The organism is Halomonas sp. EF61, assembly GCF_040147045.1.
In the GTDB taxonomy this organism is placed as follows: Bacteria; Pseudomonadota; Gammaproteobacteria; order Pseudomonadales; family Halomonadaceae; genus Halomonas; species Halomonas litopenaei.
The window spans coordinates 57169-114643 of the sequence record NZ_JAMSHM010000002.1 but is presented as its reverse complement, the minus strand read 5'-3'; the positions used below and the strand labels follow the sequence as shown (position 1 = coordinate 114643).

General features: G+C 65.8%; 52 protein-coding genes (2 of these 52 running past the window's edge). 43 read left to right on the top strand and 9 right to left on the bottom strand.

Going from position 1 to position 57475, the window contains the following annotated elements:
• The 6 genes from murC to lpxC all read left to right on the top strand — a co-directional run.
• Positions 1-294 carry the 3' end of a UDP-N-acetylmuramate--L-alanine ligase gene (murC, locus tag NFI08_RS09555; protein ID WP_108447669.1) on the top strand. Its footprint begins 1119 nt before the window's first position, so only the last 294 of its 1413 coding nucleotides appear in the window; its start codon lies off the left edge, out of view; its stop codon occupies positions 292-294.
• Entirely contained in the window at positions 291-1217 is a 927-nt protein-coding gene (locus NFI08_RS09550) for a D-alanine--D-alanine ligase (RefSeq protein ID WP_108132664.1), read from the top strand. Before murC ends, NFI08_RS09550 begins: the two co-directional genes overlap by 4 nt.
• Before the next feature lies 1 nt (position 1218).
• Entirely contained in the window at positions 1219-1944 is a 726-nt protein-coding gene (locus tag NFI08_RS09545) for a cell division protein FtsQ/DivIB (protein ID WP_108132665.1), read from the top strand.
• Positions 1945-2174: 230 nt separating this feature from the next.
• A complete protein-coding gene (ftsA, locus tag NFI08_RS09540) occupies positions 2175-3464 on the top strand; it encodes a cell division protein FtsA (protein ID WP_045993382.1) in 1290 nt (429 codons plus the stop codon).
• Positions 3465-3498: 34 nt separating this feature from the next.
• Entirely contained in the window at positions 3499-4686 is a 1188-nt protein-coding gene (gene ftsZ / locus NFI08_RS09535) for a cell division protein FtsZ (protein ID WP_045993383.1), read from the top strand.
• 126 nt (positions 4687-4812) lie between these two features.
• Positions 4813-5724: a UDP-3-O-acyl-N-acetylglucosamine deacetylase gene (gene lpxC, locus NFI08_RS09530; RefSeq protein WP_045993384.1), complete on the top strand. Its 912-nt coding sequence runs from the start codon at positions 4813-4815 to the stop codon at positions 5722-5724.
• A 225-nt stretch (positions 5725-5949) separates the two neighbouring features.
• Here the strand turns inward: lpxC and NFI08_RS09525 are convergent, their stop codons facing one another.
• Positions 5950-6426, bottom strand: coding sequence for a DUF721 domain-containing protein (locus tag NFI08_RS09525; protein WP_045993385.1), 477 nt, complete (start codon positions 6424-6426; stop codon positions 5950-5952).
• A gap of 163 nt (positions 6427-6589) precedes the next feature.
• Here NFI08_RS09525 and NFI08_RS09520 point away from each other — a divergent pair, with 163 nt between their 5' ends.
• From NFI08_RS09520 to NFI08_RS09505, 4 genes are all read left to right on the top strand, one after another.
• Positions 6590-6934, top strand: coding sequence for a hypothetical protein (locus NFI08_RS09520; RefSeq protein ID WP_108132666.1), 345 nt, complete (start codon positions 6590-6592; stop codon positions 6932-6934).
• A 70-nt stretch (positions 6935-7004) separates the two neighbouring features.
• Entirely contained in the window at positions 7005-9746 is a 2742-nt protein-coding gene (gene secA, locus NFI08_RS09515) for a preprotein translocase subunit SecA (RefSeq protein WP_108132667.1), read from the top strand.
• A 76-nt stretch (positions 9747-9822) separates the two neighbouring features.
• Positions 9823-11040 carry a bifunctional glutamate N-acetyltransferase/amino-acid acetyltransferase ArgJ gene (gene argJ / locus NFI08_RS09510; protein WP_222516966.1) on the top strand — a complete coding sequence of 406 codons (1218 nt, stop codon included), beginning with the start codon at positions 9823-9825 and terminating at the stop codon, positions 11038-11040.
• 234 nt (positions 11041-11274) lie between these two features.
• Positions 11275-12222: a Nudix family hydrolase gene (locus tag NFI08_RS09505; RefSeq protein ID WP_045993389.1), complete on the top strand. Its 948-nt coding sequence runs from the start codon at positions 11275-11277 to the stop codon at positions 12220-12222.
• Between the two features lie 210 nt (positions 12223-12432).
• Here NFI08_RS09505 and NFI08_RS09500 read toward each other — a convergent pair whose 3' ends face one another.
• Entirely contained in the window at positions 12433-13335 is a 903-nt protein-coding gene (locus NFI08_RS09500) for a carbon-nitrogen hydrolase (protein ID WP_108447671.1), read from the bottom strand.
• On the bottom strand, positions 13332-14396 hold the full coding sequence (locus NFI08_RS09495) for an agmatine deiminase family protein (RefSeq protein WP_108447672.1): 1065 nt from the start codon (positions 14394-14396) through the stop codon (positions 13332-13334). Before NFI08_RS09495 ends, NFI08_RS09500 begins: the two co-directional genes overlap by 4 nt.
• A 142-nt stretch (positions 14397-14538) precedes the next feature.
• Between NFI08_RS09495 and NFI08_RS09490 the strand changes: the two genes are divergently transcribed.
• Complete coding sequence (locus NFI08_RS09490) at positions 14539-15780, top strand: lipoprotein-releasing ABC transporter permease subunit (RefSeq protein ID WP_045993392.1); 1242 nt, start codon at positions 14539-14541, stop codon at positions 15778-15780.
• A complete protein-coding gene (locus tag NFI08_RS09485) occupies positions 15773-16504 on the top strand; it encodes an ABC transporter ATP-binding protein (protein WP_045993393.1) in 732 nt (243 codons plus the stop codon). Before NFI08_RS09490 ends, NFI08_RS09485 begins: the two co-directional genes overlap by 8 nt.
• A 204-nt stretch (positions 16505-16708) precedes the next feature.
• On the opposite strand, the gene NFI08_RS09480 is transcribed toward NFI08_RS09485, so the two are convergent.
• Positions 16709-17242 carry a DUF2062 domain-containing protein gene (locus NFI08_RS09480; RefSeq protein WP_045993394.1) on the bottom strand — a complete coding sequence of 178 codons (534 nt, stop codon included), beginning with the start codon at positions 17240-17242 and terminating at the stop codon, positions 16709-16711.
• Positions 17243-17394: 152 nt separating this feature from the next.
• Here NFI08_RS09480 and NFI08_RS09475 point away from each other — a divergent pair, with 152 nt between their 5' ends.
• From NFI08_RS09475 to murB, 7 genes are all read left to right on the top strand, one after another.
• A complete protein-coding gene (locus tag NFI08_RS09475; protein ID WP_349588945.1) occupies positions 17395-19836 on the top strand; it encodes a DNA internalization-related competence protein ComEC/Rec2 in 2442 nt (813 codons plus the stop codon).
• A gap of 146 nt (positions 19837-19982) precedes the next feature.
• Positions 19983-21719: a lipid A export permease/ATP-binding protein MsbA gene (gene msbA / locus NFI08_RS09470; RefSeq protein ID WP_045993428.1), complete on the top strand. Its 1737-nt coding sequence runs from the start codon at positions 19983-19985 to the stop codon at positions 21717-21719.
• Positions 21720-22772, top strand: coding sequence for a tetraacyldisaccharide 4'-kinase (gene lpxK, locus NFI08_RS09465; protein WP_124804363.1), 1053 nt, complete (start codon positions 21720-21722; stop codon positions 22770-22772). It abuts the gene before it with no gap.
• A gap of 41 nt (positions 22773-22813) precedes the next feature.
• Entirely contained in the window at positions 22814-23035 is a 222-nt protein-coding gene (locus tag NFI08_RS09460; RefSeq protein ID WP_108132807.1) for a Trm112 family protein, read from the top strand.
• A 14-nt stretch (positions 23036-23049) separates the two neighbouring features.
• The gene (gene kdsB / locus NFI08_RS09455) at positions 23050-23829 is read left to right on the top strand and encodes a 3-deoxy-manno-octulosonate cytidylyltransferase (protein ID WP_108132673.1); all 780 of its coding nucleotides are present in this window, start codon (positions 23050-23052) and stop codon (positions 23827-23829) included.
• A 23-nt stretch (positions 23830-23852) separates the two neighbouring features.
• Positions 23853-24323 (top strand): low molecular weight protein-tyrosine-phosphatase, encoded by a 471-nt coding sequence (locus tag NFI08_RS09450; protein ID WP_124804364.1) that lies wholly within the window; start codon positions 23853-23855, stop codon positions 24321-24323.
• A 26-nt stretch (positions 24324-24349) separates the two neighbouring features.
• The gene (gene murB / locus NFI08_RS09445; protein WP_240184122.1) at positions 24350-25321 is read left to right on the top strand and encodes a UDP-N-acetylmuramate dehydrogenase; all 972 of its coding nucleotides are present in this window, start codon (positions 24350-24352) and stop codon (positions 25319-25321) included.
• A gap of 138 nt (positions 25322-25459) precedes the next feature.
• Here the strand turns inward: murB and NFI08_RS09440 are convergent, their stop codons facing one another.
• Both NFI08_RS09440 and rne read right to left on the bottom strand, forming a co-directional pair.
• Entirely contained in the window at positions 25460-25582 is a 123-nt protein-coding gene (locus tag NFI08_RS09440) for a hypothetical protein (protein ID WP_349588939.1), read from the bottom strand.
• 105 nt (positions 25583-25687) lie between these two features.
• Positions 25688-29257 (bottom strand): ribonuclease E, encoded by a 3570-nt coding sequence (gene rne, locus NFI08_RS09435; protein ID WP_349588936.1) that lies wholly within the window; start codon positions 29255-29257, stop codon positions 25688-25690.
• Positions 29258-29826: 569 nt separating this feature from the next.
• Between rne and NFI08_RS09430 the strand changes: the two genes are divergently transcribed.
• From NFI08_RS09430 to sppA, 4 genes are all read left to right on the top strand, one after another.
• On the top strand, positions 29827-30774 hold the full coding sequence (locus NFI08_RS09430; RefSeq protein ID WP_045993400.1) for an RluA family pseudouridine synthase: 948 nt from the start codon (positions 29827-29829) through the stop codon (positions 30772-30774).
• Positions 30775-31006: 232 nt separating this feature from the next.
• On the top strand, positions 31007-32233 hold the full coding sequence (locus NFI08_RS09425) for a bifunctional alpha/beta hydrolase/OsmC family protein (protein ID WP_349588932.1): 1227 nt from the start codon (positions 31007-31009) through the stop codon (positions 32231-32233).
• 158 nt (positions 32234-32391) lie between these two features.
• Positions 32392-33036, top strand: coding sequence for an HAD-IA family hydrolase (locus tag NFI08_RS09420; RefSeq protein WP_108447678.1), 645 nt, complete (start codon positions 32392-32394; stop codon positions 33034-33036).
• A gap of 68 nt (positions 33037-33104) precedes the next feature.
• Positions 33105-34364, top strand: coding sequence for a signal peptide peptidase SppA (sppA, locus tag NFI08_RS09415; RefSeq protein ID WP_349588927.1), 1260 nt, complete (start codon positions 33105-33107; stop codon positions 34362-34364).
• Here the strand turns inward: sppA and NFI08_RS09410 are convergent.
• Positions 34352-34972, bottom strand: coding sequence for a Maf family protein (locus NFI08_RS09410; RefSeq protein WP_108132680.1), 621 nt, complete (start codon positions 34970-34972; stop codon positions 34352-34354). The genes sppA and NFI08_RS09410 overlap by 13 nt on opposite strands.
• Before the next feature lie 150 nt (positions 34973-35122).
• Here NFI08_RS09410 and NFI08_RS09405 point away from each other — a divergent pair, with 150 nt between their 5' ends.
• The 15 genes from NFI08_RS09405 (at position 35123) to NFI08_RS09335 (ending at position 49103) form a co-directional block, all read left to right on the top strand.
• Positions 35123-35656: a YceD family protein gene (locus tag NFI08_RS09405; protein ID WP_045993405.1), complete on the top strand. Its 534-nt coding sequence runs from the start codon at positions 35123-35125 to the stop codon at positions 35654-35656.
• Between the two features lie 25 nt (positions 35657-35681).
• Positions 35682-35852, top strand: a complete 171-nt coding sequence (gene rpmF / locus NFI08_RS09400) for a 50S ribosomal protein L32 (RefSeq protein ID WP_010627954.1) — start codon at positions 35682-35684, stop codon at positions 35850-35852.
• 34 nt (positions 35853-35886) lie between these two features.
• The gene (gene plsX / locus NFI08_RS09395) at positions 35887-36960 is read left to right on the top strand and encodes a phosphate acyltransferase PlsX (protein WP_083970469.1); all 1074 of its coding nucleotides are present in this window, start codon (positions 35887-35889) and stop codon (positions 36958-36960) included.
• A 9-nt stretch (positions 36961-36969) separates the two neighbouring features.
• Positions 36970-37917 (top strand): ACP S-malonyltransferase, encoded by a 948-nt coding sequence (fabD, locus tag NFI08_RS09390; protein WP_045993431.1) that lies wholly within the window; start codon positions 36970-36972, stop codon positions 37915-37917.
• Between the two features lie 60 nt (positions 37918-37977).
• Positions 37978-38721, top strand: coding sequence for a 3-oxoacyl-ACP reductase FabG (fabG, locus tag NFI08_RS09385; RefSeq protein WP_045993432.1), 744 nt, complete (start codon positions 37978-37980; stop codon positions 38719-38721).
• A gap of 121 nt (positions 38722-38842) precedes the next feature.
• On the top strand, positions 38843-39076 hold the full coding sequence (gene acpP, locus NFI08_RS09380) for an acyl carrier protein (RefSeq protein ID WP_021820799.1): 234 nt from the start codon (positions 38843-38845) through the stop codon (positions 39074-39076).
• A gap of 266 nt (positions 39077-39342) precedes the next feature.
• Positions 39343-40581 carry a beta-ketoacyl-ACP synthase II gene (gene fabF, locus NFI08_RS09375; protein WP_045993406.1) on the top strand — a complete coding sequence of 413 codons (1239 nt, stop codon included), beginning with the start codon at positions 39343-39345 and terminating at the stop codon, positions 40579-40581.
• 3 nt (positions 40582-40584) lie between these two features.
• Positions 40585-41403 carry an aminodeoxychorismate lyase gene (gene pabC, locus NFI08_RS09370; protein WP_213228670.1) on the top strand — a complete coding sequence of 273 codons (819 nt, stop codon included), beginning with the start codon at positions 40585-40587 and terminating at the stop codon, positions 41401-41403.
• A 106-nt stretch (positions 41404-41509) separates the two neighbouring features.
• Complete coding sequence (mltG, locus tag NFI08_RS09365) at positions 41510-42514, top strand: endolytic transglycosylase MltG (protein ID WP_108132683.1); 1005 nt, start codon at positions 41510-41512, stop codon at positions 42512-42514.
• Between the two features lie 32 nt (positions 42515-42546).
• Positions 42547-43227: a dTMP kinase gene (gene tmk / locus NFI08_RS09360; RefSeq protein WP_108132684.1), complete on the top strand. Its 681-nt coding sequence runs from the start codon at positions 42547-42549 to the stop codon at positions 43225-43227.
• Positions 43218-44219 carry a DNA polymerase III subunit delta' gene (locus NFI08_RS09355; protein ID WP_108132685.1) on the top strand — a complete coding sequence of 334 codons (1002 nt, stop codon included), beginning with the start codon at positions 43218-43220 and terminating at the stop codon, positions 44217-44219. Before tmk ends, NFI08_RS09355 begins: the two co-directional genes overlap by 10 nt.
• A 106-nt stretch (positions 44220-44325) precedes the next feature.
• Complete coding sequence (locus NFI08_RS09350; protein WP_108132686.1) at positions 44326-45162, top strand: TatD family hydrolase; 837 nt, start codon at positions 44326-44328, stop codon at positions 45160-45162.
• 119 nt (positions 45163-45281) lie between these two features.
• Positions 45282-45872: a DUF1285 domain-containing protein gene (locus tag NFI08_RS09345; RefSeq protein WP_108447684.1), complete on the top strand. Its 591-nt coding sequence runs from the start codon at positions 45282-45284 to the stop codon at positions 45870-45872.
• Positions 45872-48076, top strand: coding sequence for an ATP-dependent helicase (locus tag NFI08_RS09340; protein ID WP_108447685.1), 2205 nt, complete (start codon positions 45872-45874; stop codon positions 48074-48076). The genes NFI08_RS09345 and NFI08_RS09340 overlap by 1 nt, the downstream gene beginning before the upstream one ends.
• Positions 48077-48242: 166 nt before the next feature.
• Positions 48243-49103 carry a sulfurtransferase gene (locus tag NFI08_RS09335; protein ID WP_213228668.1) on the top strand — a complete coding sequence of 287 codons (861 nt, stop codon included), beginning with the start codon at positions 48243-48245 and terminating at the stop codon, positions 49101-49103.
• 205 nt (positions 49104-49308) lie between these two features.
• Here the strand turns inward: NFI08_RS09335 and NFI08_RS09330 are convergent, their stop codons facing one another.
• Positions 49309-50568, bottom strand: a complete 1260-nt coding sequence (locus NFI08_RS09330; RefSeq protein ID WP_213228666.1) for a dicarboxylate/amino acid:cation symporter — start codon at positions 50566-50568, stop codon at positions 49309-49311.
• Positions 50569-50876: 308 nt separating this feature from the next.
• The gene (locus tag NFI08_RS09325) at positions 50877-52544 is read right to left on the bottom strand and encodes an electron transfer flavoprotein-ubiquinone oxidoreductase (protein WP_213228664.1); all 1668 of its coding nucleotides are present in this window, start codon (positions 52542-52544) and stop codon (positions 50877-50879) included.
• 379 nt (positions 52545-52923) lie between these two features.
• Here NFI08_RS09325 and NFI08_RS09320 point away from each other — a divergent pair, with 379 nt between their 5' ends.
• From NFI08_RS09320 to NFI08_RS09300, 5 genes are all read left to right on the top strand, one after another.
• Positions 52924-53676: an electron transfer flavoprotein subunit beta/FixA family protein gene (locus tag NFI08_RS09320; protein WP_213228662.1), complete on the top strand. Its 753-nt coding sequence runs from the start codon at positions 52924-52926 to the stop codon at positions 53674-53676.
• On the top strand, positions 53673-54599 hold the full coding sequence (locus NFI08_RS09315) for an electron transfer flavoprotein subunit alpha/FixB family protein (protein ID WP_045993417.1): 927 nt from the start codon (positions 53673-53675) through the stop codon (positions 54597-54599). Before NFI08_RS09320 ends, NFI08_RS09315 begins: the two co-directional genes overlap by 4 nt.
• A 305-nt stretch (positions 54600-54904) precedes the next feature.
• On the top strand, positions 54905-55765 hold the full coding sequence (locus tag NFI08_RS09310) for a DUF3450 domain-containing protein (protein WP_349588912.1): 861 nt from the start codon (positions 54905-54907) through the stop codon (positions 55763-55765).
• Positions 55765-57231, top strand: a complete 1467-nt coding sequence (locus NFI08_RS09305; RefSeq protein WP_349588909.1) for a MotA/TolQ/ExbB proton channel family protein — start codon at positions 55765-55767, stop codon at positions 57229-57231. The genes NFI08_RS09310 and NFI08_RS09305 overlap by 1 nt, the downstream gene beginning before the upstream one ends.
• On the top strand, positions 57209-57475 hold the start of the coding sequence (locus tag NFI08_RS09300; RefSeq protein WP_222569344.1) for a MotA/TolQ/ExbB proton channel family protein. It continues 273 nt past the right edge of the window; 267 of the gene's 540 nt are visible here — the first part of the coding sequence; the start codon lies at positions 57209-57211; its stop codon lies off the right edge, out of view. Before NFI08_RS09305 ends, NFI08_RS09300 begins: the two co-directional genes overlap by 23 nt.

The window sequence follows — 57475 nt, the reverse complement described above, 5'->3', positions numbered from 1 at the left end:
TACGAGGACTTCGTCAGGGTGCTGTCCGGCGTCGATACGCTGGTACTGCTCGACGTCTACAGTGCCGGCGAAGCCGCGCTGCCCGGCGCCGATGGTCGCAGCCTGGCGGGTTCCATCCGTCAGCGTGGCGAAGTCGATCCGATCTTCGCCCAGGACAAGGCGGAATTGCCGGCGCTGCTGGCCAAGGTGCTCAGACCCGGCGATATCCTGATTACTCAGGGCGCCGGTGACGTGGGTGGCATCTCCCAGCGTCTGGCGGATGCCCAGCTTCAGTTCGACGAGGTGATCCTGTGACACGACAAGTACAGTCCTACGGCCATGTGGTGGTCATCTACGGTGGCCATAGCGCCGAACGAGAAGTGTCGCTGAACAGCGGTGCCGCCGTGCTGGCGGCGTGTCAGCGCCAGGGCCTTGAAGTGACCGGCTATGACCTTGCCGAGGGCGGCGTCGCCGGGCTGCAGGCGCTGAACCCCGATCTGGTGTTCATTGCCTTGCACGGCAGGGGAGGGGAGGACGGCTGTCTGCAGGGGGCCCTTGAGCTGGCGGGAATCCCCTATACCGGCAGCGGTGTTCTGGCCTCGGCGCTGGGCATGGACAAGCTCAGGACCAAGGCGCTGTGGCAGACCCTGGGTCTGCCGACGCCCGAGAGCGTACTGCTGTCCCCCGAAGCCGACTGGAACGAGGTGGCCGACCGACTGGGTCTGCCGCTGGTGGTCAAGCCGGTCCATGAGGGTTCGACCATCGGCATCAGCATCGTCAACAGCCGTGATGAACTCGAAACTGCCTATCGTGAGGCCGCCACCTTCGATACTCGGGTGATGGCCGAGCGTTTTGTGTCGGGAGACGAATTTACCTTGTCGGTACTTGGCGACAGCGCGCTGCCGGCCATTCGCGTCGAGGTGCCCAGCGGCTTCTACGACTACGAGGCCAAGTACCTGTCCAACGAGACGCTTTACCACCTGCCCTGTGGTCTGGATGCCGAGCAGGAGACCGCGCTGGGCGAGCTGTGCCTGGCGGCGTTCGAAGCGGTGGGCTGTCAGGGCTGGGGCCGCGTCGATGTGATGCGCGACGCTGAAGGTCGGTTCTGGCTGCTCGAGGTCAATACCGTGCCCGGCATGACAGATCACAGTCTGGTGCCCCAGGCGGCGGCCCATGCAGGCATCGACTTCGACGAACTGGTCCTGCGTATTCTCGATACCGCCAGGGAGCGCGGCTGAGATGGCCAGGCGCGGCACCTGGCTTGGCGTCGTGCTGCTGGCTGCCCTGGTGGGCGCCGGTGGCAAGGCGCTGTGGTTGTGGCTGGATCGGCCCATCGAGCGGGTGTCCATCGGTGGTGAGTTGCACCACGTGGACGCCAGCTATCTCAAGGGCCAGCTGGCGCCGCTGGTCAGGGGCCGCACCTGGCTGTCGGTGGACCTGGAGGCGCTGCGTGAGCAGGCATTGCAGGTGGGCTGGCTCAAGGAGGTGCGTATTCGTCGCGAGTGGCCCAATGCACTGACCTTCGAGCTCGAGGAGCAGCGCCCGGTGGCGCGCTGGAACGACGATCAACTGCTCAACGGCGATGGCGAGCCCTTTGTCTTTGCCCCGGTGGAGCCGCCCATGGGACTGCCGGATATGGCGGGACCCGGTGGCGCCGGCCCCGAGGTGCTGGCCTACTTCGATGACCTGGGGCAGCGGCTGGACAAGATGGGGCTCGGGATCGACCAGCTACGTCTGGAAGCCCGCGGCGCCTGGCGCTTTCAGCTGGACAGCGGCGTCTGGATCATGCTCGGCCGTGGAGATCTGGACGCCCGCCTCGGGCGCCTCGAGGCGGCCTGGCGGCGTGAACTGGGTGAGGTCGCGTCGCACATTCGCTACATCGATCTGCGCTACCCCAACGGCGTCGCCGTGGCCTGGCATGGCGAGACGGAGCCGGTCGATGATGAGGCCGCGACTCGCGGTTAACGAAAAGACGGCATGGATCAGACGCGAGAACGGAATTATATGGCGACACTTTTCCGGCCATCGGCAAAGTTTTCTCGGTTTCTTTTGTTTAAATGTGTCCGTATCGTGGAATGAATGTACGCCCCGGGCTGGTCGAACAAGCGCTATTGTTCCTATAATCGTCCCAGGTTTTTTTATAACAGAGGCAGGTTCCGAGGTAACGGAATCCGTTCAAGGAGATTTCCCGGCTCATGGCAGGTCCATCCAACGTGTCCAATATGGTAGTCGGGCTGGATATCGGAACATCCAAGGTCGTCGCGATCGTGGGGCAACCCACCGACGATGGTGGTATCGAAATTGCCGGTATCGGCTCTCATCCCTCCCGTGGCATGAAGAAGGGAGTGGTGATCAATATCGAATCCACGGTCCAGTCGATTCAGCGTGCGGTTGAAGAAGCTGAGTTGATGGCCGGTTGCGACATACATTCGGTTTATGTGGGCATTGCCGGCAGTCATATCAGTTCCATGAATTCCGACGGGGTCGTGGCGATCAAGGAGCGCGAAGTTGCGCCTTCCGATATCGAGCGAGTGATCGACTCGGCGCGGGCCAGGGCCATTTCCGAAGGGCAGCGGGTGCTGCACGTGTTGCCCCAGGAGTTCGCCATCGACACCCAGGGTGGTATCCGTGAGCCGCTGGGCATGTCGGGGGTGCGTCTGGAGGCACGAGTTCATCTGGTGACCGCCGCGCTCAACGCGGTACAGAACATCGAGAAGTGCGTGCGTCGCTGTGGGCTCGACGTCGACGCCATCATCCTCGAGCAGCTGGCTTCCAGTCATGCCGTGCTGACCGAGGATGAGCGTGAGCTGGGCGTCTGCATGGTCGACATTGGCGGGGGCACCACCGATATCGCGGTATTCACCGAGGGCGCCATTCGCCACACTGCGGTGATACCGATCGCCGGTGACCAGGTCACCAACGATATCGCCATGGCGCTGCGTACCCCGGCTCAGTATGCCGAGGAGATCAAGGTCAAGTACGCCTGTGCGCTGACCCAGCTGGCTTCCAGCGACGAAATGATCAAGGTACCGAGTGTCGGCGACCGTCCCGCCAGAGACCTGTCTCGACAGTCGCTGGCCGAAGTGGTCGAGCCGCGTTACGAGGAATTGTTCACCCTGGTGCGCGACGAACTGCGCCGCAGCGGCTTTGAGGATCTGGTCGCCGCAGGGGTGGTGTTGACCGGTGGCACATCACGCATGGAAGGTGTGGTGGAGCTTGCCGAAGAGATATTTCACATGCCGGTCAGGGTCGCTTGTCCGCAGAATGTGAGGGGCCTGGCCGACGTGGTGCGAAATCCGATTTATTCGACGGGTGTCGGTTTGTTACATTACGCTCTACATGAGGCCCGTCAGGGTCGTGTCCACCAGGGGCAGGGTGGCACCATCTCGTCGCAATCGAGACGCGAGGACGTCTCCCGGCGTGGACCAGAGGAAAGGACTCCGGCGCTGGAAAAGATCAAAGGCTGGTTCAAAGGAAATTTCTGAAAGGGCCGCACAAGCGGCTCAGGAGACGGGGCAAATGTTCGAAGTCGTAGATAGCGCGCCCTCAAGCAGCGCGGTCATAAAGGTCATCGGCGTCGGTGGCGGCGGCGGCAATGCCGTCAATCACATGGTCGAGAGCAGCATCGAAGGGGTGGAGTTCATCTGCGCCAATACCGATGCCCAGGCGCTCAAGCGCGTCTCCGCCAAGACCGTGTTGCAGCTCGGCAGCGAGATCACCAAGGGGCTTGGCGCCGGTGCCAACCCCGAAGTGGGTCGTCAGGCCGCGATGGAAGATCGTGAGCGGATCGCCGAGTTGCTCGGTGGCGCCGACATGGTCTTCATCACCGCCGGCATGGGTGGTGGTACCGGCACCGGCGGGGCACCGGTGGTCGCCCAGGTCGCCAAGGAGCTGGGCATCCTGACCGTCGCGGTGGTCACCCGCCCGTTCCCCTTCGAAGGCCCCAAGCGCATGCGCGCAGCGGAAGAGGGCATGAAGGAGCTGTCCGAGCATGTCGACTCGCTGATCACCATTCCCAACGAGAAGCTTCTGTCCGTGCTTGGCAAGAGCGCGACACTGCTGACTGCCTTCAGCGCCGCCAATGACGTCCTGCTGGGTGCCGTACAGGGTATCGCCGAGCTGATCACCAGCCCGGGCATCATCAACGTCGACTTCGCCGACGTGCGCACCGTGATGTCAGAGATGGGCATGGCGATGATGGGCACCGGTGGTGCCACCGGCGAAAATCGCGCACGCGAGGCCGCCGAGAAGGCGATCCGCAGCCCGCTGCTCGAGGATATCGATCTGCACGGCGCTCGCGGCATCCTGGTCAACATCACCGCTGGGCCGGATCTGTCGATCGGTGAGTTCAACGACGTCGGCGCCACGGTGCAGGAGTTCGCCTCCCAGGACGCCACCATCGTCGTGGGTACCTCCATCGACATGGACATGACCGACGAACTGCGGGTCACCGTGGTCGCGGCGGGTCTCGACAATCAGGTGTCACGCCAGCAGAAGCCGGCGGCGCAGCAGCAGGTTCGTCGTCCCGAGGCGCGCCAGCGTCCTCAGCAGAGTGCGATCAATCGCGCCCAGGGCGGCGCCGGTGTGGCCGCAGCGAGCAAGCCAGAGGCGCAGGAATCACCGCGACCGCAGGCCGAGAAGCGCAAGTCTCAGGAGTTGGACGATTATCTCGATATTCCCGCCTTCCTGCGGCGTCAGGCGGACTGATCGAGAGCAGAGTGCGCGAAATTTCCGGGGTGCAGGGATCGAAAGGCGATGTTTTTTTGTTGAAACGTCCGTTTGGTGTTATAGTGAACGGTGTTTGATAACCAACGACTGCCTGGCGACTGCACAATGATCAGACAACGTACCCTCAAGAATGTCATCCGCGCCACGGGCGTGGGACTGCACTCCGGCAAGAAGGTCTACCTGACGCTTCGCCCCGCGCCGGTGGACACGGGCATTGTGTTCGTGCGCACCGACCTCGAGCCGGAGGTCCGCATTCCCGCCCAGGCGTTGAATGTGACCGACACCACTCTCTGCACCGCCCTGTCTCAGAATGGTGAGAAGGTCGCGACCGTGGAGCACCTGATGTCCGCCTTCGCGGGTCTCGGCATCGACAATGCCTACGTCGATGTGAGCGCGCCCGAAGTGCCGATCATGGACGGTAGTGCCGGACCCTTTGTGTTCCTGATCCAGTCCGCCGGGATCCAGGAGCAGAGCGCGGCCAAGAAGTTCATCCGCATCAAGCGTGAGATCAAGGTCAGCGAAGGCGACAAGGAAGCCGTCTTCCTGCCCCATCAGGGCTTCAAGGTCTCCTTTGCCATCGACTTCGATCACCCGGTGTTCGAGGACCAGAAGCAGACCGCCATGGTCGACTTCTCCACGACGTCCTTCGTCAAGGAGGTGTCTCGCGCGCGGACCTTCGGCTTCATGCGTGATCTCGAGTACCTGCGCTCGAACAACCTGGCGCTTGGTGGGAGCCTCGACAATGCCATCGTGGTGGACGACTACCGCATCGTGAACGACGGTGGTCTGCGCTACGACGACGAGTTCGTCAAGCACAAGGTGCTGGACGCCATCGGTGACCTTTACCAGCTCGGTCACAGCCTGATCGGCGAGTTCCGTGGCGTGAAGTCCGGTCACGCGCTGAACAACCAGCTGTGTCGTGCGCTCATCGAGCAGCCCGAGGCCTGGGAGATCGTGACCTACGAGAGCGAAGCCGAATCGGCGCCGATTTCCTACGCGGCACCGGCCATGGCGTGATGCGAGCCTCGGTGATGGCCAGGCCAAGGTTAGCCCCGCAGATCGCCAGTCTTCCGTAGCAACTTGTCTTCGGCCATCACTCGCTTGAACGCCGCCCCTCGGGGCGGCGTTCTGCTGTCTGGGGTTTCATATTCGCGTCATGTTCACGTCGTGTTCGGCGTCACCAAGCGGCGCGGGCAGGGTCGGGAGGCCGCGGCGATTCATGCGCGGGGAACGCCGATGGGGCTAGGCGTCGTCTTTTCCTGAAGGCGACTCGGCGTGGGCCGCCAGGCGCTCCAGGGCGCGCTTGAGTCGCGGATCCTCGACATCGGCGGCGCAGCTCGAGAGCTCGTCACCGGCCTGGGCGGGCAGGCGCCTTACCTGGCGCGGCGCCACCTTGGCCGGGCGCACCGGGCGTACCTTGAGGTGGAAGCCGGTCACCGCCTGGAACTCCGGCAACTGGTGCAGGCAGTCGAGCAGACGCGGCTGTTCGTAGCGCAGACGGGTCAGCCAGGCTGCGCCATCGGTGATCAGGGTCAGGCGGCCGTCACGGAAGCCACCGACAAACAGGTGTTCCGCCAGAGTGGGCGAGAGTTCATTGCGCAGATGCTCCTGAGCGCGCTCGATCAGGCGCGCCATGCGCATCAGTCCGCCCAGTTCGCCGCGGCCCTGAAGAAGCCCTGTCATGGACTGGGCGCGGAACCGCTTAACCTTTATACTCATGTGCTTGTGTCTTGGGATGCCCCAGGATCAATGAATTTGTCGCTCGGCGGCGTTCGTCTGTGGAACGCAGGTGTCATGGCCGTTTGCATGATGGCCGCTCGAGTGATGGGCAGCCGGCATGGCGCCGGCCCGAGACTAGCACGCCAGGGAGTTCCCCGACAGCATGACTGCCATCGACCCACATCGCTGCTGCCCCCGCGAGGCTCGTGCCCGTCGGGTGGCCAGATGGTGGTTGGCAGGGCTGCTGGTGGGCTGCCTGCTGCCGGCGAGCCTGAGCGCCGCCGAATCTCCCCGAGCCACCGAGCGACTGGTGCAGATCTGCATCATGGCGCCGGCGGTCATCCGGGCCCATACCATGCTCAAGGCCTGCCGCCATCGGCTGGCCCGACATCCCCTCAAGACCCTGCCCAAACCATCGTCCCCGTCGGTGGCCTGGGCGGCGCCAATGCTGGTGCCGGTGGCCGCCCTCGACGTGGTGTCCCGCCGGGGTCCTCCTGACATCGCCTGAATTCGATGAAGCGTGACGGTCGCCAATGCCTGGCGGCCTCTTTTTCAGGTTCCAGATTTCAGGAAGTTTCATGATCAATTCTCTGCTGCGTAAAGTCGTCGGCTCCAAGAACGACCGCGACGTCAAGCGCATGTCCCGCCAGGTTCGCGCCGTCAATGAGCTCGAGCCGAGCCTCGAAGCCCTCGACGACGCTGCGCTGGCCGCCCGCACCGCTGAGTTCCGTGAGCGTCTGGCGGCCGGTGAGTCGCTCGATGCCCTGTTGCCCGAAGCCTTTGCCACCGTGCGCGAGGCCAGCAAGCGGGTGATGGGCATGCGTCACTTCGACGTACAGCTGATCGGCGGCATGACCTTGAACCGCGGCCGGATCGCCGAGATGAAGACCGGTGAGGGCAAGACCCTGGTCGCGACCCTGGCGGTGTACCTCAACGCCTTGCCCGGCAAGGGCGTGCACGTGGTCACGGTCAACGACTACCTGGCCCGGCGTGACGCCAACTGGATGCGCCCCCTGTACGAGTTTCTCGGCCTGTCGGTAGGCGTGATCTACTCCGGCCAGACCTCCGAGGAGAAGCGTGACTCCTACGCCTGCGACATCACCTACGGCACCAACAACGAGTTCGGCTTCGACTACCTGCGCGACAACATGGCGTTTTCGCTGGAAGACAAGGTTCAGCGGGAACTGCACTTTGCCATCGTCGACGAGGTGGACTCCATCCTTATCGATGAGGCGCGCACGCCGCTGATCATCTCCGGTGCGGTGGACGAGAACACCGAGCTGTACAAGGTGGTGGATCGGCTCGCCAGGGAGCTCACGCCCTGCAGCGACGAGGAAGATCCCGAAAGCGGCGACTTTACCCTCGACGAGAAGCAGAAGCAGGTCGAGGTGACCGAGCGCGGTCACCACAAGGTCGAGGAGCTGATGCGCGCCCAGGGGCTGCTCGGCGAAGACGACTCGCTCTACGCCGCCCAGAACCTCAACCTGTTGCAGCATATGCACTCGGCGCTGCGTGCGCGCCACCTGTACCACCCTGACGTCGACTACATCGTCAGCGAGGGACAGGTGGTCATCGTCGACGAACACACCGGGCGTACCATGCCGGGCCGTCGCTGGTCCGAGGGCCTGCACCAGGCGGTGGAAGCCAAGGAGGGTGTGACCGTCCAGCGCGAGAGCCAGACCCTGGCCTCCACCACCTTCCAGAACTACTTCCGCCTGTACGAGAAGCTGTCCGGGATGACCGGTACCGCCGATACCGAGGCCTTCGAATTCCGTCAGATCTACGGGCTCGATGTGGTGGTCATCCCCACCAACAGGCCGCTGGCGCGCAAGGACATGAACGACCTCGTCTACCTCAGCGCCGAAGAGAAGTTCGAGGCGATCATCGAGGACGTCAAGGTCCAGGTCGAGGCCGGCCGTCCGGTGCTGGTGGGTACCGCGTCCATCGAGACGTCCGAATACCTGGCCGAGTTGATGCGCAAGTCCGGCATCGACTTCAACGTGCTCAACGCCAAGCAGCACCAGCGCGAGGCCGAGGTCATCGCCCAGGCCGGGCGCCCAGGTGCGGTGACCATCGCGACCAACATGGCCGGTCGTGGTACCGATATCGTGCTCGGCGGCAACTGGGAGGCCGAAGCGGCCAAGCTGGAGAACGCCAGCGACGCCGAGAGAGAGGCATTGAAGGAGGCCTGGCGCGAGCGCCACGAGGCGGTGCTGGCCGCTGGTGGCCTGCACGTCATCGGCTCCGAGCGCCATGAGTCACGGCGCATCGACAATCAGCTGCGTGGTCGTAGTGGCCGCCAGGGCGATCCGGGCTCGACCCGCTTCTTCCTGTCGCTGGAAGACAACCTGATGCGTCTGTTCGGTTCCGAACGGGTGCAGAAGCTGATGCAGGCGCTGGGCCTGGAGCGGGGCGAGGCCATCGAGCACAAGATGGTGTCCAACGCCGTCGAGCGTGCCCAGAAGAAGGTCGAGGGTCGCAACTTCGATATCCGCAAGCAGCTGCTCGAGTACGATGACGTGGCCAACGATCAGCGTCGCGTGATCTACGAGCAGCGCAACGAGATCCTGGCCGCCAGCGACGTCTCCGACAACGTCATGGGCATTCGTGAAGAGGTGCTGGACGAGGCCATCAGTGCCTACGTGCCACCCCAGAGCCTGCCCGAGCAGTGGGATCTGGCGGGGCTCGAGGCTCACCTCAAGAGCGAGTACCAGTTGGACGCGCCGGTGGTGCAGTGGGCCGAGGAGGACGAGCGCTTCCACGAGGAGCAGCTGCGCGAACGCCTGCAGACCCAGCATCGCGAGACCTATCAGGCCAAGGTCGCCATCGCCGGCGAGGAGCTGATGCGGCGCTTCGAGAAGCAGGTCATGCTGCAGGTGCTGGACACCCGCTGGAAGGAACACCTGCAGTCCATGGACCATCTGCGTCGTGGTATCCATCTGCGTGGCTACGCTCAGAAGAATCCGAAGCAGGAGTACAAGCGCGAATCCTTCGAGCTGTTCCAGAACCTGCTGACCAATATCAAGGCCGACGTCACCCGTATCCTCAGTCACGTGCAGGTGCGTGCCCCCGAGGAGGTGGACGCCCTGGAGCGTCAGCGTCGCGAGGCCCTGGCCCGCGAGAGCGCTCAGGCGGCCAGTCGCCACGACGCACCTGCCGCGACGGACGCCGAGATGGCCGACGAGGGCGGCGAGCGTCACGTCAACGAGGTTGCCGATCAGCGCCCGGTGCGTCGAGACGCCCCCAAGGTTGGCCGCAATGATCCCTGCCCCTGCGGCTCCGGCAAGAAGTACAAGCAGTGCTGCGGCAAGCTCAGCTGAGCAAGCCTCGCAACCCATGACGACGGCGACCCCGGGCTTCAAGGCCTGGGGTCGTCTTTGACGCAAGGAGAAAACAATGGCAGTCGGTGACAGCATTTTTCCGGCAATGGGGCCGATCCCCGGGGTTCGCCTGGGCAGTGCCATGGCAGGCATCAAGAAGCCGGGCCGGCGTGATCTGGTGGTGATCGAGGTGGCCCCGGGCGCCAGGGTGTCCGGCACCTTCACCCGCAACGCCTTCTGCGCGGCGCCGGTCCATGTGGCCCGCCAGCATCTGGCCGCGGGCGACGCGGTTCGCTACCTGGTCATCAATACCGGCAATGCCAACGCCGGCACCGGCGAGATCGGCATGCGCGACGCCCACGCCACCTGTCAGGCGCTGGCCGAACTCGCCGAGGTGTCGGCCGACCAGGTGCTGCCGTTCTCCACCGGCGTGATCGGCGAACCGCTGCCGATGGAGCGACTTCTCGGTGGCCTGCCAGAGGCGCTCGACCAGCTCGACGACGGTGGCGACGCCTGGGCTCGGGCGGCCGAAGGCATCCTCACCACCGACACCCGGACCAAGGGCGCGACCCGCCAGGTAACGCTCAAGCAGGGCACTGTCACCCTCAATGGCATCGCCAAGGGGTCGGGCATGATCCGTCCCGACATGGCCACCATGCTGGGTTTTGTCGCCACCGACGCGGCGATCGAGTCCGAGCGTCTTGATGCCCTGCTCAGGGAGGGCGTCAAGCGCTCGTTCAACAGCATCACCGTGGACTCCGATACCTCGACCAACGACGCCTGCATGCTGATCGCCACCGGCCAGGGCGCAGCACTCGCCGATGACGATGACGAGCGGATATTTCGTCAGGCCCTCGATGAGGTGCTGGTGGAGCTGGCCCAGGCGATCATTCGCGACGGCGAGGGTGCGACCAAGTTCGTCACCCTGGACGTCAGCGGCGCCCTGAGCGTCGAGGAGGCGCGCGAGGTAGCCTTTACGGTAGCCCATTCGCCGCTGGTAAAGACCGCACTGTACGCCAGTGACGCCAACTGGGGCCGTATCCTCGCCGCGGTGGGGCGTGCCCGGGTCGAGGACTTCGATGTCGATCGGGTGACCATCGATCTGGGCGATGTGCGCCTGGTCGAGAACGGTGGGCGTGCAGAGGGCTACAGTGAGGACGCCGGCAGTGCGGTGATGGCGGCAGAAGAGATCACCATTGCCATCGATCTGGGGCGTGGTGACGCTGCCGCGCGGGTGTGGACCTCCGACCTGTCCCACGACTATGTTTCGATCAACGCCGACTACCGCAGTTGATTCCGCATGGGTTCGTCGGCGGCAGATGAATCTCGGCCAGTGAATCGGTATCCTGTGTCGTCTTTTTTGCCTGTCCGGTGGGTAGCGGTGGAGCCGATCCATCGGCGATGCATCAGCGGCAGATGAATCTCGGCGAGCGAATCGGTATCCTATGCCGACTTTTATCGCCCTCCCGACTGAAAACTGGTGCGGGCGTGGCCCGCGAACCGAAGCTGGTATTGTTGAATGAACACTATGGTGAAGAGAAGGGTGCACGTGGCGGCGGCCGCCATCATCAGCCCGAACGGTGACGAAGTGCTGCTGGCCCGGCGTCCTTCCAATGTGGACCACGGCGGCCTTTGGGAGTTTCCCGGTGGCAAGCTGGCGCCCTACGAGACCGGGCTTGAGGCGCTCAAGCGCGAGCTGCACGAAGAACTCGGCATCGAGATTCGTCGCGCCCAACCGCTGATTCGCATCCACCACGAGTACTCCGATAAGCACATTCTGCTCGACGTCTGGCAGGTCAAGGACTTCTCCGGTGAGCCCTTCGGTCGCGAAGGGCAGGCGGTACGCTGGGTGCCCATGGGCGAGCTGATTGGCTATCCCTTCCCGGCCGCCAACCTGCCGATCCTGCGTGCGGTGATGCTGCCCTCGGAATACCTGATCAGTGACGAGGAAGCCGACGAGGACGCCTTCGACGCCAAGCTCGAGCGGGCCCTCGAGGAAGATGGCGTGCGTCTGGTTCAGCTGCGCGCCAAGACCCTCGACGAGGACGCCTACGTGGCCCGTGCGGAGCGTGCCCTGGCGCTGTGCCGTCGATACGGTGCCAAGCTGATGCTCAACGGTGAACCGGAGCTGCTCGAGCGGATCGATGCCGATGGTATCCATCTGACCAGCGAGCGGCTGATGGGCCTGGAGCGTCGCCCCATCGCCGAGGCCAAGTGGTTGGCGGCCTCGACCCACGACAAGGCCCAGCTCGACCAGGCCCACGCCATTGGCTGCGACTTCGTGACCCTGTCACCGCTGCGCACCACTCCGTCCCATCCGGAAGTGGCACCGATCGGCTGGCATGACTTCCAGCAACTGGTCGAACGCGCCGGCATGCCGGTCTACGCGCTGGGTGGCATGACGCGCCACGACGCCAGCCATGCCCGCGCCGTGGGGGCCCAGGGGATCGCGTCCATCCGTGACTTCTGGCGCTAGGGCATTGGCGAAAAGGGCCAGCACCGGCCGTTAGCTACCAGATGCAAGAAACCCCGCCAGGGAGACCTGGCGGGGTTTCTTGCGTTCAGGGGCATGTCGTTCCATTGCCGCGTGGCTCTGTTCTAAAGCTCGACGAGCGTCGGCGCTTTTCGTACAAGCCCTGGGCTTTATGCGAGAAGTCGACGAAGCCCGGCTCTTTGGCGGCAAGCCCTAGTCGCGGTAGCGGCGGGTCAGATCTCCATAGGCGTCGATGCGCCGGTCCCGCAGGTAGGGCCAGATCCGCCGCACGTTTTCGCCATGGTCCAGATCCAGGGTCACCAGCAGGGTCTCGGGCTCGGTGCCGGCGTGGGCCAGCAGCTCACCCTGGGGCCCGGCGACAAAGCTGCCGCCCCAGAAGTCGATGCCTTCGCTGACCGTCGAGTGATCCTCCTCGTGGCCCACCCGGTTTGCGACCAGCACCGGGACACCGTTGGCCACGGCGTGGCTGCGCTGGATCAGCGTCCAGGCGTCCTTCTGGCGCGTCTTTTCGGCGTCGTCGTCGCCCGGCGCCCAGCCGATGGCGGTGGGGTAGAGCAGCAGTTCGGCACCGGCCAGGGCCATCAGGCGCGCGGCCTCCGGGTACCACTGATCCCAGCACACCAGTACCCCGAGCCGGCCCACCGAGGTGTCGATGGGGGTGAACCCTTGTCCGAGAGAGGCGTCATGATCTCCGGGGGTGAAGTAGAACTTCTCGTAGAAGCCCGGGTCGTCGGGGATATGCATCTTGCGGTAGTGACCCACCGCGCCCTTGGCGCCGTCGTAGACCACCGCCGTGTTGTGATAGATGCCCGGCGCGCGGCGCTCGAACAGCGAGCCCATCAGCACGATGTCGAGCTCCGCGGCGAGTTCGGCCAGTCGTGTGCCGGTGGGCCCGTCCAGCGGCTCCGCCAGGTCGAACAGCGCCGGATCCTCGTACTGACAGAAGTAGTGGGTGGCGTGGAGTTCCTGCAGCATCACCAGTCTGGCACCGCGGCCGGCGAGATCGCGGATGCTCGCTTCACTGGCGTCGAGGCTTCTGGCCTTGTCGGGCCAGGCGGGTTGCTGGACCAGGCCCACGGTCAATTGGCGTGTCATCGGCGGTCTCCTTCGGCGGTGGTGGTGGCGGCGGCGAGAGCCCCCTGGGGCCACTGCATGGTCAGGCAGTGCAGGCTGCCGTGTTGAACGATGGCGGCGCTGGCGTCCACCGGGATGACATCCCGGTCGGGGAAGGCCCCGGCCAGGGCGTCGAGCGCCGCCAGGTCGTGACGATCGCCGTAGACCGGCACCAGCACCGCCCCGTTGATGATCAGGAAGTTGGCGTAGGTGGCCGGCAGGCGGTGGCCATCCTCAGCGTCATGGCAGGCGCCAGGCCAGGGCAGCGGTACCAGGCGATAGGGCGAGCCGTCCGCGCGGGTCAGCGCCTTGAGTTCGCGCTCCATGGCGGCGAGCTCGGCGTAGTGCGCGTCGCTCGGATCATCGCAGCGCACATAGGCGATGGTCTGGGGATCACAGAAGCGCGCCAGGGTATCGATATGGCTGTCGGTATCGTCGCCTTCGAGATGTCCGTGGCAGAGCCACAGCACCCGTTGGATGCCCAGCGTCTCGGCCAGCCAGGTCTCGATATCGGCCCGCGACATCGAGGGGTTGCGGTTGGGATTGAGCAGACAGGCCTCGGTGGTCAGCAGCGTCCCTTCGCCATCGGTCTCCAGGGCGCCGCCCTCCATGATCACCGCGCTATCGCTTGTCGCGCAGGCGATCAAGCCGGCATCCTTGAGCTGGCGGGTCAGGGTGTTGTCGCGATCGGCCGGAAACTTGCCGCCCCAGCCGTTGAAGCCGAGGTCATGGAAGGTAACGCCGTTGCCGTCACCGGTCGCCAGCGGGCCATGGTCCCGGGCCCAGGTGTCGTCGGCGTCGACCACGGTCAGGCGCAGACGCTCGGGTGCCGCGCCTCGGGCCAGCAGGCGGCCTGACAGCGCCTCGCCGGTGTCACGGTCGGGCACCCCGATGATCACGCTCTGATAACGACTGATGATCAGGGCGAGCTGCTCGAGCATCGCCTCGATGGCGGGCAGCGTCGGCGCCCAGTCGCTGTCGCGGCGGGGCCAGGTCAGCTGGACGGCATCCTGAGGGTGCCATTCGGGTAGCAGGCGGGGCATGGGTGATGTCCTGGGGCCAAGAAACGGCGAAATGTAGGCGGCTGTGACCGAAGATGCAAGGATCTCGCAATTCCTCTGCCGTGGCGATGCAGTCGCTCGCAAAAAACCGTACCATGACGGCCCGCCGACAAGGAACGAGTCCATGCTTGATCGATTGCCCTTTCTGATCGGGTTGCGTTATGTGCGAGCCAAGCGACGCAACCACTTCATTTCGTTCATCTCGCTGACCTCCATGCTGGGTCTTACCCTGGGCGTGGCGGTGCTGATCCTGGTGCTCTCGGTGATGAACGGCTTCGACCGGGAGCTGCGCCAGCGGGTGCTGGGCATGGTGCCCCACACCCAGATCGAACAGGCCGGTGGGATGACCGACTGGCAGCCCCTGGCCGAGCGCCTGACCCAGCGCGAACATGTCATCGGGGCGGCGCCCTATATCCAGCAGCAGGGCATGTTCTCGGTGGCCGGGCGCAATCAGGGCGCCATGGTCAACGGCATCGAGCCCGAGTGGGAGAGCCGGGTGTCGATCGTCGACGAGAACATGTCGCGTGGCTCGCTGGACGACCTCAAGGCAGGGGAGTGGCACATCGTGCTCGGCTCCATCCTCGCCAACAACCTCAACGTCGACGTGGGGGACAGCGTGACCCTGCTGGTGCCGGAGGCCTCGATCACCCCGGCAGGCGTCTTCCCCAGGCTCAAGCGCTTCACCGTTAGCGGCATCTTCAGTGTCGGTGCCGACCTGGACGCCAACCTGGCCTACGCCAACATCGAGGACATGCAGACCCTGGCGCGCATGGGGGACAGCATTGGCGGGTTGCGTCTGGAGCTCGACGATCTGTTCCTGGCCGGTCAGGAGACCCAGGCCATCGTCAATGAGCTGGGCGGTGGCTATCGCGGCTACGACTGGACCTTCACCCGGGGCAACCTGTTCCAGGCGATCCAGATGGAAAAGCGCATGATCGGCCTGCTGCTGACCGTGATCATCGCCGTGGCTGCCTTCAATATCGTCTCGACCCTGGTGATGGTGGTGACCGACAAGCACGCCGACATCGCCATCCTGCGGACCATCGGTGCCACCCCGGGTTCGATCATGGGCATCTTCATGGTCCAGGGTATCGCCATCGGGGTGATCGGTATCGTCATCGGGGTCGCGCTGGGTATTCTGCTGGCGCTGACGGTGTCCGATATCATTGCCTTCGTCGAGTCGACCTTGGGTATCCACTTCCTCGACGCGGGGGTCTACTTCATCAGTGACCTGCCGTCCCAGCTGATCTGGAGCGATGTCTATCAGATCGTGGGGGCCGCCTTCGTGCTGACTTTCCTGTCCACCCTGTATCCGGCCTGGCGCGCGGCGCGGGTCCAGCCTGCCGAGGTGCTGCGCTATGAATGATTCGGTAATCGCCAAGCCTGGTGTCGAGGCATCGACCCCCGCCGGCAACGATCTGATGCTCGAGTGCCGCGAGTTGTCCAGGGTCTACGATGAAGGTCCCGCCGACCTGGTGGTGCTCGACCAGCTCGAGCTCAAGGTGCACGCCGGCGAGCGAGTCGCGGTGGTCGGCAGTTCCGGCTCCGGCAAGACCACCCTGCTCAACCTGCTCGGTGGCCTCGACAGCCCCAGCGCCGGCGAAGTACGGGTGGCCGACACCGTGTTGCACAAGATGGGCGACGCCGAGATCGGGCGCTTCCGCAATCGCCACATCGGCTTCGTCTACCAGTTCCACCACCTGCTGGCGGAGTTCTCGGCGCTGGAGAACGTGGCGCTGCCGTTGATCATTCGCGGTAGCCGCAAGCGTGACGCCGAGGACAAGGCGCGTGCTCTGCTGGACAAGGTAGGGCTGGGCCCCAGGGCCGAACACAAGCCCGGCGAGCTGTCCGGCGGTGAGCGCCAGCGTGCGGCGATCGCCAGGGCCTTGGTCACCGATCCCAGCCTGATGCTGATGGACGAGCCCACCGGCAACCTCGACAAGCACACCGCCGCCAGCATCCTGGCGCTGATGGATGAGCTTGCCGCCAGCGCTCGCTGCGCCTTCGTCATCGTCACCCATGACCCGGCCCTGGCCGCCCATCAGGACCGCGTGCTGAGACTCGACAACGGCAAGCTGCACGCCGAGTAGGTCTTTCGCAGCGTCCAGAAGAAGCCAGAAGAAGGCCCCGATGCAATCGCATCGGGGCCTTCTTTCGTAGGGGATTGCTTGTCCGGGCTTTCTCGGCAGACCAGCGGGAACGGCGCCGGGCCGAGCAGGGCCTTTTGCGCAGGCTGAGTCAGGGCGGCTGGGGCAGTGTGGCTGGGTCGATGCGGTTGAGTCAGTGTGGTTGGTTCAGTGCGGCTGGGTCCTGCGGCGTCGCCGGCGCGCGCGTGCCTTCCAGCTGCGTGCCACCTGCCAGCGCCACAGCAGGCGTATCACCAGGTTGGCCAGGCCGCCGACGGCGATCGCCGCCACAAGCGAGCCGATCAGCAGGGACGGCAGGATGTCCAGCAACTGGGACTGCAGCCAGTCGGTGGTCAGCCGATGGGGCGCCTCCAGCGCCGGGCGTTGCATCAGCCAGGCGCCGAGACAGTAGTTGGCGTAGAAGATGATCGGCATCGTCAGCGGGTTGGTGATCCACACCAGAGCCACCGACAGCGGCAGATTGCAGCGTCCGACACGGGCGCCGAGGGCGGCGACGACCATCTGACACGGGATCGGCAGCAGCGCGCTGAACAGGCCAACGCTGAAGGCGTTGGCCACGCTGCGGCGCGTCAGCACCCACAGGGCGGGGTCGGCGATCAGGTGCGCCATGAAGCGTAGCGAGCGCTGCCGGCGCAGGGCGTCCGGCGAGGGCAGATAGCGCTTGAGTAGTCGACGCGGCATGGCGAATCAGCTCGAGGCTGCGGATGCGTGGCTATTATCCATACAAGCCGCCGCCCTTGCCATGACGTCGGCCAACGATGGGCATGCGTGACGCCGTCGACAGGCTGTCGGGCTTCGGGGCCCCAAGCCTCCAGGGCTCCAGAGAGAGGGCGATGGAATCTGACGAAAACTCGCAACGATCGATGCGTCGGCCGTCAGGCCGCCTCTGGCAAGGCACCTGTTCTCTCTCGCTGGCATGGGCGCTGGCCCTGGGCAGCGTCCTTGGAGGCGCCGGTCTGACGCTGCCCGAGGCCGCCCTCGGCCTGAATCTGCTGACAGCGGCGGCACTGGTATCACTGGCCTTGCGCCGGACGGCGGCGCTGCTGGTGTGTCTGGCCGGGCTGTGGGTGCTTGGCTGTCTGTTGCAGCAGCAGGCGGCCCGCTTGCCCTCGGGGCTTGCCGGGGTGCCGCTGACGGTCGAGGGGCGGGTGTTGGCAAGTCGCCAGAGCGATGGCCTGCAGCGTCTGACCATGAGGGTCGAGAGCTGCCGTCCGCTGGAAGCCGGACTGCCTGACTGCTCGGGACTCGAGGGGATACGGGTCAGTCGCTATAGCCCCATGGACGGCGAGGTCGGGGCCGCGTCGGCAACAGCGCACACGATGATGGCCGTCGGTGAGCGCTGGCGGTTCGATGTACGACTGCGCCCACCTGGTGGCCTCGCGAATCCCGGGCGCTTCGACTATCGCCGCTGGCTGTGGCGTGAAGGGATTCACGCCACCGGATCGGTCCTCGCACAACCGCCGCCGCAACGCTTGGCCGCCGCCCCCCAGGACCCACGCCGGGCGTTGCTGCGACAGCTCGATGGCCAGCCGCTGCATGAGACGACGCAGCGCTGGCTGGCGGCCTTGACCCTGGGCCGTGGCGAGCGGCTCGAGGCCGATGACTGGGCGCTGCTCAACGCCACCGGGACGACCCATCTGGCGGTGGTGTCCGGGCTGCACGTGGGCCTGGTGGCGGCGCTGGCGCTGACCCTGTCGCGACTGGTGGCGCGGTTGATTCAGCCGGGGCGCTGGCGGCTTTTGCGTTGGCCGTGGCTGGCCGCCGCAACGGCCACCACCGGCTTTGTCTGGCTGGTCGGCGCCGAACCGCCGGCGCTGCGGGCACTGGTGATGGTCCTTATCGCCCTTTGGGTGGCCGGGGGGCGGCATTCTCCTTCGCCGTGGCAGGGCTGGGCACTGGCCTGGGCGGTGGTCGTGCTGTGGGATCCTTTGGCGCTGTGGCGCCCCGGGCTTTGGCTGTCCTTCGGTGCTGTAGCCCTGCTGATCCTGATGTGGCAGGGCAGGCAGGTGCCGTCCGGGCTCAAGGGTGCCTTGGCGGCGCTATTGCGTACCCAGCTGTTGCTGGCGCTACCCATGGCGGGTCTGGTGCTGCTGGCGATGGGTCAAGTGGCGCCGTTGGCCCCCTTGGCCAATCTGCTGGCGGTGCCCCTGGTGACGCTGGTGCTGGTGCCGCTGGGGATGCTGGGCTGGGTGCTGTCGACGGTGTCGTCTGAGGCGGCGATGGCGAGCTGGTGGCTGTTCGAAGCGGGCCTTGAGGTGATGCTGGCGTCGTTGCGGATGTTCGCCGAACTGTCACCCGGTCAGTCACTGCGAGAAGGAGGGCGCTGGACGCTCGGCATTCTGCTGCTGGGCCTGGGCGCGCTGCTGTTGCTGCCTGGCCTGGGTGCCGGGCTGCGATCAGCAAGCCTCCTGGCACTTGTTGCGGCCATGGCGATGATGCCGGCCTTCGGTGGCAGGCCTGGACCGGGCGAGGTACGGCTGATGGTCTGGGACGTGGGGCAGGGGCTGATGGTGGAGCTGATCACCGCCCGTCATCGACTGCTGTACGACAGCGGTCCTCGCTTTCGCTCCGGCTTTACGCCGCTGGCGTCCATCTGGGCATCTCCGCAAGCCTTTGACGAGGTGGTGATCAGCCACGCCGACCAGGACCACGCAGGAGGACTCGCCAGCCTGGTGCGTGATCATCGGGTGGCTCATTGGTGGTACCCCGAGGGCGAGACGCTGGCGCTGTCGGCGCACACGCCGCGACACCCTTGTCATGCCGGGGAGGGGTGGCGCTGGGACGGTGTCGACTTCACCTTTCTGTGGCCGCCTGCCTCGGCCGGCAGCGCAACGGCAAGCGACGTTGCCGGGCATGGCAGCAATGATCGCTCCTGCGTGCTGCTGGTGAGTACCGCCGGTGGCAGCGTGTTGCTTACCGGCGATGCGGGAAAACGCGTCGAGCGCTTCCTGATCCCGCGCTTGCCGCTGGCGCCTGCGGTTCTGGTGGTGGGGCATCATGGCAGCGCGGACAGCACCGGCGAGGCCCTGGTGACGGCCAGGCCGCCCCGCCTGGCGGTGATTTCCCGCGGTGCCTACAATGGCTTCGGTCATCCTGCCGACCAGGTGGTGCGTCGCCTGCGACGCGTCGGCAGTTGCCTGATGGACACCGCTGTGGATGGGCGAGTGAACATCCTCCTGTCGCAGGTCGGGATAGCGGCGGCGCAGGGTATCCATCCCCGTCTGACCGGTGGCGGTGTCGAAGGCCCCTGCCATGGGGTAGAATCGCGGCACTGAATCTCACTGCCCTGTGTGTCGGCCGGCCAGGAGCGACGCCGCGTCCGCTGTCGGCGGCAGACGGCCGTGCGGGTCCTGGTGATCGCCACCTGGACCATCCGCGGCGGCCAGACAGGACCGATTCCCTCGCAACTGGAGCCAACGTGATCGAATACTCCGGCTGGACGCTCTACAAGCGTCTTCTTGGTTACGTCAAACCCTTCTGGAAGTCCTTTCTCGTCGCCGTGGTCGGCTACGCCATCTACGCGGCGTCCAGTACCGCCCTGGCCGAGATGATGAAGCGCCTGATCGATGGCATCCAGAATCCCGACGCCGCCTTTCGTCTGTTTCTGCCGCTGTTCGTCGTCGGCATGTTCGGCGCCAGGGGTGTCGGCACCTTTCTCGGCACCTACTTCATGAGCAACGTTGCACGCAACATGGTGCACGCGCTGCGCTGTGACGTCTTCAACCATATGCTGCGCCTGCCGGGGCGCTTCTTTGACAATCATTCTTCCGGCCACCTGATCTCGCGGGTGACCTACCATGTGGAGCAGGTGACCGGCGCAGGCACCAAGGCGATCACGGTAATCCTCCAGGAGGGCCTGTTTGTACTCGGCCTGCTGGGCTATCTGCTGTGGACCAACTGGATGCTGACGCTCTTGTTCATGGCCGTGACGCCGCTGATTGGTGGCGTGGTGAGCTACGCCAGCAAGCGCTTTCGGCGCATTTCCAAGCGCATCCAGCGCTCCATGGGGGACGTCACCCACGTCGCCTCCGAGGCCTTGACCGGCTACCGCGTGGTGCGTACCCACGGCGCCGAGAAATACGAGATGGGGCGCTTCCACGACGCCAGTGAAGTCAACCGTCGCCAGAGCCTGAAGGAGGCCCTGACCAAGGCCACCAGCACCCCGGTCATCCAGATGCTGGTGGCACTGTCGCTGGCGCTGCTGGTGTGGCTTGCCATGTCACCGGCGCTGATGGACAACATGACGCCGGGTGAATTCGTGGCCTTCATCACCGCCGCCTCGCTGATGGCCAAGCCGATTCGCTCGCTCAGCGAGATCAACGGCACCATCCAGAAGGGTATCGCTGCCTCCAGTGAACTGTTCGGGCTGCTCGACGAGCCTGAGGAACGCGATACCGGAACCCTGATGCCCGAGCGCCTGCAGGGGCGGATACAGCTCGAACAGGTGCGCTTCGCCTACGGAGACGATCAGCCCGAGGTGCTCAAGGGCATCGACCTGGACGTGCGCAAGGGCGAGATGGTGGCCATCGTCGGCCGCTCGGGCAGCGGCAAGTCGACCCTGGTCAGCCTGTTGCCGCGCTTCTACCGACCGACGGGCGGGCGTATCCTGATCGATGGCACCCCCATCGAGGAGTACCAGCTGACGGCGTTGCGACAGCAGATTGCGCTGGTGTCCCAGCAGGTCACCCTGTTCAACGCCACCATCGCCGAGAACATCGCCTACGGGGTCCCCGATGCCGATCCTGCTGACATCGAGGCAGCGGCCCGCGCCGCCCACGCCCATGAGTTCATCGAGCGCATGCCCGGCGGCTACCAGGCGCTGGTCGGAGATAACGGCGTGATGCTCTCCGGTGGTCAGCGTCAGCGCATGGCGATCGCTCGGGCGATCTTCAAGGATGCTCCCATCCTGATCCTCGACGAGGCGACCTCGGCGCTGGACACCGAGTCCGAGCGCCATATCCAGGCGGCCCTGGAAGAGGTCTGCAAGGACCGCACCACCCTGGTCATCGCCCACCGCCTGTCGACCATCGAACGGGCCGACCGCATCCTGGTCATGGAGCAGGGCGAGATCATCGAGCAGGGCTCCCACGCCGAGCTGCTGGAACGCGATGGCGGTGCCTACGCCGCGTTGCACCAGCTGCAATTCCAGGAGGCGTAGATGGGGCTTGGGCAGCGCTGGCTCGAGGCGGCCTATCGTGGGGCTCCCTGGCTTGCCGTCCTGCGGCCGCTGGAGGCGCTCTATCGCCGCGAGGTACGCCGGCGAGCCGACGCCTTTGCGCGTGGCGACAAGCCGGTGTGGCGCGCTTCGGTACCCGTCATCGTGGTCGGCAACCTGACTCTCGGCGGCACCGGCAAGTCGCCGCTGGTCGCCTGGATGGGGCGGCACCTGGCCGAACACGGCTTTCGCCCCGGGATTCTGTCACGGGGCTACGGTGGCAAGGCCGATGGCTACCCGCTGCACCTTGCCGCCGATACACCAGTAGCGGCCAGCGGCGATGAGCCGCGAATGCTGGCCGATCAGACCGGGCTGCCGGTGGTGGTCGATCCGGACCGCCCGCGTGGGGCCCAGTGCCTGATCGACGCCGGTTGTGACGTCATCGTCACCGACGACGGTCTTCAGCACCATGCCCTGGGGCGTGATCTCGAGGTGGTGGTGGTGGACGCCAAGCGAGGCTTCGGCAACGGGCGCTGCCTGCCGGCAGGGCCGCTGCGCGAACCGCTGGAGCGGCTGGAGCGCATCGACGCGCTGATCGTCAACGGCGAATCGTCGAGCGCGCTTGCCGCCGACGGCTTCACCATGCAACTGGAGCCCGCCTGCTGGCGCAGGGTCGGTGACGACGAGCGGCGTCCACTGACGCCGCTGCCTTTCGCCACGCCGGTCACCGCGGTGGCAGGGATCGGTCATCCGGAGCGTTTCTTTACCACCCTGTCGGAGCTGGGAGTCGCCCATCGACCGGCCCCCTTTTCCGACCATCACCGGTTCAGCCCGGCCAACCTGACGACCAGCGACCAGCGACCTGTGGTGATGACCGCCAAGGATGCGGTCAAGTGTCGAAGCTTTGTTCCCGACGATTGCTGGGCCCTGGATGTCGAGGCTAGACCCGAGGCGTCCTTCGTGGCCTGGTTCGATCGGCGAGTGTCCGCCTGGCGAGGCACCGACGATGCGCAGGTCGCTCATGATACCGGGATCGCGCAGCGGCAGAGTGACTGAGCACTGCCGCCGAAGGCTCAAATTCAACAGGAGAAACGATGATGGACAAGGAACTACTGGCGATGCTGGTGTGCCCCCAGTGCCAGGGCAAGCTGCGCTACGACCGCGATGCCGGCGAGCTGTGCTGCCAGTTCGATGGCCTGGCCTATCCGATCCGTGACGGCATCCCGGTGATGCTGGTCGAGGAGGCGCGGGTCATGGAGGTCGACGAGACCCTCAAGACCAACCCCGGGCGGGGCACCTCCAGCACGGACGAGACGTGAAGGAGCGCTAGCCGATGCAGGATTTTATCGTTGTCATACCGGCGCGTTACGGCTCGAGTCGTCTGCCCGGAAAGCCGCTGGCAGATATCGCCGGCCGACCCATGGTCGCCCGGGTCTGGGATCAGGCCCGGCGCTCCTCGGCGAGCCGAGTGGTGATCGCCACCGACGATGCGCGCATCGAAAGCGTGATGCTCGAGCTGGGCGCCGAGGTAGTGATGACCCGCGAGGACCATACCACCGGGACCGATCGGCTGGCGGAGGTGGTCGAGCGCCTGGCGCTGCCGGACGAGGCGGTGCTGGTCAACGTCCAGGGGGACGAACCGCTGTTGCCGCCCGAACTGATCGATCAGGTGGCGGGGCGCCTGATGCGCGACGAGGGCGCCTCGGTCGCGACCCTGGCCGAGTCCATTGGCGACGTCGATACCTTGTTCAACCCCAATGTGGTCAAGGTAACCCGGGCCGCATCGGGCAGGGCGCTGAGCTTTTCTCGCGCCCCGATGCCCTGGGACCGGGAGGGCTTTCGTGAGCCTCCGACGCTGCTCACCACCGACGCTTGGCTACGCCATATTGGCCTCTATGCCTATCGAGCGAGCTTTCTGCGGGCCTTCAGCCAGTGGCTGCCGGCTCCCATCGAACAGCTCGAACAGCTCGAGCAGTTGCGTGCGCTGCACTATGGGCACGCCATCCAGGTGGCGCTGGCCGAGCAGACGCCCGGGGCGGGGGTGGACACCGCCGAGGATCTTGAGCGGGTTCGCGCCCATTTCGGCGGCCAGCAGACGTCGCCGGACCAGTGAAGGCCAACGATCAGGAGACAAGCATGCGGGTACTGTTCGTATGTCTGGGCAATATCTGCCGCTCGCCCACCGCCGAGGGGGTAGTGAGGCAGCGACTCGAGGAGCACGGTCTGGCGGACCGGGTGGTGCTGGATTCCTGCGGCACCGGGCCCTGGCACGTAGGTGAGCCACCGGATGCCCGCGCCCAGCAGGCCGCGCGCAAACGGGGTATCGACCTGTCGGCCCTGCGCGGTCGCCAGCTCGAGGCCGCCGATTTCGAAACATGTGACTACCTGCTGGCGATGGACGCCGACAACTTGAGCGTGCTCGAGCGCCAGGCGCCGGCGAATTGCCAGGCCCATATCGGCCTCTTGATGGAGTTCGCCGGGGAGCCCGGCGTTGCGGTGCCGGACCCCTACTACGAGGGCGGTTTCGATGGCGTCTACGCGATGATCGAGCGTGCCGCCGATGGCCTGGTGGCCACCTTGTCGCAGCGTCTGGGGGCGTCCTCTTGAGGCCCGTCATAGGCCTCGATCAGGACTTGACCCGAGCCAATACCCTGGGGCTGCCCTGTGTCGCCGAAGAGGTCGTCGACGTCTTCAGTCGTGATCAGCTCGCCTCCCTGATCAGGCAGGTCGGAGACCGCCGATTGACCCTGCTCTCCGGCGGCAGCAATCTGATTCTGCCCGACTATCTGCCGGGGATGACGCTGCGACCGCGGCTCGATTACTGGTGGGTCGAGCGGCGCGGACAGGATGCGCTGGTGCATGTCGGTGCCGGGGTCAACTGGCATCGACTGGTCATGGCGCTGGCGTCGAAGGGGTGGTGGGGCATCGAGAATCTGGCGCTGATACCCGGGCACTGTGGTGCGGCACCGGTACAGAACATCGGTGCCTATGGGGTCGAACTGGCCGATGTGCTTGAGTCGGTGACCCTGGTCCATCGCGACAGTGGTGCGGTAGAAAGCTTGCCGGCTGGTGCCTGTGGCTTCGGCTATCGGGAGAGCCGCTTCAAGGGGGAGTGGGACGGCAAGGTCATCATCACCGACCTCACCTTGAGGGTCAGCCGTCACGGCGCGCCGAAGCTTGGCTACGGCGATCTGGCGTCCCGGGTGGGGGAGAACCCCGGCCCTCTGGCGGTGGCCGAGGCGGTCTGCCAGGTGCGCCGCGAGAAGCTGCCCGACCCAGAGCAGCTCGGCAATGCCGGCAGCTTCTTCAAGAATCCTGTGGTCGAGGCAGCGCGTGCCGGGGCGCTGCGTGAGAGCTATCCGGGTATGCCGGCCTATGAACTGGAAGACGGACGGGTCAAGCTGGCGGCGGGGTGGCTGATCGATCAGTGCGGCCTCAAGGGCTGGCGACAGGGTCACTTTGGCGTCCATGATCGTCAGGCGCTGGTGCTGGTGCACCACGGTGGCGGCAATGCCACGGAATTGCTGGCGTTCGCCGACCAGGTGTCCGCGCGGGTCGCCGAACGCTTCGGTGTGACGCTCGAACGAGAGCCGCGTCTGGCCTGACCAGCTTCTGGCCTGATTAGTAGCACCTGACTTGGCCAGCACCTGACTTGGCCGGCGCCGAAGGCGCTGTGTGACTATCGAAAGCGCATAAATGAAAACGAACCGGCACGCCTCGGCGGTCGACATTGCGGCGAGTGATCAGCTGTTGTGGCCGTCACTTGCCTTTTCGGCCTCGAGCTTGCGACGCTCGCGCGGGTCGTTGTGGGCCCGGCGACGGCGACGGCGGCGAGGCGCCTGGCCATCATCAGTGGCGCCACTCAAGGCGTCGTCTGTCGGCTTGCGTCAGGCTGACCTGGACGGCGTCACGGCCTGGGCGTGTCAGCCCCCGCGTTTTGGGCCGCGTGCGTTTTGCTTTCCGGCGAGTGATCAGCTGTTGTGGCCGTCACTTGCCTTTTCGGCCTCGAGCTTGCGACGCTCGCGCGGGTCGTTGTGGGCCCGGCGACGGCGACGGCGGCGAGGCGCCTGGCCATCATCAGTGGCGCCACTCAAGGCGTCGTCTTCTGCCTTGGCTTCTGTCCTGGCGTCGTCGGCCTTGGCGTCAGCCTTGGGCGCCTCGGCTTTCTCTTCCGCCTTGGTATCGGCCTTGGGTGCCTCCGCTTTCTCTGCAGCTTTCGCTACGGCTTTCTCTGCAGGTTGGGCGTCAGCCTTGGGCGTCTCGGCCTTGGGGGCCTCAGTCTTGGGAGCCTCGGCCTTGGGAGTCTCGGCCTTGAGGGCTTCAGCCTTGGCTTCGGCTTTCGGCTCGGCTTTCTCTGCAGCTTTCTCAGCAGGCCTGGTGTCAGCCTTTGGCGTCTCGGCTTTGGGGGCCTCAGTCTTGGGAGCCTCGGCCTCGGCCTTGGCTTCGGCTTTCGGCTCGGCTTTCTCGACGGCTTTCTCTGCAGCTTTCTCGACGGCTTTCTCTGCAGGCTGCGCGTCAGCCTTGGGAGTCTCGGCCTTGGCTTCGGCTTTCTCTCCAGGCTGGGCGTCAGCCTTGGGAGCTTTGGCTGCTGCTTCTGGCTGGGCGTCAGCCTTGGGAGCCTTGGCTGCAGCTTCAGGCTGGGCGTCAGCCTTGGGAGCCTCGGCCTTGGCTTCGGTCTTCGGCTCGTCTTTCTCTACGGGCTTGGCGTCGTCCGACTTGGGAGCCTCGGCGTTGGCGACGGGCTTGGTATCCGCCTTGGGGGCTTCGGCTTTGGCGTCGGCCTTGTCGTCAGCCTTGGAAGTCTCGGCCTTGGCTTCGGCTTTTGGCTTGGCTTTCTCTGCAGCTTTCTCGACGGGCTTGTCGTCAGCCTTGGGAGCCTCGGCCTTGGCGTCAGTCTTGGCGTCAGCCTTGGGGGCTTCGGCCTTGGCTTCGGCTCTTGTTTCGGCTTTTGCTTCGGGCTGGGTCTGTTCGGCCGTAGCTTCCGTAGCGCTTGCCTGGCCCGCCTCGGGCTGAGCTTCCTGAGCCGCGGCCGCTTCCGCCTGCAGGCGTTGCTGCTCTTTCAGCGCCTCGGGGTTGATGGCGTGCTTGCGGCTGCGGTTGCGCGGATTGTTGCGGGTGCGCTTGGGCTTGCTGTCCTTGGCAGCATCGCTGCTGGCAGCATCTGCCTGCTGCGTTTCACCGCGGCTGGCCGAACGGGGCGACTTGTTGTCGTCGCTCTTGCGGCTATCCGGCTGGCGGCTTTCCTGTTGACGACCCTCCTGCTGACGACCCTCTTGCTGACGTCCTTCAGCCTGGCGGTTGTCCTGCTGACGATTGTCGTCACGGCGAGAGCGCTGGCGGTTGTCGTTGCCGTCATTTCTGTCGGCTCGAGTGTCTGCCTTGCTGTCGGTGCGTGCGTCGTTTCGAGTCTCGCTGCGGCCGTCGCTCTTAGCGGCCGGCTGGCGGCGATCCTGCTGGCGACGGTCCTGGCTGTTGCCATCGCTACGGTTGGATCTGTTGCTGCTCTGACGCTGGCCGTTCTGGCTGCCACCACGGCGATTGCGCTGGCGCGTGTCGCTACCGCGCTGCTGGCCGTTGTCGCTGCGCTGTTGGGCGCCGCGCTGAGCATTGTCGTCGCGACTCGAGGACTGAGTGCGAGTGCTGCACGAGCCTTGGCTGCCGCTCGCGGCGCCGTTACTGGTTTCTTCCTCGCCGCCGAGGAAGCGAGCGAAGCCCTTGACCAGTCGACCGAACAGGCCGGCGTTCTGAACCGCCTGACGAGACTCTGCGGGGCTCTGACGGCCTGGCTGGCGATTAGCCTGAGGGCTGCTCTGCCTGCGGCTGGACGACGAGGCCTGGCGACCAGATTGAGCGCCCTGAGCGCTGGGCTGGCGACTCGGCTGTGCGGGCTTGTCCTCGCTGGCGGCCTCTTCCTGGCTCAAGGAAGCGGGGGCAGGAGCGTTGTGGACCACGCTCTTGACCGCGGCTTCGGCGCGTTGCACCGGCTTGCCGAAGGCGGCGTCGGGCTCCTTGCCGACCTCGGTGTCGGTGGACAGCTCGAAACTGGAGGCGTTGGCGGTGCCTTCCTCGTCGACGTGGTCGTCGCGCAGACGCTGGACGTCGTAGTGGGGGGTGTCCATGTCCGGGCTTGGCAGGATGACCACGCGGACGCCTTGGCGACGCTCGATATCGGCCAGGATGGCGCGCTTCTCGTTAAGCAGATAGGTAGCGACAGGCACCGGCAGGATGGCGCGGATCTGAGCGCTGCGCTCCTTCATGGCCTCTTCTTCGATCAGGCGCATGACCGACAGCGAGAGCGAACGCACGTCACGGATGGTGCCCTGGCCGTCACAGCGGGGGCATACCACGCCGCTGGTTTCGCCGAGGGACGGACGCAGACGCTGACGCGACATTTCCATCAGGCCAAAGCGCGAAATACGGCCGATCTGTACCCGGGCGCGGTCGAGCTTGAGGGCATCGCGAGCGCGGTTTTCGACCTCGCGCTGGTTGCGTGCTGGCCCCATGTCGATGAAGTCGATGACCACCAGGCCGCCGATGTCACGCAGGCGCAACTGGCGAGCGATCTCGTCGGCCGCCTCCAGATTGGTCTGCAGCGCGGTCTCTTCGATGTCACTGCCGCGTGTCGCTCGCGCCGAGTTGATGTCGATGGACACCAGTGCCTCGGTGTGGTCGATCACGATGGAGCCGCCGGAGGGCAGCTTCACTTCACGCTCGTAGGCGGTCTCGATCTGCGACTCGATCTGGAAGCGCGAGAACAGCGGCACCTCGTCGGCGTAAAGCTTGATCTTCTGCTGGTAGGACGGCATCACCTGGCGAATGAAGGCCAGCGCCTCCTGGTGCACCTCGGGGCTGTCGATCAGTACCTCGCCGATATCCTGGCGCAGGTAGTCGCGCATGGCGCGAATGATGACATTGGACTCGCGGTAGATCAGGAAGGGGGCGGCGCGCTTGCCGGCTTCCTCGGTGATGGATTCCCACACCTGTACCAGATAGTCGAGGTCCCACTGCAGCTCTTCGGGCGACCGACCGATACCGGCGGTGCGCACGATCAGGCCCATCTTGTCGGGCACGCTGAGCTGGCCCATGGCTTCCTTCAGCTGGGCGCGTTCCTCGCCCTCGATGCGACGCGAGATGCCGCCTGCGCGGGCGTTGTTGGGCATCAGCACCAGGAAGCGGCCGGCCAGGCTGACAAAGGTGGTCAGGGCGGCGCCCTTGTTGCCACGCTCTTCCTTGTCGACCTGAACGATGACTTCCTGACCTTCCTTCAGTACTTCCTTGATGCTGGGGCGGCCGGAAGGCTCCTTGACGAAGTACTCGCGAGCAATTTCCTTGAGGGGCAGAAAACCGTGGCGTTCGGCGCCGAAATCGACAAAGGCGGCTTCGAGGGAGGGTTCCACGCGGGTGATCTTGCCGCGATAGATATTGGCTTTTTTCTGTTCCCTGGCACCGGATTCGATGTCCAGGTCGTACAGGCGTTGTCCATCCACCAGGGCGACACGCAGCTCTTCGGGCTGGGTCGCGTTGATGAGCATCCGTTTCATGTTGTCTCGCAATATGGGCGCGCCGGAGGGCGCCCATGGGCAACGGCAAGGGTGAACCGTTGGTGCAGCGTGCTTGTGCTCAGCGCATGTCGCGGAAGCTGCGCCCGGCCGCGACGTTACTTCATCAGGAACGTCACGGCATGATCATGTTGAGTACGGGGCGGAGGGAGGACGTGTCTCGGTGGGGCCTTGCCCATCCGGTCCTGCCGTCACCGCCAACACCTGGCATTCATCGATTCACCGCTGCCGGCCTCCGGCACGGTGTTGTACGTCTCCCGGCGACGGCCCACCCCTTCGGAAAGGTATCCAGCTGGGGTGGAGCGCGCCGGGCTCGGTGTTGTCACTTGACATCGGCGGCGGGACCTCTGTGGGTCGTCGCGGCCTCTGTGGCAAACGCTGTGTCAGTCACGTTTCGCTCGGGCCTGCGTGTCTAGTCGTGCAGGCGCTTGCAGGGGTCAATCGGACCCGGGGAGCGAACAAGCAATATAACAGCAATGCCAGGGGTCAGCAATTGGCGACAAGCTGCGCTAGAATGGCGCTTTATTGCGGGTTTCGAGTGGGGTGACAGCGTGGCCGAAGGGCGTGAAGTGCAGTGGGTGGAAGTGACCGAAGGCCAGGTCGGCCAGCGCGTCGACAATTTTCTGATGAGTCGCCTCAAGGGCGCCCCCCGTTCGCTGGTGTATCGCATCGTGCGCAAGGGTGAGGTGCGCGTGAACAAGAAGCGGGTCAAGGCGGATACCCGTCTGGCGCTTGGCGATCTGGTGCGTATTCCCCCGCTCAAGCTGGCACCGCAGGAGGCAGTGCGCGAGGTCAGCGATAATCTGCGTAATCTGCTGGCCGGCAGCGTGCTGCTGGAAGGGCCTGACTGGATGGTCTTGAACAAGCCGTCGGGACTGGCGGTGCACGGCGGCAGTGGTGTCAAGATCGGACTGATCGAGGCGCTGCGGCAGGTGCGCGAGGACCTGGACTTCCTGGAGCTGGTGCATCGGCTGGATCGGGATACTTCAGGGTGTCTGCTGCTGGCCAAGTCCCGGCCGGCGCTGCTTGCGCTGAACCAGTCGCTCAAGCAGCACAAGATGAACAAGCAGTATCTGGCGCTGGTGGCAGGCCGCTGGCCAGCCCGTCGGGATTTCGTCAGTGCCCGCCTGGATCGCTACGACGCCGGCAACGGCGAGCGTCGAGTCAGGGTCGATCCGCAGGGCAAGGTGGCTCGGACCCGCTTTGGTGTGCGTGAGACCTTTGCCGGTGCAACCCTGGTGGAGGCGGAGCCGATCACCGGGCGTACCCATCAGATTCGCGTCCACGCTGCCCACGCCGGACACGTGCTGTTGGGCGACGACAAGTACGGTACCCGAGAGGGCGCTCGCCTTGGGCGCGAACTGGGGCTGGATCGCCTGTTTCTGCATGCTGCCTCGCTGACCTTCCCCGAGCCGACCAGTCAGCGGCCGGTGCAGATTCGCGCTCCCCTCGACGATGCCCTGGAAACTGTGCTCGACAAGGCTCGGCGGCGACAGTGAAAGATGTCGCCGGCGGCCTTGCCTGGTGCCCGCCTTGTGGCAAGAAAGACTGAAATTACAGTGCGCTAAATGAGCAAGTGTGGGTGAATCGCTGTGTCTGGCGGACGTGGTGAGCCCGCGCCGGGCAGGCGAGCCAGGTTGCCAAACGATCGTCCTCGGCCAAGGATTCAGGTAAGGCATCGGCGGTTTGTGCCGGCGATGCGCCCATGAGTCTTCGGAGGGTAGGACGGTCATGCGTGTCATCAGCGAAAGAGAACAGTTTCCCGGTCACGACGGCAACCAGCTGGCGGCGAGGTTCGACCGGCCGGAGGTGGGTGAGCCCCAGGCGGTGGCGATCTTCGCCCATTGCTTTACCTGTACCAAGGATATCCTCGCCGCCAAGCGTATCGCCGCACGACTGGTGTCGCGGGGCGTGGCGGTATTGCGCTTCGATTTCACCGGTCTTGGTCATTCCGAGGGTGAGTTCGCCAATACCCATTTCAGCTCCAACGTCGATGACCTGGTGGCCGCCGCCAAGCATCTCGAGGGGCGTGGGCTGTCGCCGTCTCTGCTGGTCGGTCATTCGCTGGGCGGCGCGGCGGTGATCGCCGCCGCCGAGCGACTGCCCGGGGTCAAGGCGGTGGCCACCGTCGGGGCGCCTTACGCCCCGGCTCATGTGGTGCATAACTTCGGCTCGAACCTCGACGTCATCGAACGCGAAGGGGAGGCCGAGCTGGTCCTGGCGGGTCGTCCCTTTACCATCCGCAAGGCCTTTATCGAGGATCTCCAGAGTCAGCGTCAGCACGAGCGCATCGAGAACCTGGGGCGTCCGCTGCTGGTGCTGCACGCGCCCAACGACGAAACGGTGGAGATCGAAAACGCCTCGGCCATCTTCACCGCCGCCCGTCATCCCAGAAGCTTTGTTTCGCTGGATGACGCCGATCATCTGCTGACCCGGCCCCAGGACGCCGAGTACGCCGCCGAGGTCATCGTCGGCTGGGCGTCGCGCTATCTGGGCCTGGAGGCGCCGAAGCCCCCCGCGGGAGCGCCTGAAGGCGTCACCCGAGTATCCGAAGCCGATCCTGCAGGCTTTCGTCAGGATGTGGTCGCGGGGGCGCACCACCTGCTGGCCGACGAGCCGCTTTCCTACGGTGGGACCAATCTCGGTTTTACGCCGTACCAGTTGCTGGCGGCGGCGCTCGGCTCCTGCACGGCGATGACCGTGCGCAGCTACGCCAGGCGCAAGAAGCTTCCGCTCGATGATGTCACCGTGGACGTCTCCCATGACAAGATTCACGCCAAGGATTGTGGCGAGTGCGAGGCGACCAGTGGCAAAATCGACCACTTCGAACGTGTCCTTTTCCTGACGGGGGATCTCGACCAGGAGGCCCGCGACAAGCTCTTGGCCATCGCTGACCTGTGTCCGGTGCATCTGACGCTGGAGGGCAAGGCTAGGGTGGTGACTCGGCTGGCAGACTAGTCCTGACGGGCGCAGGCCGCTGTCACTGTTAGTCGTGGCGTCTGGTTCTCTGGTGCTGCGCCGAGCCGGTCTGCGTGCTTGAGTGACCCATCATCGGGGAAGAGGCATTTATCCATGGGCGATGGCGTGGACGCCGTCGTCTCTCGAGGAGTTGTCTCTTGCGCTATGACCTGACCATCTTTGACTGGGATGGCACCCTGATGGATTCCATCGCCCGGATCGTATCCTGCATGCAGGCGGCTGGCCGCGAGGCCGAGTGGGGCGAGCTGGGGGAGGGCGAGATTCGCGATATCATCGGTCTCGGCCTGCCGGAAGCCATCGCCACACTGTGTCCGGGTATCCAGCCGGAGCAGGCCGAGCGTTTGAAGGCACGCTATGCCTGGCACTTCGTCGAGGGTGATGCCACCCCGGTCACCTTCTATCCCGGCGTCGAGGCGGGTCTGGCCTCGCTATCCTCGACCTCGGCGCTGGCCGTGGCCACCGGCAAGAGCCGTCGCGGGCTCGATCGTATCTTCCGCCAGAGCGACACCGGTCGCTTCTTTCGTGCCAGTCGTACCGCCGACGAGACGCGTTCCAAGCCGGATCCCCTGATGCTGGTCGAGCTGCTCGAAGAGTGCGGCGTCGACGCCTCCCGCGCCGTCATGATCGGCGATACCGAGTACGATATGGAAATGGCGCGTGCCATCGGCATGCCGCGCATCGCTGTCTCGTATGGTGTGCACGATGTGCAGCGGCTGTCGCGCAGTGAGCCGCTGTTGGTGGCGGATCGCTTCGATCAGGTGCTGGATCACCTGGCTGGCTAGATCGCGTCGATCGTCTGGCAAATCGTTTTCTATTCCTGGTTGTCGCCAGGCTTGCAAGGAGTGGTGGGATGTCGGATACCCCCAAGGATGACCCCTGGACCCAGGGGGAGATGTCGTCTTCCAGCGGCAAGGGAGCGGCTGCGGCAGCCGGCGGTAGTGGGCCGGACAAGAGCGGCGGCAGCGGGCCGGCTGAACCCGGCGGCAACGGGCCGGTTGGATCGTCCGGCGGCAGCGGGCCGGCTGAATCGTCCGGCGGCAGCGGGCCGGCTGAGCACGGCGGCAGCGGGCCGGCTGGATCGTCCGGCGGCAGCGGGCCGGCTGAACCCGGCGGCAGCGGGCCGGCTGAATCGTCCGGCGACAGCGCCGAAGTATTGCGGGAGCGCCAGCGCCTTGCCCAGATCGAGAGCATGGACCGCTGGATCCAGAGCGTACTGGTCGAGCAGCGGCGCAGTCGGCGCTGGAAGCTGTTCTTTCGTTTCGCCTGGCTGGCGCTGCTGCTGGGAGTGGCGGCGCTGGTGGGCTTTGCACTGCTGATGGTGCCTGGCGATGAGCGAGAGCAGGCCAGGCATCTTGGGGTGGTCAAGGTCGACGGTGTGATCGATAGCGAGTCGCCGGCCAATGCCGAGCGCCTGATCGAAGGTATCGAAGCCGCCTGGGAGTCGCCCAGCAGCGCCGCGGTGGTATTGCATATCAACAGTCCGGGCGGCAGTCCGGTGCAGTCCCAGCGGGTCTACAAGGCGGTGATGGCCCTGCGCGAGCGCGGCGACAAGCCGATCGTCGCGGTGGTCGAGGACCTGGGGGCCAGCGGCGCCTATTACATGGCGTCTGCGGCGGACGAGATTGTCGCTGCGCCGTCCAGTCTGGTCGGCTCTATCGGCGTCATCTACGCCGGCTTCGGGCTGGAGGGGGCCATCGATGACCTGGGTGTGGAGCGGCGCGTCTTCACCGCAGGCGACAACAAGGCCTTTCTCGATCCCTTCTCCGAGATGCGTCCCGAACAGCAGGCGTTCTGGCAAGAGGTGCTGGATACGACCCATCAGCAGTTCATCGATGCGGTCAAGGCAGGGCGCGGTGATCGTCTGGCCGATGATCCCCGGATCTTCAGCGGCCTGATCTGGACCGGAGAGCAGGCGCTGGAGCTGGGCCTGGTGGATCGCCTGGGTACCCTGGACGAAGAGGCCTATGAATGGCTCGACCAGCCACGAATCAAGGACTACACCCCATCCCAGGACCCCTTCGACCGCCTGGCTCGGCGCTTCGGTGTGGGCGTGGCCCAGTGGATGGGGCTGCCGCAGGCGTCATCGCCGGTGCGTTATCAGTTGCCCTGATCGCCGTTCGCGACATCGGTGGCGGATGCCGCCAGGGGGTCGGCGCCAGCCTCGCGCAGCCACCGGCACAGCAGAATCAGAGGGAGGCCGATCAGACTGTTCGGGTCGTCACCCTCCAGGCGCTCGAACAGGGTGATGCCGAGACCCTCCATGCGAAAGCTGCCAGCGCACTGAAGCGGCTGCTCGCGGGCGACGTAGGTGCTGATCTCGGTGTCGGTGAGACGGCGAAAGACCACGTCATAGTGCTGGTAGCCGACCCAATGGCGATGCTCGGCGGTGTCGAGCAGCGCCAGTCCGGTGACAAAACGCACCCGTTGCCCCGAGAAGGCTCGCAGTTGTGCGCAGGCGCGCTCCTGGGTGTGGGGCTTGCCCAGGATCTGGTCGTCGAACAGGGCTACCTGGTCGGAGCCGATGATCAGGTGGCGCGAGTAGGCGTCGGCCAGCGCTTCGGCCTTGGTCAGCGACAGCCGCTGCACCAATGATGTGGGCGTCTCGTCCGTGCCGCGGGTCTCGTCGATGTCCGGGCTCGCCCAGGAGAAGGGCAGGCCCAGCCGTTCAAGCAGTTCGCGGCGCCAGGGTGAGCTGGAGGCAAGCACCAGTGGGGTCATGCGTCCTTCCTTGCAATGTGTGGAGTCGTGTCGGGGAGGCCCGCTATGGGCAGGTTGTGCTCGTCGGGTTCGAGCGGATCCCGGGACATGGTAACCTATTGAGCACAGGGCTTTGACAGGGGCGGAACGAGTGCCTATCATTGCGCGCCTATGTTGACCTCACGATTGCCCGGCCGGGTCGAGCCCTACAAGCTCGCCGCCCAAGCCGAACACCTCGAAGGCCTGGTGGCGCTGGCCGACATGAGCCGCCTGACCGAAGAGGTCGGCGCTCAACAGGGCGATGCCAGCGCCTGGCTGGAATTCGCCATCGACGCTCAGGGGCGTCGGGTGATCCGGGGGCGCCTGGAGGCCGATCTGCAGCTGCCGTGTCGCCGCTGCCTCGAGCCCATGGCCCAACATGTCACGAGCGACTTCCTGCTCGGGCTCGTCAGCAGTGACGACCTGGCCGCCGATCTGCCGAGCACCCATGAACCGGTGCTGGTGGAGAATGAACAGCTGGACCTGCTGGGCGTGGTCGAGGATGAACTTATCCTCAGTCTGCCCCAGGTGGTCTACCACGACGAGTCAGAGTGTCCTGTCTCGCGCGACCAGCTGAGCAGCGGGGCGGATGCCGAAGTCTCGGAAGCGCCCTCTGGCAGTCCCTTTGACGTGCTCAAGCGCCTCAAGGGCAACACCGATACCTGATCGATTTTTTGTGGAGTGATTTCCCATGGCAGTTCAGCAGAACCGTAAGACCCGTTCCAAGCGCGGCATGCGTCGTAGCCACGACGCCCTGAGTGCACCGACCCTGTCCCAGGACAAGGAGACCGGCACCACTCACCTGCGTCACCACGTCTCCCCGGACGGTTTCTATCGCGGTCGCAAGGTCGTCGACGTATAAGTTGACGACGCCTCGATAGCGCCTGGCCGCCGGGATGCGGATTGCCGTAGATGCCATGGGCGGGGACAAGGGTCCCCGCGCCACCGTGGCGGGGGCGGCCAGGGCAGTCATCGAGGACCCGCAGCTCGACATTCAGCTGTTTGGCCCTGCGGGCCTGCTGGATGACGAGATTTCACGCCTGCCGCGGCCTCTGGCCGCGGCGGCGTCGCATCTGCACCTGTGTGACGCACCCGATATCATCCCCGCCGATATGCGCGCCTCTCAGGCGCTGCGCCGAGGTCATGCTTCAAGCATGGCTCGCATGCTTGACTGTGTGGCGGCGGGTGAGGCCGATGTCGGCGTCAGTTCCGGCAATACTGGCGCCTTGATGGCGCTGTCGCGCCGCGCCCTTGGCATGGTTCCGGGCGTGCCGCGCCCGGCCATCAGTACCGCGATTCCGACGCGAGGCGACGGACGCTGCTATTTGCTTGATCTGGGTGCCAATGTGGATGTGTCGGCGGAGCGCCTGGTGGACTTCGCCCTGATGGGCGATATCATGGCGCGCCACGTCGACGGTCTGGCGGCTCCGCGGATTGCCCTGCTCAACGTTGGGGTGGAGTCGACCAAAGGCTCCTTGGCGGTACAGCAGGCCGATGCGGCACTGCGCCAGGTGGCCGGGATCGACTATCTTGGCTTTATCGAGGGTGATGGCGTGTTTGCCGGTCAGGCGGACGTCGTGGTCTGTGACGGCTTTGTCGGCAATGTGCTGCTCAAGGCCAGCGAGGGCCTGGCCAAGATGCTGGTCGGTCGCGTCCAGGCGACCTTCGAGGCGCACTGGGGGAGTCGGCTGGTGGGGATGCTGGCCCGTCCAGCGCTCAGACGATTGAAGAGTGAACTGGATCCGGTTCGCTACAACGGCGCCAGCCTGCTGGGGCTGGCGGGTATTGTGATAAAGAGTCATGGCAGCTGTGACGCTCAGGGTTTTTACTACGCCCTGAAGCGCGCCTCCCAGGAGGTCAGCCGTGACTTGCCGAGCCGGCTGGAGGCCGAGCTCGACCATCGTCGTCCATCTTCCGGTCCCTTGTCAGGGGGCAGTGTGGATATGGATGATGGCCAACAAGAGCTATAGGTGATCAAGATGACTCAACCGCTTGCCCTTATCTTCCCTGGGCAGGGGTCGCAACAGGTCGGCATGCTGCGCGATCTGGCCGAACGCTACAGCGTGGTGAGGACGACCTTCGAGGAGGCCTCGGAGGCGCTGGGTTACGACCTGTGGCAGGTGGTCCAGGAAGGTCCTGCGGAGGCGCTCAATGCCACCGCCTGCACCCAGCCGGCACTGTTGGCCTCCAGCGTGGCGATCTGGCGCGTGTGGCAGGAACTCGAGGGCCCGCGCCCCGGTGCCATGGCCGGCCATAGTCTCGGCGAATACAGCGCCATGGTGTGCGCCGGCGCGCTTTCCTTTGCGGAAGGGGTTCGTCTGGTTCGCCTGCGCGGCGAAGCCATGCAGCAGGCCGTGCCGGCCGGGCAGGGCGCCATGGCAGCGATTCTCGGTCTGGACGACGCGGCCGTCGAGCAGGCCTGCGCCAAGGCGGCCGACGGGGACGTGGTCTCTGCTGTCAACTACAATGCTCCCGGGCAGGTGGTGATCGCCGGCAGCAAGGCCGCCGTGGATCGTGCCATCGCCGCCTGTCAGGAGGCCGGGGCCAAGCGCGCGATGCCGTTGCCGGTATCGGTGCCTTCCCACTGTGACCTGATGCGGCCGGCCGCCGAGCGGCTAGAGCAGGCGCTTGGTGATATCGAGCTCAAGGCGCCGCGCTATACCGTGGTGCAGAACGTCGATGCCCAGGCCCATGCCGATGTGGCCACCCTGCGCACTCGCCTGATCGAGCAGCTCTACCAGCCGGTGCGTTGGGTCTCCTGCGTCGAGAAGATGGTCGACGGCGGTGCCGAGGTGTTCATCGAGTGCGGGCCCGGCAAGGTCCTCACCGGCCTCAACAAGCGTATTGCCCGGGGCAGTCGCGGACTGGCGGTGAATGATCCCGACAGTCTCAGTGCAGCCCTTGAGCTGGCTCGCGAGATCAACTGATCGAAAGCCTCCTGGCCCGGCGCTGTGCCGGGCGACAACGACGAAGCAATGGAAGTGACCATGACAACCGAGCCTAGAGTCGCCCTGATTACCGGGGCCAGCCGCGGTATCGGCCGTGCCATCGCCCACGAGCTGGGGCGGCAGGGTCGCATCGTGATCGGCACCGCCACCACCGATGCCGGTGCCGACCGCATCGATGCGGACCTCAAGGAGCAGGGGTTTCAGGGCGCAGGGCGCCGCCTCGACGTCACCGATCCGACCAGCGTCGAAGCACTGCTGAAGTCGATCAACGACGAGTTTGGTGCGCCGACCATCCTGGTCAACAATGCCGGTATCACCCGTGACAATCTGCTGATGCGAATGAAGGAAGATGAGTGGGATGGTGTACTCGACGCCAACCTCAAGTCGGTCTTTCGCCTCAGCAAGGCGTGCCTGCGTGGCATGAGCAAGGCCCGTTGGGGCCGTATCGTATCCGTCAGTTCGGTGGTCGCCACCATGGGCAACGCCGGCCAAAGCAACTATGCTGCCGCCAAGGCGGGCATGGAAGGCTTCACCCGGGCGCTGGCGCGCGAGGTGGCCTCCCGTGCCATCACCGTCAACGCCGTGGCGCCTGGCTTTATTGCCACCGACATGACCCAGGCGCTGTCCGAGGATCAGCAGACGATGCTCAAGGGGCAGGTGCCTCTGGCGCGTCTGGGGCAGCCCGAGGAAATCGCCGCGGCGGTCGGGTTCTTGACCAGCGATAGCGCAGCCTATATCACTGGCGAAACCCTGCACGTCAATGGCGGGATGAACATGCGCTGAATGCGCTTCCTGCGTGTGTTGCGTCGACCCGAAGGGGTCTATAAACTACCCCGCAGTTTACTTGCGGAATTAACCAGCTGGTCATCAGAACGGCTAACGTGAACGACTGGAGTATGTCTAAATGAGCACCATCGAAGAGCGCGTGAAGAAAGTTGTGGCAGAGCGCCTGAACGTCAAGGAAGAAGATATTCAGAACTCCTCTTCCTTCACCGAGGACCTGGGCGCTGATTCCCTGGACACCGTTGAGCTGGTGATGGCGCTGGAAGAGGAATTCGATACCGAAATTCCTGATGAAGAAGCCGAGAAGATTACCACCGTTCAGGAAGCGATCGACTACGTCAACGCCAACCAGTAAGACCGGCTCGGTGTTCCGAGTCAGTCTGCCGGTGGCGGCGATGGCCGCTTGCTGAAAGGCGGGGATGCAATCCCCGCGGAAGCCGTCCTGGTTCGCCAGGGCGGCTTTTGCGTGTCCAGGCCTCGAAGGCAGGGTCCTGTGCCAGCGTTCCCGGTAAAGCCTCGGCGCCGGGGGGAGCACAGCGGCCTGTGTCTCGGGTATAATGCGCGCAACCGACGGTCCTCCACAGTTGGGCCGTAACTTTTTGGATGTCTGGAGGAAAGCTGATGTCTCGTAGAAGGGTAGTGGTGACGGGCCTCGGCCTGGTCACACCGGTGGGCAACACCGTCAAGGAAAGCTGGGACAGCATCCTGGCCGGCAAGAGCGGTGTGGCGCCCATCGAGCACTTCGATGTCAGCGGCTTCAACACGCGCTTCGGCGGTTCGGTGAAGGATTTTGATATCAGCCCCTACCTGAACCCCAAGGATGCCAGGAAGATGGACCTGTTCATCCAGTACGGTATCGCCGCGGGGGCTCAGGCCATCGAGGACGCCGGTATCGAGTGCACCGAGGAAAATGCCGATCGCATCGGCGTGGCCATCGGCTCGGGGATCGGTGGGCTGCCGATGATCGAGCACAACCACAACGCACTCAACAAGAGCGGCGCCCGGCGTATCTCGCCGTTCTTCGTGCCCGGCTCCATCATCAACATGATCTCGGGCAATCTGGCGATTCAGCACGGCTTCCGTGGTCCCAATATCGCCATCACCACCGCCTGCACCACCGGCACCCACAATATCGGCTACAGCGCCCGTACCATCGCATACGGCGACGCCGACGTGATGGTCTGTGGCGGTGCCGAGATGGCGACCACACCGCTGGGGCTGGGCGGCTTCTCCGCCGCGCGGGCGCTGTCCACCCGCAATGACGATCCCCAGGCGGCCAGCCGCCCGTGGGACAAGGATCGCGACGGCTTCGTGCTGTCCGACGGCGCCGGAGTGGTGGTGCTGGAAGAGTACGAACACGCCAAGGCACGTGGGGCGACCATCTACGCCGAGCTGATCGGTTTCGGCATGAGCGATGATGCCTACCACATGACCCTGCCGCCGGAAGACGGTCGCGGCGCGGCGGCCTCCATGGCCAACGCGATCAAGGACGCCGGCATCGACGCCAGCGAGATCGACTACATCAACGCCCACGGCACCTCGACCGCCGCCGGTGACCTGGCCGAGAGCCGCGCGGTGGAGAAGGTCATGGGCAGCGCCGCCCAAAGCGTCGCGGTCAGCTCCACCAAGTCGATGATCGGCCACCTGCTCGGCGCCGCCGGTGCGGTGGAGGCGGTCTTCAGCATCCTGGCGATTCGTGATCAGGCGCTGCCGCCCACCATCAACCTGGACAATCCCCAGGAAGGGTGCGTGCTTGACTACGTGCCGCATACCGCCCGCGATGCCAAGGTCGACGTGACCCTGTCCAACTCCTTCGGCTTCGGCGGCACCAATGGCACCCTGGTGTTCAAGAAGGCCTGATGGATGAATAGGCCGCCCGAGCCGACATTGCCCCTGAGTGATCGGGGGCTGGCCTACGGCGATGGCCTGTTCGAGACGGTGCTGGTGCGCGACGGCACGCCGCTGTTGTGGTCTGAGCACCTGGCACGACTGCTGAACGGCTGCCGGGTGCTCGACCTGCCCCCGCCCCGTACAGAGGCCCTGGCATCCGCCCTCGCTGGCGCGGGGCCGGGGCTTGGTGTGCTCAAGCTGGTCTACACCCGGGGCAGCGGTGGGCGGGGCTACGCGCCGCCGGCGTCCTCAGACCCCAGGCTCGAGGCGATATGGTCGAGCTTCGCACCCGATCAACAGCGCTGGGCAGCCGGGGTCAGGGTGCGTCGCTGCCGCCTGCGCCTGGCACGCCAGCCCGTGCTGGCAGGGATCAAGCATCTGGCCCGCCTCGAGAACGTGCTGGCACGAGCGGAGTGGCGGGATCCCGACATCGCCGAGGGGCTTCTCGAGGATGATCGAGGCCAGCTTGTCGAAGCCACCGCCATGAACGTGTTCTTTCTCGCCCGGGGCGCCGAACAGGTATCGACCCCGCCGCTGGATCAGTGTGGCGTGGCAGGTACCCTGCGAGCCGCCTTGCTGGAACAGGGCGCGGTGGTGGAGGCGCCGTTGCTGGCCGACGAGCTTTCGTCCTGCGAGGCTTTATGGCTTGGCAACAGCGTCCAGGGCGTGTGGCCGGTCGCGCGACTCGACGACAGCGAAGGGCAGCCCCAGCATGGCTGGGAGCTGAATGATGTCCATCGCGCCTTTCAGCACCGAGCCCACCGCCTGCTGGGGTATGCCGGGGCCGACTGAGTCACCCGGGCGCTTCCAGCCGGGGTGCCTGCATCCGCTTTGCCGTACTATTCTGACCGCTTCAGACAAGCGCCGTGCGCCGGCGCGACCAGACTAAGGAACTTCCATGCGCACCGCGCTCAAGGTCTTGCTCACTCTTGTCGTCATTGCCGCTATTGGCGGCTACGGCGCTTATCACTATTGGCAGACGCGTCTGCAGGCCCCGATCACCCTCGATGAACCGATGCTCTACGAGGTGCCGCCCGGGGCCGGTTTCAATCGGGTGGTGGATGATCTCGAGGCCCAGGGTGTGCTGGCCGACGCCTGGGCCTTCAAGCTGTTGACGCGAGTGGAGCCTGATCGTGTGCCGTCGCTGAAGGTCGGCGAGTACTCGCTGGAGCCAGGCATGAGTGGCATGCAGGTACTCGATAAGCTCGCCAGCGCCGAGGTGGTCACCTACAGCGTGACCATTCCCGAGGGCTGGACCTTCCAGCAGATGCGTGCGGCCCTGGCCGAGGCCGAGAAGCTGGCCCACGCCAGTGCCGAGATGAGCGACGACGAGATCATGACGGCGCTGGGGCACGAGGGCGAGCATCCGGAAGGACGCTTCTTCCCCGATACCTACACCTACCACAAGGGGGTGGAGGATCTGGAGATTCTGCGCCAGGCCAATCAGAGCATGGAAGCCCTGCTTGAGGAGGTGTGGGCCGATCGCGCCGAGGATCTGCCCATCGATACGCCGTACGAGGCGCTGATCATGGCCTCGCTGATCGAGCGTGAGACCGGCGCCCCCGAAGAGCGGCGTCAGATCGCCGGGGTGTTCAAGCGCCGCCTGGAGCGTGGGATGCGGCTGCAGACCGATCCAACGGTGATCTACGGCATGGGCGATCGCTTCGAGGGCAATATCACTCGGGCCGACCTGCGCGAAGCCACCCCCTACAACACCTACGTGATCGATGGCCTGCCGCCGACCCCGATCGCATTGCCGGGGCGGGCTGCACTGGAGGCCGCCGTCGACCCGCAGGAGGGCGACACCCTGTACTTCGTCGCCAAGGGAGATGGCACCCACCACTTCTCCCGCACGCTGCGTGAGCACAATAACGCCGTCAATCGTTATATTCGGCGCCGTTGACGCGGACGTCTCCCGAACCAGGAGTGGTATCCATGACGCAGACACAACCGGCCGAGCCCACCTCCGGCGCGCGCGGGCGCTTCATTACCCTGGAGGGCGGAGAAGGCGTCGGCAAGTCCACCAACCTGGCCTTCGTGGTCGACGCCCTCGAGGCGCGTGGCATCGAGGTGGTACAGACCCGCGAGCCCGGCGGGACGCCTCGGGCCGAGGCCATTCGCGAACTGCTGCTGGCGTCCAGCGACGAGCCGCTGGACAGTGACGCCGAGCTGCTGCTGGTGTTCGCGGCACGGGCCCAGCATCTTGCCCAGCGTATTCGCCCGGCCCTGGAGCGCGGCGCCTGGGTGGTCAGCGACCGCTTCACCGACGCCACCTTTGCCTACCAGGGTGGCGGTCGAGGCCTGCCGTTCGAGCGCATCGTCCAGCTCGAACGTCTGGTCCAGGGAGAACTGACGCCGGATCTGACGCTGTTGCTGGACATGCCGCTGGACGCGGCGGAGCGTCGCCTGGCGGGTCGTCTGGACCGCACCGGCACGCGCAAGGATCGCTTCGAGCAGGAGCGCCGCGACTTTTTCGAGCGGGTGCGCCTGGCCTACCTGGCCCGGGCCGAGCAGGCACCGCAGCGGATGGTCAGGATCGACGCTGACGCCAGCCTCGAAGAGGTGCAGCGGCGGATCACGCGGGTACTGGACGAGCGGGTGGCGCAATGGACGTGAGTAGTAGCGTCGCCCAGCCGCCGATGCCCTGGTTGGCGCCGCGCTGGCACGAACTGGTGCGGCTGATGGACGCCGGTCGTCTGCCCCATGCCGTGCTGCTGTCGGGCCCCCGCGGGCTCGGCAAGCAGTCCCTGGCCGAGGCACTGATTGCCCGCGCCCTGTGTGCCCGCCCAGGCGAGACCGCCTGCGGTGAGTGCCACAGTTGCCATATGCTGGCCTCGGGCTACCATCCTGACCTGCTTCGGGTGGCGCCGGAGGAGGGCAAGCGGATGATTCGCATCGACCCGATCCGTCAGGTCAATGGCTTCGTCTCCCAGACCGCTCAGCAGGGTGGGCACCGGGTCATCGAGATCCGTCCTGCCGAGGCGATGAACGTGGCCGCGTCCAACGCCCTGCTGAAGAGCCTGGAGGAGCCGGGGCAGGACACCCTGTTCGTGCTAGTCTCCGACATGCCGTCCCACCTGCTGCCGACGATCCGTTCGCGCTGCCAGCAGTGGACGCTCAAGCCGCCGGAACTCGAAGACTGCCTGGACTGGCTGTCGAAGGAACTCGGTTCCGAGGACGAAGCACGCTTCTGGTTTCGAGCCGCCGGTGGGTTGCCGCTGGCAGCGCGACAGCTGGCCGAGCCGGGCTCGCGGGCGCTGCGTCAACAGCTGCACGAGACCTTCGACGCCCTGGTACGTGGCGCCGAACCGGTGGCCGAGGCGGCCCGGCTGGACCGCCAGGCCATCGATGCCATCCTGTGGTACGGTATCGCCTGGCTGGAGGATCTGATTCGCCTGGGCCTTTCCGGCGAGCCTGAAGGCCTCAGAAACCCCGACCTGGCACCGCTCTATCGCCAGGCGGTGAAAAATGGCCGGGTGCGCGACTGGTTCCGCCTGCTCGACTACGCCCGTGAGCAGCGTCGGTTGCTCAGTGAAGGCGGCAATCCCAACCCGCAACTGGTGCTCGAGGCCTGGCTGGTCCGCTGGGCGGCCCTGTTGCGTTCCTGAGCGACGTCGTGTGCCCAGACGTCCTCCCCGGAGGCTCGCTGGCGTCTCTGATCATCGTCGCCGGTATTCGTCCCTGACATCCGTATTCAAGCCCCGAGAGATCTTCATGTTCGTCGATTCCCACTGCCATCTCGATCGCCTTTCTCCTGATACCCATGGCGGCGATCTGTCGCGGGCCCTGGACGCCGCCCGCGAGCGCGGCGTCCAGCAGTTCCTGGCCATCAGCGTGACCCTCGACGGCGTACCCGAACTGGCCGCAATTCGCCAGGCCCACGACGATGTGGTGATCTCCGCCGGGGTGCATCCGCTGCATCAGGTGGAGCACGAACCCGGCGTTGCCGAGATTGTCGCCTGCGCCAAGGAGCATGGCGCCGTGGCCATCGGTGAATCGGGACTGGACTATCATTACGACAGCGTTCCCGCCGAGGTGCAGCACGAGCGTTTCGCTCGCCATCTGCAGGCCGCCACCGAGCTGTCGCTGCCGATCGTGGTGCATACCCGGGAAGCGAGGGAGGACACGCTCTCGCTGATTCGTCAGTACAGCGATCCCGAGGTCGGCGGGGTACTTCACTGCTTCACCGAGGACCTCGAGATGGCGCGGGATGCGGTGCGCCTGGGCTTTTATATCTCCTTGTCGGGGATCGTCACCTTTCGCACCGCCGAGTCGCTGCGCGAGGTGGCCAGAAAAGTACCGCTGGATCGTCTGCTGATCGAGACCGACAGCCCCTATCTGGCGCCGGTGCCGCACCGTGGCAAGCCCAACGAGCCGGCCTGGGTGGTCGACGTGGCCCAGTGCATCGCCGACGAGCGAGGAATCAGCGTGGAAGAGGTGGCGATGCAGACCACCGCCAACTTCTACCGGCTGTTTCCCAAGGCCCAGCCTGCCGCCCCGGAGGACCTCAAGCAGGCCCTTCGCGACGCGGGCTTTGTGGACCAGGGCTAAGCGGGCGTTGTGGACCAGGGCGAAGCAGGCTTTGTTGTGAACAGGGCCCATGGCCCCGGTCGGCACGGGCACCGGTCTGTTGGCCGGGCCTTGAGCGATAACTCGACGAGGTAGCCTCCATGCAACTCGATCACATCCTGAACGGCATCGCCGAGCTTGGTGAGCGTCCGCCCTTGTCTGACTGGCAGCCCGAACCGAGCGGCGAGATGGACCTGGTGATCGCCCGGGACGGGCGCTGGATCCACGAAGGCAGTCCGATCCAGCGTCCTGAGCTGGTGCGCCTTTTTGCGCGCATCCTGCGACGGGAGGACGACGGCCACCACTACCTGGTCACGCCTATCGAAAAGTGGCGGATCAGCGTCGAGGACACCGCCTTTGTGGTACTGGAGGCCGAGCAGGCAGACGCTCGGCTGGAAGGCCAGTCAAAAGGCCAGCCAGAAGACCACGTAGACAAGCGCTGGTGGCTGACCACCAACGTCGGCGAGCGTATCGCCCTGGGGCAGCAGCATCGACTATCACTGTCGACGACACCGGCGGGCGAGGAGGTGCCCCAGGTGTGCCTGCCCTATGGCGTGAGTGCTCGACTCGGGCGTAACGTCTTCTACCGTCTGGTCGAGCAGGCCGAAGCGTGCACCGAGCGCGGCGAGCTGGGGCTTACCAGCGACGGCGTGTGGCAGCCGCTGGGACGCCTGGAGGGTGACGCGCACTGATGGCTTCACCTGCATTGGAGCGGCTCGCGCTGACGCCCGAACAACGCTGCGTTGTCGCCCACCCGGCAGGCCACGCCAGGGTCGCGGCGGTGGCCGGAGCGGGCAAGACCACCACCCTGGTGGCCAGGGTGCTGCACCTGCTGTCCCACGGAGTCAGCGCCCGGCGCATGATGGTGCTGATGTTCAACCGCGCCGCCCGGGAAGACTTTCAGCGCCGTCTGGTGGCCATGGCCGAACCCGGCATGGAACTGCCGGAGGTGCGTACCTTTCACTCTCTCGGACATCGCCTGAGTCAGAGCCTGACCCGCTGGGGCGCGCTGCCACGGCGCGAACTGCTGACCGCAGACTGGCAGCAGGAGCGACTGCTGCGCCAGGCGACCCTGGAGGCGTTGGCCCAGGTCGACGAGGATCGCGACGCCGCGCTCGAGCCCGATCGCATCGAGGAACTCGCTCACTTCTGTTCGCTGGTCAAGGCCGAGGTGATCGACCCCCAGTTGCTGTATGAGCGGCTCGAGCTCGGCGAGGGGACTCGCCACTTCGTCGTCGCCCACCAGTGTCTCGAGACCTTGCTGGCCGATCACGGCGTGATGACCTATTCGGATCTGCTGTATCGACCGCTGCTGGCACTCGAAGGTGATCCCGCGCTGCGCCAGCGGGTTCAGGGCTTCCTCGACCATGTGATCATCGACGAGTATCAGGACATCAATGCCGCTCAGCAGCGGTTGTTGGCGGTGCTGGCCGGCGACCAGGCTTCGGTGATGGCGGTGGGTGACGCCAACCAGTGCATCTACGAATGGCGCGGCGCCCACCCGGAGGCCATGCTCGAGAACTTTACCCGGATCTTCGGTGCCGCCACCGACTACCCCTTGTCGACCACCTTTCGCCATGGTCACGCCTTGGCGCTGGCCGCCAATCATGCCATCGCCGGCAACCCGCGTCGCCCGGACCAGCTATGCCTGGCGGCGCCCACCAATCCGCGTACCGAGCTCAAGGTGGCACGGGGCGCCAGTGCCTTCCTCGATGGACTCAAGCGGTGGGTGGAAGCCGGCCGTCGTCTCGACGAAGCCTGTCTGCTGGTACGTAGCTGGACCCTGTCGGTGCCGATGCAGCTGGCGCTGTTGCGCGAAGGCATTCCCTTTCGCCTGGCCCGGGAGGATCGCTTCGTCTTTCGCCTGCCGCTGGTAGAGGCACTGGCCGGCTATCTATCGCTGGCGCTGTCGCCCGAGCAGCTGCGCGACCCTGGCGCGCTGATGCCGATGTTTGCCCAGCCGACCTGCTTCGTACCACGTGAAGTGCTCGCTGGCCTGGTGCAGCGCCTGGCCGACACCCAGACCTGGCCAGGGCCGGGCGACGCGCTGCTGGCGCGACTGAAGCCGCACCAGAAGCGCACCCTCAAGCGTCGCTGGCAACTGCTGTGCGAGCTGCCGAAGCTTGCCCATCTGTCCGCCGACGCGCTGCTCGAGCATGTGGTCGCGGAGGTCGAGGCGGAAAAGGTGCTCAAGCGCGCCGCCTCCCGCCGCGACAAGGGCGAGGAGGACGTGCGCCTGCTCGACGTCCTGATCGAGCAGGCTCGGGAGGTCGGTGACATCGCCACCTTCATCGAGCTGCTGCGGCGCCCGGTGCAGAACCGCGACGAAGGGGTGTTGATCAATACGGTTCATGGCGCCAAGGGCCTGGAGTGGCCGCTGGTGATGGTGGGGGCGGTCAATGAAGAGGACTTTCCCCACTACAGTCGTGACAACCCCCTGTCCCCCGAGCGTCTCGAGGAAGAGCGCAGGCTCTACTATGTGGCCATCACCCGGGCCATCGAACGCCTGGTCATCCTCCACGATGGCGGCGATCATCGTCCCAGCCGCTTTATCCAGGAGAGCGCCTGCCGCGACGCCAGCGCCGTGGCCAGGGCGCTGTACCGATGCGCTGACGGAGCCGACCCCGAGGAGGTGAGCGTCGCCGAGCCGGCACTGGTGGGGCGCTATCTGAATGCCCTGGGGCAGCCGCTGCCGATCAAGGCGCTTGAGCGAGCGCCAGGCAATGGCCATTACCAGGTGGGTGAGCGCATTCGCCACGGCGTCTTCGGTGACGGTGAGGTCGCCTTGGTGGAAGGCGACCCCGCCAATCCGGTCATCGAGGTGCGCTTCGATCGTGCCGGCAAGCGCCGCCTGATCGCCCATCGCGCCCCGATCGAGCGGCTGTCGAGCGCCTGATCAGGGCGGCTTCGCGAGCGGGGCGCCTTCAGGCCTTGCCCCGTGCCGGCTGGACAGGACGCGGGCCACTTGTCGAGACGCGCGAAAGCGCTTCGATACGATAAGGCTCCGGTGCGATAAAGCCTTGCGCCACCAGACAGTGTTCTGACATGAGAAGGAGTTCGTCATGACCCATCCCTTGATCGACGCCGATAGCCTGCGACACGCGCTAGACGGCGACACCCCGCCGCTGGTGCTGGACTGCCGAGTGCGCTTGAACGACCCCGAGGCCGGGGCGGCGCTGTGGCGTCAGGCCCATGTTCCCGGCAGTCTGCACCTGGATCTGGACCGTGACCTGTCCGGACCCAGGGACGCTGGCTCCGGGGCAGGCGGACGACACCCGTTGCCGAGCGACGCCGACTTCACCGCGACCCTTCAGCGGCTGGGCGTTGCGCCTGAGCGCGAGGTGGTGGTGCTCGATGATGCCGGCGGCCAGCTGGCGGCGGCACGGGCCTGGTGGATGCTGAGCGAGTGGGCCGGCCACCCGCGGGTGCGCCTGCTCGACGGTGGCCTCGCCGCCTGGGAGGGCATCAATGGTGACTGGGAGGTGGGGGAGGGTGCACCTCCTGCGCCGTCGCAGTGGGCACCCGAATTCGACGACAGTCGTTTCGTCGTCCTCGAGGAGATGGCGTCGACTGCGGCGCTGAAGGTGGACGCCCGGGCCGGTGAGCGCTATCGCGGCGAGGTCGAGCCGATGGACCCCCGAGCCGGGCATATCCCTGGTGCGGTCAATCGCCCCTGTAGCCTCAATCTCGACGACAATGGACGCTTCAAGTCGCCGGAGGCTTTAGCAAGAGAACTGCCCCAGACGTCGCAGCAGGATCCTGGCGTGATTGCCTACTGCGGCTCCGGCGTTACCGCCTGCCATGACATCCTCGCCTATCGCCTGGCGGGTCTGCCGGCCCCGCGGCTCTATGTCGGCTCCTGGAGCGAGTGGAGCGGCGATCCCGCACGCCCGGCCGAAACCGGCCCCGCCGCCGCTTCCTGACGCCACTGCAGACGCCCCTCGCTGGCACCGCTTCGTGGCGCCTGCAGCGGTCCTTCAGCGTCAGCACCATCAACGAGCACGGCCCCGTCACCTGGTGACGGGGCCGTGCTCGTTGGTCTATCAGCATGGCGCTGAATCAATCATCAGAACCTGGTCGAGGTGGGGCCTGGCTCTCCTGCGCAGCCGGGCCCTGTCGGCTCATCGTCTAGCGGCCGGCCTCGCTGGCGCCTGTCTGGCCAGAGTCTGGGTGGGCGGCTGGGTGGGCGGCATGGTGGCGGCCCTCCAGACGGCTCAGCAGCATGGCGTTGGCGGTATTGCCCATCACGTTCAGAGAGGTGCGGAAGCCATCGGTGAAGCGGTCCACCCCGGCGACCACGGCGACGCCCTCCAGCGGCAGCCCTGCAGCCGACAGTACGGTGCTCATGGCCACCAGGCCAGCGCCCGGCACGCCAGCGGTGGAGAAGGATACCAGCAGGCCGGTGGTAAAGATGGTGGCGGCCAGGGTCAGGGTCACCTCGACGCCGAACAGCTGCGCCACGAAGAGCGCATTGAAGCCCTGGAGCACGGCGGCGCCGTCACGTTTAAGGGCGGTCCCGAAGGGCAGGGCGAAGGCGCTAAGCTGGTGTGGTGCGCCGTAGGCCCGGGCATTGTTGAGGGCGATCGGCAGGGTGGCGTTGGAGCTGGCGGTGCCAAGGGCAAAGCTCAGGGCCTCGCCGAAGTGGCGCAGGTAGGCCAGGGGCCGGGCACCTGTGATCGCCAGCAGGGCCAGATAGAACACCGCCATGGCGCCGATGGCCGCCAGCAGGCCAATCACGTATAGGCCGAGCTTCAACAGCAGGTCGAACCCCTGGGTGGCCACTACTGAGGCGATCAGCGCGAACACACCGATGGGCGCAAGCTTGAGTACCATCGACAGGATCTTGAGGGTCACGTCGTAGCCGCTCTGCAGCAGCGAGACCAGCGGCCGACTCTGTTCCGGTAGCTGGCGGGCGGCCACGCCGACCAGGGCGGCGGCCAGGATGATCTGCAGCAGGTTGGCCTCGGCCAGCGCCTCGAAGGGGTTTTTCGGTACCAGGCCCACCAGCCACTGGGCCAGCGGGGTCGGGTCGCGGGCCTCGATTCCGGCGGCCTGAGCGCTGTCCACGCCGAGGCCCGGGGTCAGCCAGGCGGCCATGCCCATGCCGATGGCCAGGGCCACCGCGCTGGTCAGCACATAGAGCATCAGCAGCTTGCCGGCGTAGCGTCCGACGCTTTCGCTGCGATCGACCTGGGTAAAGCTCAGTACCAGAGCGCAGAACACCAGCGGCACCACGATAAACTGCAGAAGGCGCAGAAATACCTGACCCAGCGGGGTCAGCAGTTGGGTATCCAGGACTCCCGCCCACTGGGGCAGGAACAGATTGACGGCGCCGCCGGCCAGGATCCCGAGGATCAGGGCCAGCAATATTTGACGGGTGTGGGCCATGGTATCTCCCTGTAGCGGCCTCGATCACGGCTGCCCTGTCGCTGTCCCTGGCCTGGAGTTCCGCCGGATAGGCCGATGACAAGGCGGGTGTTCGGCAGGGGGGCGATCGATAAGGGGGCACACTATTAGGGCTCGGCGATGTCTTGGCAAGAAGCCCAATAGACCGATTTGTTATGACGTTAAGTGTATGCCCTGCAATAAAAAACGGACGGGGCTGGGCCCGTCCGCTGAGGGTGTTGGCTAACGGGCGTGTCAACGCCCTGGGTCATGGTTGGGGCGCGTTCGGCAGCGACGCGGCCCGCCCGCGATCACATATTGGGATAGTTGGGACCACCGCCGCCTTCCGGGGCGACCCAGGTGATGTTCTGGGCGGGGTCCTTGATGTCGCAGGTCTTGCAGTGGACGCAGTTCTGGAAGTTGATCTGGAAACGCGGCTGGCCATCGTCACCCTCGACCACTTCGTAGACCCCGGCGGGGCAGTAGCGCTGAGCGGGCTCGGCGTACTCCGGCAGGTTCTTGTGGATCGGAATTTCCGAATCCTCGAGCTTGAGGTGGCAGGGCTGGTCTTCCTCGTGATTGGTGTTGGACAGGAACACCGAGGAGGGCTTGTCGAAGGACAGCTTGCCGTCGGGCTTGGGGTAGTCGATCTTCTCGAACTCGCTGGCGGGCTTGAGCGCCGCATGGTCCGCAGTGGTGTCGTGGACCCTGGGCAGCTTGCCGCCGAGCAACTGATCGAGGAAGTTGTAGGCGCCACCGCCCACGGTGCCGTACTTGTGGATCGCGGGACCGAAGCTGGCGGTCTGCTCGAGCTCCTTGTAGGCCCAGCTGTCCTGCCACCTGGCCTCGAACGCCTTGAGTTCGTCGCCGCCCTCGTTGCCGTCCTTGAGCGACTCGAACACGCTTTCTGCCGCCACCAGACCGGACTTCATGGCGGTGTGGATGCCCTTGATCTTGGCGAAGTTGAGGGTGCCGGCGTCACAGCCGATCAGCAGCCCGCCGGGGAAGGTCATCTTCGGCAGGCAGTTGAGGCCGCCCTTGGCGATGGCACGGGCCCCGTAGGCCACCCGCTTGCCGCCTTCCAGGTAGCGCTTGAGCACCGGATGGTGCTTCATCCGCTGGAACTCGTCGAACGGCGACAGGTAGGGGTTCTGGTAGGCCAGGTCCATGATCAGGCCGACCACCACCTGCTGGTTCTCGGCGTGGTAGAGAAACCAGCCGCCATGGGTGTTCTTGTCCAGCGGCCAGCCGGAGCCGTGCAGCACCAGCCCTGGCTCGTGCTGCTCCGCCGGTACGTCCCACAATTCCTTGAGACCGATGCCGTAGTGCTGGGGATCCTTGCCCTCGTCCAGGCGGAATTCGCGGATCAGGCGCTTGCCGATGTGGCCACGGGCGCCCTCGGCGAACAGGGTGTATTTCGCACGAAGCTCCATGCCCGGTGCGTAGCCGCCTTTCTCGCTGCCGTCGGCGGCCACGCCCATGTCGCCGGTCAGGATGCCGCGTACCACGCCGTCCTCGACGATGGCGTCCTGGGCGGCGAAGCCCGGGAAGATCTCGACGCCCAGGGACTCTGCCTGTTCGGCCAGCCAGCGGCACAGGTTGCCGGCGCTGATCACATAGCGGGTGATGTCGCCACCGGTGTTGTGCATGCTCTTGGGCACCAGCGCGTTGGGCAGCTTCTGGGCCTTCTCGGCGTCCTTGAGCAGGTACAGCTCGTCACGCACCGCCGGGGTGGTCAGCGGGGCGCCACGCTCCTCCCAGTCGGGGAACAGCTCGAATAGCGCGCGGGGCTCGAGCACCGCTCCGGACAGAATATGGGCGCCCACCTCGGAGCCCTTCTCGACCACGCAGACGGTCAGCTCCTGCTCGGCCTCGTTGGCCTGCTGCATCAGTCGGCAGGCGGCGGCCAGTCCAGACGGACCGGCGCCGACGATGACCACGTCGAACTCCATGGTGTCGCGTTCTACTTGTTCTGCCATCGGGTGCTTTCCTCCTCGGCGTGACGTTGGGGTGCCACCAACGTCGTACAGATTTTAAACGGTCGTTTGCTTCACGGTGTGTCCCATGATAGGCATAATAGCGTCGTCGGGTCATCCTTACGATGGTCGACCCTCCCCAATGGTCGACTCGGCATGCGGGGATTGTTGCCAAGGCCCGGCCTGTGGCACATTGAAGGTACGCACCGAGCCCCTATCAAACGCTTGCATGAAACGCATAAGGGCATAGCGAAAAGTTCTCAATCGTGGTGTCCTCTCGGGACACGCGATGCGTAAATCGATGCGGTGCCCGTCACCGCCAACGTGTTGATGGTTCCTTCCTTACATTCAAGGTTCCCCAGATGAACCAAGCGAGGACAACATGAAAGTACTCGTCGCGGTCAAACGCGTCATCGACTACAACGTCAAGATCCGGGTCAAGCCGGATGGCAGCGACGTTGACTTGACCAACGTCAAGATGGCCATGAATCCCTTCTGCGAAATCGCCGTGGAAGAGGCGGTGCGCTTGAAGGAGAAGGGCGTGGCGACCGAGGTGGTGGCGGTGACCGTGGGGCCGAAGGCGGCGCAGGAACAGCTGCGCACGGCCCTGGCGCTGGGGGCCGATCGCGCCATCCACGTCGAGAGCGACGAGCGCGTTGAATCGCTGGGCGCGGCCAAGGCACTGGCCAAGGTGGTCGAGAAGGAAGCGCCGCAGCTGGTCATCCTCGGCAAGCAGGCGATCGACTCCGACAACAACCAGACCGGTCAGATGCTGGCCGCGCTGACCGGCATGGCCCAGGGCACCTTCGCCTCCGAGGTGAAAGTCGAAGGCGAGACCCTCAAGGTCATCCGCGAGATCGATGGCGGACTGCAGACGGTGTCGCTGAAGCTGCCGGCGGTGGTCACTACCGACCTGCGCCTGAACGAGCCGCGCTACGCCAAGCTGCCGGACATCATGAAGGCCAAGAAGAAGCCGATGGACGTGATGACCCCGGCCGATCTGGGCGTCGAGGTAGCCAGCCGTCTCAAGCTGGTCAAGGTCGAGCCGCCGGCCGAGCGCCAGGGTGGCGTCAAGGTGGGCTCGGTGGACGAGCTGGTGGACAAACTGAAGAATGAAGCGAAGGTGATTTCATGAGCATTCTGGTTCTGGCAGAACACCACGACGGCCAGCTGGCCGACGCCACCGCCCACGTGGTGGCCGCCGCCCAGGCTATCGGTGGTGATATCGACGTGCTGGTCGCCGGTCAGGACGTAGCCGCCGTGGCCGAGGCCGCCGCCAAGCTGGATGGTGTCAGCAAGGTGCGTGTCGCCGACAGCGAGACCTTCGCTCACCTGCTGGCCGAGCCCACCGCCGACCTGCTGGTGGCCCTGGCCGACGACTACAGCCATGTGCTGGCGGCCGCCTCCACCACCGGCAAGAACGTGCTGCCGCGCCTGGCGGCACTGAAGGATGTGGCCCAGATCTCCGAGATCATCGCGGTGGAGAGCGCCGACACCTTCAAGCGTCCGATCTACGCCGGCAACGCCATCGCCACCGTCCAGAGCGAGGACGCGCTCAAGGTCATCACCGTGCGTTCCACCGCCTTCGACGCCGTCGGCCAGGGTGGCTCCGCTGCCATCGAACCGGTCGAGGCGAGCATCGACAACAGCCTGTCGAGCTTCGTCGGTGAAGAGCTGGCCAAGAGCGATCGTCCCGAGCTGGGGGCTGCCCGCGTGGTCATCTCCGGTGGTCGCGGCATGGGCAGCGGCGAGAACTTCAAGATCCTCGACAACATCGCCGACAAGCTGGGCGCCGCCATCGGTGCGTCCCGTGCGGCGGTGGATGCCGGCTTCGTGCCCAACGACATGCAGGTCGGCCAGACCGGCAAGATCGTGGCGCCGGACCTGTACATCGCCGTGGGCATCTCCGGTGCCATCCAGCACCTGGCCGGGATGAAGGACTCCAAGGTCATCGTCGCCATCAACAAGGACGAGGAGGCGCCGATCTTCCAGGTCGCCGACTATGGCCTGGTGGCCGATCTGTTCGAGGCCATTCCGGAGCTCGACAGCAAGCTCTGAGTGCAAGATGTAGAAACGGTGTGCCGGCTAGGCCGGCAACGCTGACAAACGCCGTGGCGGCCAACGCCACGGCGTTTTTATTGGTGGGTGTCTGGCATCGATGTGCATGGCCGCCAACCCCTCGCCAGGCGTGCCGATCCGCTGTCGGACAGGGGCGTCGATGCCCTTGCCCGAGAGGTGTTGACAGCGATGAACTCGGGGTAGAGGCACCTTGCTCGCATTGATAACAATTCGTGTTTCGGGTACTGTCGTGGCATTTGACGCGGCGCCCCAAGGCGGCGCGAGAGCAGGTCGGAGGCCTTGGAATGGCGAACAAGCAGATCAACGGGCGGCCCGTCGCCGGGCCATCACAGGCTAGCCCCAGCGATGTGGTGACGGCTGGCGCAGCGGCAAGGAACAGCCTGCTGGGCGTCTCCTGTGCGCTGGCGCTGGCGCTGGCGCTGGGGCACAGCGGGGTAGCCCAGGCACAGAACACGGCGGACAATCTCGGCGACGAGGCCCTGGCGGCCCAGACGACCCAGGCCGAGCTGCAGGCGCGGATCGATCAGGCCGACGACGAGGTGCGTCAGCGTATCGAGGCGCTGCGCCAGGCCGAGCAGGAGGCCCAGCGGCTTCAGTCCTACAACCAGGCGCTGGCCCCCCAGCTTGAGCAGCTCAAGGCGACCCTCGAGCAGCGCAGTCAGGGCATGGCGACCATGGCCGAGACCCGCGACGCCCTGCCGGGCCTGTTGAACGACATGACCCGCCGCCTCGACGCCTGGGTCGATCAGGACGTGCCATTCCTCCATGGCGAGCGCAAGGCCCGGGTGGCGTCGCTCGAGGCCTCCCTGGCCAACCCCGAGCTGACCGCAGCCGAGAAGCTCGAGCGGGTGCTGGCGGCCTGGCGTGCCGAGCTCGACTATGGGCGCGATCTCGATGCCTGGCGCGGCACCCTGGAAGAGGGCGATCAGACCCGCGAGGTCGACTTCCTGCGACTGGGACGCGTGGGCTGGTACTACCTGACCCCGGATGGCCAGAACGGTGGCGTATGGAACGACGGAGATTGGCAGTCGCTGTCCGCTGCCGAGCGCGACCAGGTGGAGAAGGGCCTGCAGATCGTGCGTGACCAGCGTGCACCGGAACTGCTGACGCTGCCGCTGACCCAACCGATCGAGGAGCGTTCCTGATGGTGTCTTTGACGGATTTCCCGGTGTCGCTGAACCGGCACAACCCGATGGGCAAGGGCATCGCCCGCAGGCTGGTGCTGGGTGCCGCCGTGACCGCGCTGCTGGCCGCCGCTGCGCCTGCCGCCATGGCCCAGCAGCACAGCGATAGCGACAGCGTACTGTCGAGCTTCAAGCTGGAGCGAGAGGCCGCCGAGGCACGTGATCAGGCGAGGTTGGCCGAGCTGGTGGAGGACAGTGACGCGCTGTCCGCCGCGCTCGAGGAGGCCGAGGCCCGTCGTGACGCCGCCCGGGAAGAACGCGAGCGGCTGGAGGCCGAGATGGCCGAGGCGCGTCAGGCGCTGGACGAGATCGGTGCCCAGCGCGACGCCGAGGGCGGCGACCTCAACGCGGTGTTCAGCGCGGTGGCCGGCACCAGTGGTGAACTGAGAGACGATCTCGGCCAGAGCCTGCTGACCCTGGGCGCCGACGTCGAATTGCCACCGCGGCTGGACGACGACGCCATCCTGACCGTCGCCCAGATCGAGACCCTGGCCGACAGCCTGATGGGGCTGACCGCCGAGACCGGACTGGTGCGCCGATTCGAGGCGCCGGTGGCCGCAGGCAGCGGTGAGGTCGCGCCACGTCAGGTGACCCGTGTGGGTGACCTGATGGCCTTTGGCGGTGGCCAGTTGCTCGAGCGGGTCGGCGAAGAAGGGCGGCTCTCCGCCCTCGAGCACACCCCTGAGCGCGTTGGCGCTGTGCTCGACGCTTATCAGTCAGGTGATGGCCAGCTGCTGCCGGTGGATCCCGTCGACGGACGGGTGATCGAGGCGCTGTCGCGCCAGCCCACGCTGCTCGAGCGCTTCCATCAGGGCGGTGCGGTCGGCTATGTGGTGGTCGCCCTGGGCGCCCTGGGTCTTTTGATCGCCCTTGGCCAGTATCTGTACCTGCTGCGGGTCAGCATGACCACCCGTCGCCAGCTCGCCAACATGGATGAGCTGTCCAATGACAACCCCCTGGGCCGGGTGCTTCAGCGCTTCCACGCCTTTGGTGCCGGCCATGCTCCCGAAGCCCTGGAGGCACGTCTGGACGAGTCGATGCTGGCCGAGCAGCCGCGTCTCGAGCGCGGCCAGGCACTGGTCAAGATGCTCGCTGCGGTGGCGCCGCTGCTGGGCCTTTTAGGCACGGTGACCGGCATGATCGTGACCTTCCAGTCGATCACGGTGTTCGGCACCGGCGACCCCCAGTTGATGGCCGGCGGTATCAGTCAGGCGCTGGTGACCACGGTGCTGGGCTTGATCACCGCGGTACCGCTGCTGTTCGCCCATACCGCCATGTCGTCACGCTCGCGCGCCCTGATCGGCACCATGGAAGGCCGCGCCAGCGCGGTGCTGGCCGACCGTCTGGAAGCCGATCGCAAGGCGCTGCAACCGGCCACCGACGCAAAGCAAGGAAGCAGGCGCCATGCCGATGCACCCCTGGCTTGATCCCCTCGTCCGGCTGATCGACGCCGGCGGGCCGGTGCTGGTGGTGATCGCCGTGGTGGCCATGCTGCTGTTCTCGGTGGGGCTCGAGCGCTGGTGGTTCTTTCGCTTCCACTATCGCCCGGCCCGGGCCGAACTGATGCGCCGCTGGGTCGGGCGGCCCGATCACCAGAGCTGGAGTGCCCGCACCCTGCGCGAGGTCTGGGTAACGGAGCTGATCAGGCGCCTGCGTGGCCCCTTGCCCTGG

Coding starts and splice junctions, on each gene's coding strand:
- pabC (WP_213228670.1), top strand. CDS start 40,585: ATGAATAGGCCGCCCGAGCCGACATTGCCCCTGAGTGATCGGGGGCTG.
- NFI08_RS09345 (WP_108447684.1), top strand. CDS start 45,282: ATGCAACTCGATCACATCCTGAACGGCATCGCCGAGCTTGGTGAGCGT.
- fabD (WP_045993431.1), top strand. CDS start 36,970: ATGACTCAACCGCTTGCCCTTATCTTCCCTGGGCAGGGGTCGCAACAG.
- NFI08_RS09495 (WP_108447672.1), bottom strand. CDS start 14,396: ATGCCCCGCCTGCTACCCGAATGGCACCCTCAGGATGCCGTCCAGCTG.
- NFI08_RS09350 (WP_108132686.1), top strand. CDS start 44,326: ATGTTCGTCGATTCCCACTGCCATCTCGATCGCCTTTCTCCTGATACC.
- NFI08_RS09520 (WP_108132666.1), top strand. CDS start 6,590: ATGACTGCCATCGACCCACATCGCTGCTGCCCCCGCGAGGCTCGTGCC.
- ftsA (WP_045993382.1), top strand. CDS start 2,175: ATGGCAGGTCCATCCAACGTGTCCAATATGGTAGTCGGGCTGGATATC.
- plsX (WP_083970469.1), top strand. CDS start 35,887: ATGCGGATTGCCGTAGATGCCATGGGCGGGGACAAGGGTCCCCGCGCC.
- NFI08_RS09335 (WP_213228668.1), top strand. CDS start 48,243: ATGACCCATCCCTTGATCGACGCCGATAGCCTGCGACACGCGCTAGAC.
- secA (WP_108132667.1), top strand. CDS start 7,005: ATGATCAATTCTCTGCTGCGTAAAGTCGTCGGCTCCAAGAACGACCGC.
- NFI08_RS09305 (WP_349588909.1), top strand. CDS start 55,765: ATGGTGTCTTTGACGGATTTCCCGGTGTCGCTGAACCGGCACAACCCG.
- NFI08_RS09405 (WP_045993405.1), top strand. CDS start 35,123: ATGTTGACCTCACGATTGCCCGGCCGGGTCGAGCCCTACAAGCTCGCC.
- NFI08_RS09545 (WP_108132665.1), top strand. CDS start 1,219: ATGGCCAGGCGCGGCACCTGGCTTGGCGTCGTGCTGCTGGCTGCCCTG.
- tmk (WP_108132684.1), top strand. CDS start 42,547: ATGACGCAGACACAACCGGCCGAGCCCACCTCCGGCGCGCGCGGGCGC.
- rpmF (WP_010627954.1), top strand. CDS start 35,682: ATGGCAGTTCAGCAGAACCGTAAGACCCGTTCCAAGCGCGGCATGCGT.
- lpxC (WP_045993384.1), top strand. CDS start 4,813: ATGATCAGACAACGTACCCTCAAGAATGTCATCCGCGCCACGGGCGTG.
- lpxK (WP_124804363.1), top strand. CDS start 21,720: ATGGGGCTTGGGCAGCGCTGGCTCGAGGCGGCCTATCGTGGGGCTCCC.
- NFI08_RS09325 (WP_213228664.1), bottom strand. CDS start 52,544: ATGGCAGAACAAGTAGAACGCGACACCATGGAGTTCGACGTGGTCATC.
- NFI08_RS09490 (WP_045993392.1), top strand. CDS start 14,539: ATGCTTGATCGATTGCCCTTTCTGATCGGGTTGCGTTATGTGCGAGCC.
- NFI08_RS09355 (WP_108132685.1), top strand. CDS start 43,218: ATGGACGTGAGTAGTAGCGTCGCCCAGCCGCCGATGCCCTGGTTGGCG.
- kdsB (WP_108132673.1), top strand. CDS start 23,050: ATGCAGGATTTTATCGTTGTCATACCGGCGCGTTACGGCTCGAGTCGT.
- NFI08_RS09330 (WP_213228666.1), bottom strand. CDS start 50,568: ATGGCCCACACCCGTCAAATATTGCTGGCCCTGATCCTCGGGATCCTG.
- NFI08_RS09475 (WP_349588945.1), top strand. CDS start 17,395: ATGGAATCTGACGAAAACTCGCAACGATCGATGCGTCGGCCGTCAGGC.
- NFI08_RS09460 (WP_108132807.1), top strand. CDS start 22,814: ATGGACAAGGAACTACTGGCGATGCTGGTGTGCCCCCAGTGCCAGGGC.
- NFI08_RS09425 (WP_349588932.1), top strand. CDS start 31,007: ATGCGTGTCATCAGCGAAAGAGAACAGTTTCCCGGTCACGACGGCAAC.
- mltG (WP_108132683.1), top strand. CDS start 41,510: ATGCGCACCGCGCTCAAGGTCTTGCTCACTCTTGTCGTCATTGCCGCT.
- sppA (WP_349588927.1), top strand. CDS start 33,105: ATGTCGGATACCCCCAAGGATGACCCCTGGACCCAGGGGGAGATGTCG.
- NFI08_RS09450 (WP_124804364.1), top strand. CDS start 23,853: ATGCGGGTACTGTTCGTATGTCTGGGCAATATCTGCCGCTCGCCCACC.
- fabG (WP_045993432.1), top strand. CDS start 37,978: ATGACAACCGAGCCTAGAGTCGCCCTGATTACCGGGGCCAGCCGCGGT.
- acpP (WP_021820799.1), top strand. CDS start 38,843: ATGAGCACCATCGAAGAGCGCGTGAAGAAAGTTGTGGCAGAGCGCCTG.
- NFI08_RS09320 (WP_213228662.1), top strand. CDS start 52,924: ATGAAAGTACTCGTCGCGGTCAAACGCGTCATCGACTACAACGTCAAG.
- NFI08_RS09315 (WP_045993417.1), top strand. CDS start 53,673: ATGAGCATTCTGGTTCTGGCAGAACACCACGACGGCCAGCTGGCCGAC.
- NFI08_RS09310 (WP_349588912.1), top strand. CDS start 54,905: ATGGCGAACAAGCAGATCAACGGGCGGCCCGTCGCCGGGCCATCACAG.
- ftsZ (WP_045993383.1), top strand. CDS start 3,499: ATGTTCGAAGTCGTAGATAGCGCGCCCTCAAGCAGCGCGGTCATAAAG.
- argJ (WP_222516966.1), top strand. CDS start 9,823: ATGGCAGTCGGTGACAGCATTTTTCCGGCAATGGGGCCGATCCCCGGG.
- NFI08_RS09505 (WP_045993389.1), top strand. CDS start 11,275: ATGGTGAAGAGAAGGGTGCACGTGGCGGCGGCCGCCATCATCAGCCCG.
- NFI08_RS09480 (WP_045993394.1), bottom strand. CDS start 17,242: ATGCCGCGTCGACTACTCAAGCGCTATCTGCCCTCGCCGGACGCCCTG.
- NFI08_RS09410 (WP_108132680.1), bottom strand. CDS start 34,972: ATGACCCCACTGGTGCTTGCCTCCAGCTCACCCTGGCGCCGCGAACTG.
- fabF (WP_045993406.1), top strand. CDS start 39,343: ATGTCTCGTAGAAGGGTAGTGGTGACGGGCCTCGGCCTGGTCACACCG.
- rne (WP_349588936.1), bottom strand. CDS start 29,257: ATGAAACGGATGCTCATCAACGCGACCCAGCCCGAAGAGCTGCGTGTC.
- NFI08_RS09485 (WP_045993393.1), top strand. CDS start 15,773: ATGAATGATTCGGTAATCGCCAAGCCTGGTGTCGAGGCATCGACCCCC.
- NFI08_RS09525 (WP_045993385.1), bottom strand. CDS start 6,426: ATGAGTATAAAGGTTAAGCGGTTCCGCGCCCAGTCCATGACAGGGCTT.
- NFI08_RS09340 (WP_108447685.1), top strand. CDS start 45,872: ATGGCTTCACCTGCATTGGAGCGGCTCGCGCTGACGCCCGAACAACGC.
- NFI08_RS09500 (WP_108447671.1), bottom strand. CDS start 13,335: ATGACACGCCAATTGACCGTGGGCCTGGTCCAGCAACCCGCCTGGCCC.